General features: G+C 70.1%; 51 protein-coding genes and 2 pseudogenes (2 of these 53 running past the window's edge). 32 read left to right on the forward strand and 21 right to left on the reverse strand.

Features of this window, described 5'->3' with window-relative positions:
* Positions 1-642, forward strand: partial view of a mechanosensitive ion channel family protein gene (locus FGX59_RS06100; RefSeq protein WP_138465636.1) — the final stretch only. 672 nt of this gene lie to the left of the window's left edge; 642 of the gene's 1,314 nt are visible here — the last part of the coding sequence; its start codon lies off the left edge, out of view; it ends in the stop codon at positions 640-642.
* 228 nt (positions 643-870) lie between these two features.
* On the opposite strand, the gene FGX59_RS06105 is transcribed toward FGX59_RS06100, so the two are convergent.
* From FGX59_RS06105 to FGX59_RS06135, 7 genes are all read right to left on the reverse strand, one after another.
* Positions 871-2,601 carry an alpha/beta hydrolase gene (locus FGX59_RS06105; protein WP_138465637.1) on the reverse strand — a complete coding sequence of 577 codons (1,731 nt, stop codon included), beginning with the start codon at positions 2,599-2,601 and terminating at the stop codon, positions 871-873.
* A 286-nt stretch (positions 2,602-2,887) separates the two neighbouring features.
* Entirely contained in the window at positions 2,888-3,400 is a 513-nt protein-coding gene (locus tag FGX59_RS06110) for a copper chaperone PCu(A)C (protein ID WP_138465638.1), read from the reverse strand.
* A 16-nt stretch (positions 3,401-3,416) separates the two neighbouring features.
* On the reverse strand, positions 3,417-4,730 hold the full coding sequence (locus tag FGX59_RS06115; RefSeq protein WP_138465639.1) for an FtsX-like permease family protein: 1,314 nt from the start codon (positions 4,728-4,730) through the stop codon (positions 3,417-3,419).
* Entirely contained in the window at positions 4,723-5,424 is a 702-nt protein-coding gene (locus tag FGX59_RS06120) for an ATP-binding cassette domain-containing protein (protein ID WP_138465640.1), read from the reverse strand. The genes FGX59_RS06115 and FGX59_RS06120 overlap by 8 nt, the downstream gene beginning before the upstream one ends.
* The gene (locus FGX59_RS06125) at positions 5,417-5,842 is read right to left on the reverse strand and encodes a hypothetical protein (protein WP_138465641.1); all 426 of its coding nucleotides are present in this window, start codon (positions 5,840-5,842) and stop codon (positions 5,417-5,419) included. Before FGX59_RS06125 ends, FGX59_RS06120 begins: the two co-directional genes overlap by 8 nt.
* A 134-nt stretch (positions 5,843-5,976) precedes the next feature.
* Positions 5,977-7,467, reverse strand: coding sequence for an alkaline phosphatase (locus FGX59_RS06130; protein WP_138465642.1), 1,491 nt, complete (start codon positions 7,465-7,467; stop codon positions 5,977-5,979).
* 167 nt (positions 7,468-7,634) lie between these two features.
* Positions 7,635-8,579, reverse strand: coding sequence for a CorA family divalent cation transporter (locus tag FGX59_RS06135; RefSeq protein ID WP_138465643.1), 945 nt, complete (start codon positions 8,577-8,579; stop codon positions 7,635-7,637).
* Between the two features lie 759 nt (positions 8,580-9,338).
* On the opposite strand from FGX59_RS06135, the gene FGX59_RS06140 reads away from it, so the two are divergent.
* The 11 genes from FGX59_RS06140 to FGX59_RS06185 all read left to right on the forward strand — a co-directional run bounded on the left by FGX59_RS06140 (position 9,339) and on the right by FGX59_RS06185 (position 23,055).
* Positions 9,339-12,383 (forward strand): SdrD B-like domain-containing protein, encoded by a 3,045-nt coding sequence (locus FGX59_RS06140; RefSeq protein ID WP_138465644.1) that lies wholly within the window; start codon positions 9,339-9,341, stop codon positions 12,381-12,383.
* 130 nt (positions 12,384-12,513) lie between these two features.
* Positions 12,514-12,678, forward strand: a complete 165-nt coding sequence (locus FGX59_RS37490; protein WP_171060530.1) for a hypothetical protein — start codon at positions 12,514-12,516, stop codon at positions 12,676-12,678.
* Positions 12,679-12,778: 100 nt separating this feature from the next.
* Positions 12,779-14,386: an exosortase E/protease, VPEID-CTERM system gene (gene xrtE, locus FGX59_RS06145; RefSeq protein WP_138465645.1), complete on the forward strand. Its 1,608-nt coding sequence runs from the start codon at positions 12,779-12,781 to the stop codon at positions 14,384-14,386.
* 184 nt (positions 14,387-14,570) lie between these two features.
* Positions 14,571-15,224 (forward strand): 3-oxoacid CoA-transferase subunit A, encoded by a 654-nt coding sequence (locus tag FGX59_RS06150; protein WP_138465646.1) that lies wholly within the window; start codon positions 14,571-14,573, stop codon positions 15,222-15,224.
* Complete coding sequence (locus FGX59_RS06155; RefSeq protein ID WP_138465647.1) at positions 15,224-15,877, forward strand: 3-oxoacid CoA-transferase subunit B; 654 nt, start codon at positions 15,224-15,226, stop codon at positions 15,875-15,877. The genes FGX59_RS06150 and FGX59_RS06155 overlap by 1 nt, the downstream gene beginning before the upstream one ends.
* Entirely contained in the window at positions 15,874-16,779 is a 906-nt protein-coding gene (locus FGX59_RS06160) for an HD domain-containing protein (RefSeq protein ID WP_138465648.1), read from the forward strand. Before FGX59_RS06155 ends, FGX59_RS06160 begins: the two co-directional genes overlap by 4 nt.
* A gap of 99 nt (positions 16,780-16,878) precedes the next feature.
* A complete protein-coding gene (gene fabI, locus FGX59_RS06165) occupies positions 16,879-17,643 on the forward strand; it encodes an enoyl-ACP reductase FabI (RefSeq protein WP_138465649.1) in 765 nt (254 codons plus the stop codon).
* Between the two features lie 34 nt (positions 17,644-17,677).
* The gene (locus FGX59_RS06170) at positions 17,678-19,999 is read left to right on the forward strand and encodes a DUF3141 domain-containing protein (RefSeq protein WP_138465650.1); all 2,322 of its coding nucleotides are present in this window, start codon (positions 17,678-17,680) and stop codon (positions 19,997-19,999) included.
* A gap of 12 nt (positions 20,000-20,011) precedes the next feature.
* The gene (locus FGX59_RS06175) at positions 20,012-21,388 is read left to right on the forward strand and encodes a bifunctional enoyl-CoA hydratase/phosphate acetyltransferase (RefSeq protein ID WP_138465748.1); all 1,377 of its coding nucleotides are present in this window, start codon (positions 20,012-20,014) and stop codon (positions 21,386-21,388) included.
* Positions 21,389-21,401: 13 nt separating this feature from the next.
* Positions 21,402-22,565 carry an acetate/propionate family kinase gene (locus FGX59_RS06180; protein WP_138465651.1) on the forward strand — a complete coding sequence of 388 codons (1,164 nt, stop codon included), beginning with the start codon at positions 21,402-21,404 and terminating at the stop codon, positions 22,563-22,565.
* Between the two features lie 106 nt (positions 22,566-22,671).
* Positions 22,672-23,055 carry a phasin family protein gene (locus FGX59_RS06185; protein ID WP_138465652.1) on the forward strand — a complete coding sequence of 128 codons (384 nt, stop codon included), beginning with the start codon at positions 22,672-22,674 and terminating at the stop codon, positions 23,053-23,055.
* A 72-nt stretch (positions 23,056-23,127) separates the two neighbouring features.
* Here the strand turns inward: FGX59_RS06185 and FGX59_RS06190 are convergent, their stop codons facing one another.
* Positions 23,128-23,838, reverse strand: a complete 711-nt coding sequence (locus FGX59_RS06190; protein ID WP_138465653.1) for an NAD(P)H-binding protein — start codon at positions 23,836-23,838, stop codon at positions 23,128-23,130.
* Positions 23,839-24,091: 253 nt separating this feature from the next.
* Positions 24,092-24,793: a GntR family transcriptional regulator gene (locus FGX59_RS06195; protein WP_138465654.1), complete on the reverse strand. Its 702-nt coding sequence runs from the start codon at positions 24,791-24,793 to the stop codon at positions 24,092-24,094.
* Positions 24,794-25,089: 296 nt separating this feature from the next.
* Here FGX59_RS06195 and FGX59_RS06200 point away from each other — a divergent pair.
* From FGX59_RS06200 to FGX59_RS06230, 7 genes and pseudogenes are all read left to right on the forward strand, one after another.
* Positions 25,090-26,196, forward strand: a pseudogene (locus tag FGX59_RS06200) (ISAs1 family transposase).
* 75 nt (positions 26,197-26,271) lie between these two features.
* Positions 26,272-26,436, forward strand: a pseudogene (locus FGX59_RS06205) (mannonate dehydratase); the annotation flags it as partial.
* A 135-nt stretch (positions 26,437-26,571) separates the two neighbouring features.
* Complete coding sequence (locus tag FGX59_RS06210) at positions 26,572-26,967, forward strand: signal transduction protein (RefSeq protein ID WP_171060531.1); 396 nt, start codon at positions 26,572-26,574, stop codon at positions 26,965-26,967.
* Positions 26,968-27,021: 54 nt separating this feature from the next.
* Positions 27,022-27,318, forward strand: a complete 297-nt coding sequence (locus FGX59_RS06215; protein WP_138465656.1) for a hypothetical protein — start codon at positions 27,022-27,024, stop codon at positions 27,316-27,318.
* Positions 27,319-27,396: 78 nt separating this feature from the next.
* The gene (locus FGX59_RS06220; RefSeq protein ID WP_138465657.1) at positions 27,397-27,960 is read left to right on the forward strand and encodes an RNA polymerase sigma factor; all 564 of its coding nucleotides are present in this window, start codon (positions 27,397-27,399) and stop codon (positions 27,958-27,960) included.
* Positions 27,957-28,292, forward strand: coding sequence for a hypothetical protein (locus FGX59_RS06225; RefSeq protein WP_138465658.1), 336 nt, complete (start codon positions 27,957-27,959; stop codon positions 28,290-28,292). Before FGX59_RS06220 ends, FGX59_RS06225 begins: the two co-directional genes overlap by 4 nt.
* Complete coding sequence (locus tag FGX59_RS06230; RefSeq protein WP_138465659.1) at positions 28,292-28,693, forward strand: periplasmic heavy metal sensor; 402 nt, start codon at positions 28,292-28,294, stop codon at positions 28,691-28,693. Before FGX59_RS06225 ends, FGX59_RS06230 begins: the two co-directional genes overlap by 1 nt.
* A gap of 7 nt (positions 28,694-28,700) precedes the next feature.
* On the opposite strand, the gene FGX59_RS06235 is transcribed toward FGX59_RS06230, so the two are convergent.
* A complete protein-coding gene (locus FGX59_RS06235) occupies positions 28,701-29,279 on the reverse strand; it encodes a TetR/AcrR family transcriptional regulator (protein WP_138465660.1) in 579 nt (192 codons plus the stop codon).
* Between the two features lie 136 nt (positions 29,280-29,415).
* Between FGX59_RS06235 and FGX59_RS06240 the strand changes: the two genes are divergently transcribed.
* Together FGX59_RS06240 and FGX59_RS06245 are read left to right on the forward strand one after the other, a co-directional pair.
* A complete protein-coding gene (locus FGX59_RS06240; RefSeq protein WP_138465661.1) occupies positions 29,416-30,621 on the forward strand; it encodes a Bcr/CflA family efflux MFS transporter in 1,206 nt (401 codons plus the stop codon).
* A 127-nt stretch (positions 30,622-30,748) separates the two neighbouring features.
* Positions 30,749-31,012 (forward strand): hypothetical protein, encoded by a 264-nt coding sequence (locus FGX59_RS06245; protein WP_138465662.1) that lies wholly within the window; start codon positions 30,749-30,751, stop codon positions 31,010-31,012.
* Positions 31,013-31,476: 464 nt separating this feature from the next.
* On the opposite strand, the gene FGX59_RS06250 is transcribed toward FGX59_RS06245, so the two are convergent.
* Positions 31,477-32,553 (reverse strand): ABC transporter ATP-binding protein, encoded by a 1,077-nt coding sequence (locus FGX59_RS06250; RefSeq protein WP_138465663.1) that lies wholly within the window; start codon positions 32,551-32,553, stop codon positions 31,477-31,479.
* Between the two features lie 121 nt (positions 32,554-32,674).
* On the opposite strand from FGX59_RS06250, the gene FGX59_RS06255 reads away from it, so the two are divergent.
* From FGX59_RS06255 to FGX59_RS06300, 10 genes are all read left to right on the forward strand, one after another.
* The gene (locus FGX59_RS06255; RefSeq protein WP_138465664.1) at positions 32,675-33,376 is read left to right on the forward strand and encodes a GntR family transcriptional regulator; all 702 of its coding nucleotides are present in this window, start codon (positions 32,675-32,677) and stop codon (positions 33,374-33,376) included.
* The gene (locus FGX59_RS06260) at positions 33,373-34,281 is read left to right on the forward strand and encodes an alpha/beta hydrolase (RefSeq protein WP_138465665.1); all 909 of its coding nucleotides are present in this window, start codon (positions 33,373-33,375) and stop codon (positions 34,279-34,281) included. The genes FGX59_RS06255 and FGX59_RS06260 overlap by 4 nt, the downstream gene beginning before the upstream one ends.
* 29 nt (positions 34,282-34,310) lie before the next feature.
* Complete coding sequence (locus FGX59_RS06265; protein ID WP_138465666.1) at positions 34,311-35,522, forward strand: sugar ABC transporter substrate-binding protein; 1,212 nt, start codon at positions 34,311-34,313, stop codon at positions 35,520-35,522.
* 71 nt (positions 35,523-35,593) lie between these two features.
* A complete protein-coding gene (locus FGX59_RS06270; RefSeq protein WP_171060532.1) occupies positions 35,594-36,523 on the forward strand; it encodes a carbohydrate ABC transporter permease in 930 nt (309 codons plus the stop codon).
* On the forward strand, positions 36,523-37,356 hold the full coding sequence (locus tag FGX59_RS06275; RefSeq protein ID WP_138465667.1) for a carbohydrate ABC transporter permease: 834 nt from the start codon (positions 36,523-36,525) through the stop codon (positions 37,354-37,356). Before FGX59_RS06270 ends, FGX59_RS06275 begins: the two co-directional genes overlap by 1 nt.
* Before the next feature lie 14 nt (positions 37,357-37,370).
* Positions 37,371-38,258, forward strand: coding sequence for a sugar phosphate isomerase/epimerase (locus tag FGX59_RS06280; RefSeq protein ID WP_138465668.1), 888 nt, complete (start codon positions 37,371-37,373; stop codon positions 38,256-38,258).
* Positions 38,255-39,250 carry a Gfo/Idh/MocA family protein gene (locus FGX59_RS06285; protein WP_138465669.1) on the forward strand — a complete coding sequence of 332 codons (996 nt, stop codon included), beginning with the start codon at positions 38,255-38,257 and terminating at the stop codon, positions 39,248-39,250. Before FGX59_RS06280 ends, FGX59_RS06285 begins: the two co-directional genes overlap by 4 nt.
* Before the next feature lie 1,043 nt (positions 39,251-40,293).
* Positions 40,294-41,187: a Hint domain-containing protein gene (locus tag FGX59_RS06290; RefSeq protein WP_138465670.1), complete on the forward strand. Its 894-nt coding sequence runs from the start codon at positions 40,294-40,296 to the stop codon at positions 41,185-41,187.
* A gap of 1,484 nt (positions 41,188-42,671) precedes the next feature.
* Positions 42,672-42,974 carry a putative quinol monooxygenase gene (locus tag FGX59_RS37495; RefSeq protein WP_171060533.1) on the forward strand — a complete coding sequence of 101 codons (303 nt, stop codon included), beginning with the start codon at positions 42,672-42,674 and terminating at the stop codon, positions 42,972-42,974.
* A 180-nt stretch (positions 42,975-43,154) separates the two neighbouring features.
* Positions 43,155-43,436 (forward strand): hypothetical protein, encoded by a 282-nt coding sequence (locus FGX59_RS06300; protein ID WP_138465672.1) that lies wholly within the window; start codon positions 43,155-43,157, stop codon positions 43,434-43,436.
* A 1,230-nt stretch (positions 43,437-44,666) separates the two neighbouring features.
* Here FGX59_RS06300 and FGX59_RS06305 read toward each other — a convergent pair.
* The 5 genes from FGX59_RS06305 to FGX59_RS06325 all read right to left on the reverse strand — a co-directional run bounded on the left by FGX59_RS06305 (position 44,667) and on the right by FGX59_RS06325 (position 50,322).
* Positions 44,667-45,191, reverse strand: a complete 525-nt coding sequence (locus FGX59_RS06305) for a hypothetical protein (RefSeq protein WP_138465673.1) — start codon at positions 45,189-45,191, stop codon at positions 44,667-44,669.
* Positions 45,192-46,437: 1,246 nt separating this feature from the next.
* On the reverse strand, positions 46,438-47,289 hold the full coding sequence (locus tag FGX59_RS06310) for an ABC transporter ATP-binding protein (protein ID WP_138465674.1): 852 nt from the start codon (positions 47,287-47,289) through the stop codon (positions 46,438-46,440).
* Positions 47,286-48,323 carry an iron chelate uptake ABC transporter family permease subunit gene (locus tag FGX59_RS06315; protein WP_138465675.1) on the reverse strand — a complete coding sequence of 346 codons (1,038 nt, stop codon included), beginning with the start codon at positions 48,321-48,323 and terminating at the stop codon, positions 47,286-47,288. The genes FGX59_RS06310 and FGX59_RS06315 overlap by 4 nt, the downstream gene beginning before the upstream one ends.
* Entirely contained in the window at positions 48,320-49,345 is a 1,026-nt protein-coding gene (locus FGX59_RS06320; RefSeq protein WP_138465676.1) for an iron ABC transporter permease, read from the reverse strand. Before FGX59_RS06320 ends, FGX59_RS06315 begins: the two co-directional genes overlap by 4 nt.
* Positions 49,342-50,322, reverse strand: a complete 981-nt coding sequence (locus FGX59_RS06325; RefSeq protein ID WP_138465677.1) for an iron-siderophore ABC transporter substrate-binding protein — start codon at positions 50,320-50,322, stop codon at positions 49,342-49,344. Before FGX59_RS06325 ends, FGX59_RS06320 begins: the two co-directional genes overlap by 4 nt.
* Before the next feature lie 283 nt (positions 50,323-50,605).
* On the opposite strand from FGX59_RS06325, the gene FGX59_RS06330 reads away from it, so the two are divergent.
* Complete coding sequence (locus FGX59_RS06330) at positions 50,606-52,711, forward strand: TonB-dependent siderophore receptor (RefSeq protein ID WP_138465678.1); 2,106 nt, start codon at positions 50,606-50,608, stop codon at positions 52,709-52,711.
* 4 nt (positions 52,712-52,715) lie between these two features.
* Here FGX59_RS06330 and FGX59_RS06335 read toward each other — a convergent pair whose 3' ends face one another.
* The 5 genes from FGX59_RS06335 to FGX59_RS06355 form a co-directional block, all read right to left on the reverse strand.
* Positions 52,716-53,633 carry an AraC family transcriptional regulator gene (locus tag FGX59_RS06335; RefSeq protein WP_138465679.1) on the reverse strand — a complete coding sequence of 306 codons (918 nt, stop codon included), beginning with the start codon at positions 53,631-53,633 and terminating at the stop codon, positions 52,716-52,718.
* A 112-nt stretch (positions 53,634-53,745) separates the two neighbouring features.
* Positions 53,746-54,012, reverse strand: coding sequence for a hypothetical protein (locus FGX59_RS06340; protein WP_138465680.1), 267 nt, complete (start codon positions 54,010-54,012; stop codon positions 53,746-53,748).
* Positions 54,013-54,230: 218 nt separating this feature from the next.
* A complete protein-coding gene (locus tag FGX59_RS06345) occupies positions 54,231-54,872 on the reverse strand; it encodes a hypothetical protein (protein ID WP_138465681.1) in 642 nt (213 codons plus the stop codon).
* Positions 54,873-55,013: 141 nt separating this feature from the next.
* Entirely contained in the window at positions 55,014-55,970 is a 957-nt protein-coding gene (locus FGX59_RS06350; protein ID WP_138465682.1) for an ABC transporter substrate-binding protein, read from the reverse strand.
* A gap of 65 nt (positions 55,971-56,035) precedes the next feature.
* Positions 56,036-56,221, reverse strand: partial view of an iron ABC transporter permease gene (locus FGX59_RS06355; protein WP_138465683.1) — the end only. The gene runs 864 nt beyond the window's last position; the window shows 186 of its 1,050 coding nt (coding positions 865-1,050); its start codon lies beyond the right edge, outside the window; its stop codon occupies positions 56,036-56,038.

Consider the following 56,221-nt stretch of genomic DNA (forward strand, 5'->3'; position numbering starts at 1 on the left):
GCGCTCTACGGCTCGGCCTTCCTCTTCGCGATGAAGGCGGTGGGCGTCGATCTGACCGGGCTGGCGGTGCTTTCGGGGGCGATCGGCGTCGGGCTCGGCTTCGGCCTGCAGAAAGTCGTGTCGAACCTGGTCTCGGGGATCATCATCCTCTTGGACAAGTCGGTGAAGCCCGGCGACGTGATCTCGCTGGGCGAGACCTTCGGCTGGATCAACGCGCTCGGCGCCCGCTATGTCTCGGTGGTGACGCGGGACGGGCGCGAATACCTGATCCCGAACGAGGACATGATCACCGGCCAGGTGGTGAACTGGTCGCATTCGAACGAATTCGTCCGGCTCGACATCTTCTTCGGCACCTCCTACCAGAGCGACCCCCACCAGGTGCGGCGCATCGCGGTGGAGGCGGCGCAGTCGGTCAGGCGCGTGCTGGCGTCGAAGCCGCCCGTCTGCCACATCACCGGTTTCGGCGACAGCTCGGTCGACTACATCCTGCGCTTCTGGATCAGCGATCCCTCGGACGGGCTGACCAATGTGCGCGGCGCGGTCTACCTGGCGCTCTGGGACGCGTTCAAGGCCAATGGCATCTCCATCCCCTTCCCGCAGCGCGAAGTGCGGATGCTGGGCGCAGAGGCGGCCGGAAGCTGACGGGGGAAAAGAAAAAGCGGCGGTCCCAGGGAGGAGGAGGGGACCGCCGCCGATTTCCGCAGCTCAGGGAGGAGGAGGAGCTGCCGGAAACTTTCTACTCAGTCACTCGTGACGTCGTTATCGCTAACCTAGAGGGTTCGCCGCGCCGCAGCAACCTTCCGTTGGGCAATGCCGCCATGCGCCGGGCGCAAGCCTGTCCGGCCCGCCCGGCGCATGGCCGCTCAGGGCTCAGCCGAAGACATAGGTCCCCGGTGCCGGGCCCAGAGACGGTGGCGCCTCCGGGGCGGGGACGGGCGCGCTGCTCTGCTTGCCCAGCCACTCCGCCCAGGGCTCCCACCAGGAGCCGTCGCGCGTCTCGGCCAGCTCCATCCAGCTGTCGGCCGAAAGGTGCGGGCTGCCCTGCGGCTTCTCGCGGATGCGGAAATGGCGCCGCGGATGGCCCGGCTCCGAGACGATCCCGGCATTGTGCCCGCCCGAGGTCAGCACGAAGGTGACATCCGTGTCGGTCAGCAGGTTGAACTTGTAGACCGAGCGCCAGGGCGCGACGTGGTCGGTCTCGGTGCCGACGGCGAAGGCCGGGACCTTGATGTCGTTGAGGTTCACCGTATGGCCGAGCACCCGCCACTGGCCGCGGGCCAGCTGGTTCTCCAGGAAGAGGCCGCGCAGGTATTCGGTATGCATCCTCGCGGGCATGCGCGTGCTGTCGGCATTCCAGGCCATCAGCGCGTTCTTGCCGGATTTCTGGCCCATCATGTACTGGGTGATGATCCGGCTCCAGAACAGGTCGTTGGAGCGCAGCATGGTGAAGGCGCCCGCCATCTGCTCTGCGCCGAGATAGCCCTGGGTCTTCATGATGTCCTCGAGGAAGGCCACCTGGCTTTCCGAAATGAAGAGCGACAGCTCGCCGGCCTCGGTGAAATCGACCTGCGCCGCCAGCAGCGTGACCGAGGCGATCGGCTGGAACTCGCGATGCGCGACATGCGCCGCCGTCGCCGAGAGCAGCGTCCCGCCCAGGCAGTAGCCCGCCGTGTGGACCTTGCGCGTGCCGCCCGAGACGAAGTCGAGCGCCGCCAGAGCGCCGTCGCGGACATAATCGTCCATGCCCTTCTCGGCATCCTCGCGGGTCGGGTTCTTCCAGGAGATCATGTAGACCTCGAAGCCCTGCTCCAGCAGGTACTTCACCATGGAGTTCCGCTGCTCGAGATCGAGGATGTAGTATTTCATGATCCAGGCCGGCACGATCAGCAGCGGCTCGGGGCGCACCTCGGCGGTCTGCGGCGTGTAGCGGATCAGCTCCATCAGCTCGTTGCGCAGCACCACCTCGCCCGGAGTGACGCCCAGCACCTCGCCGACCTTGTAGTCGGCATCGGGCTCCTTCTCGCCGGTGGTCTGCTCGCGCAGGTCGTCGAACCAGTTCTGCAGCCCGCGCAGGATGTTCTGGCCATGCTCCTCGCGGGTCTTGGCGAGGACGGCGGGGTTGGTGAAGAAGCAGTTCGACGGCGAATAGGTGTCGAGGATCTGGCGGATGGCGAAATTGACGATCCGCTCGTGGCGGGGATCGGTGCCATGGACCCGGCGCGTGGCCTCGTTCCACCAGGCTTCCTGCTTGAGGAAGCTGCGCGCCATCACGTTGAAGGGGAAGGCCTCCCAGCCCGGGGCGGAGAAGCGGCGGTCCTTCTTCATCGCCTGCATCTCGGGGCAGTCCTCCTGGCCGGCCAGGCAGGCGGCGGGCAGGTGCATCGTCTCGATCGCCTGGTCCCAGGCAAGGTTGTAGAGCTCGGTCTGCTTGTTCGGGGAGCCGAGGAGGTGCAGCCACCAGTCGAGGGCGGCGGTGCCGAGCGCGGCCGGGGAGAGGCCGCCGGTATAGCGTCCGATCGCGGCGTGGAATTCGCGGTCGCGGTCGTTGCGGGCGGGACGGACCACGTGGGAGTCCGCTCCGGCAATGTTGTCGTGCATCATTAACCTGTCCTCACCTAGCTGTGCCGGGGGCCGTTCCGGCCGGATCGTCCGGCAGCCTCCGTCCCGCGGGAAAGCTGCGCCCCGGTCCTCCGCCGGATCGCACATCCGCAGCGAGATTAACATGACATGGCGCAATATGCAGGGAAACGGAAACGCGTCCGGGCGGAAAGCAGCGGGTATTTTCGTCGCATTGGCGCAGGCCCGCCCAGGGCGCTGCGGCCTGCCGCCGACGGGGGCAAGCGGGCCGGGCGCCCCCAGGCGATGCGCGCTGTTTCGCGCGGGCGCTCTAGTCGGCGTGGGCCTCGCCCAGATGGGAATGCCCGGCATGGCTGTGATGCATGGCATCCGCCGCGCCGATCTCGGCCTCGATCTCCAGAGCTCCGGCATCGGTCAGCAGCACCAGATCCAGATGGCCGCCCTCTTCGAGCGGGGCGGAAAGCCCGCTCAGCCGCACCGCCATCACGCCCGGGGCCAGCACCATCTCGCGCCCCGCTGGGACCGGCACGGCGGGCAGCGCCTCGGCCGTCTCGGTGCCGCCCGCGATGCGGTAGCCAATGAGCGCGGCCGATTGCGCCCGCGCGCTCGAGGCGCCCGAAAGCAGCACCGGCGCCTCGCCGAGATTGTGGACCAGCATGAAGACATCGGCGGTCTTCGCCGACGTGGCGCGGGTCCAGGCATGCTCGACAACCAGATCGCCCAGGGCGAAGGCGTGATGTTCCTCCTCCTCGTGGCCGTGGGTCTCGGCGGCCATGGCCGGGCCGGAAAGGGCGAGAAGGGCGGCAAGAAGGAAGCGCGTCATGGGTGTCTCCGCTGGATCAGGCCCGCAGGCCGTCGGCAATGGGCTGGCGCAGCACCACGAGGGCGGGCAGGAGCGACAGCAGGCTGGTGGCGGCGAGGAAGGCCGCGGCCAGGTGGATCTCGGACCAGCCGATCGAGGCCTCGACCAGCACGTCGGTGCGCAGCGTGACGATCCGCGACAGCACGGCGGAGGCGAGATAGCCCGCGCCGAGCCCCAGCACCGTGCCCGCGGCGAGGAGCCCCGCGCCATAGCTCCAGATCACCGCCATGACGAAGCGCGCCGGCGCGCCGAGCGCGCGCAGCATCGCGGTCTGGCGCTGGAAGAGCCGGGTCAGGATGAAGAGCCCCAGCAGCACCGAGGCAGCGACGAGGATCTGGGTGGCGACCGACATCAGCGACATCGCCTGGCGCACGTCGCCCATCACGCGGTAGAGCTCCGAGAGCACCGTGCCGGGGAAGAAGGCCATGGTCTCGGCATCCCGGGTGAATTCGGATTTCAGCGCGTAATTGGCCCAGAGCGCGGTCGATTTCACGATCACCGCCGGGGTGCCGGGGAAATCGTCCGGATCGAAGGGCGGGCCGATCTGCGCGGCGCGCTCCGGCGCGTGGCCATTGGCCAGGCCATGGACCTCCCAGACGGCCTCGACCGGGATCAGCAGCGCCCGGTCCCAGGGCGTCCCCGAGCGGGGCAGCAGGCCGGTGACGACATAGTCCGCGCCGTCATGGGCGTGGTCGTCGGCGCCTGCGCCGGTGCCATGGGCCGGGGTGAAATGGTCGCCGATCGCCAGACCCGCGGCGGCGCCCGCGATGGCCTCGGAGGTGGACTGCCACATCCGGCCCTCGAGCGCGCCATCGCCCAGATGGGCGACGAAATCTGCGGTGGTGCCGATCACCGGGCTCGTCCCGTAGCTGTCGCCGAAGGCGAGCGGCGCGGCGATGTCGACATTTTCGTTGCGGGCGATCTCGTCATAGGCCGCCCCGCCCAGCAGCGGCACGTCCGAGGGCTGCAGGAAGACGGTGGCGAGCATCATCGTCATCTCGCTGCCCGGGGCGGAGATCACCAGGTCGAACTTGTCGGCGGCGCTGGCCATGCCGCGGCGCAGCCCGCGCTCCTGCGCGATCACGCCGATCCCCATGCCGACCGAGACGGCGATCAGGAGGACGAAGATCAGGTTGGCCCAGCGGAACCGCCAGAGCACGGCGCGCACCAGCGGCAGCGGCGCGAAGCCGCGCAGCAGGACGAGCGCGCAGAGCGCCAGCGGCGCGAGCAGGCCGAGCGTGACCAGGATGTCCTGCGCCAGCACCGGCAGCGCGTCCCAGAGATCACGCATGGGCGTCCTCCGCGATCCGTCCGTCGGCGACGGTGACCACCCGGTCCATCCGCTCCAGCAGATGCGGGTCGTGGCTGACCGCGATGAGCGTGCGCCCGGCATCGCGGGTGACGGCCACCAGATCGCCGGTCAGCCTGTCGGCGGCGGCGCGGTCGAGGCTGGCGGTCGGCTCGTCGGCCAGGAGTGCCGGCGCATCGGCGGCCAGGGCGCGGGCGACGGCGACGCGCTGGCGCTCGCCCCCCGAGAAGGAGGCGACGGCGCGATGGCCCGCGGGCAGGCCCAGATCGGCCAGCAGCCCGGCTGCGCGGGCGCGGATCGCGGCGCGCCCGGCGGCGGGACGGAACATCGCCGCCAGCCCGGCATTCGACGCGGCGTCGAGCTCGTCGAAAAGCAGGAAATCCTGGAAGATGATGCCCAGATTGGCGGCGCGGAACCGCGTGCGGCGGTCGCGGGACAGGCCGAGGATCTCGGTCCCGCCCCACTGGACGCGGCCCGAGGCGCGCTCCAGCAGCCCCGCCAGAGCCAGCAGGAGGGTCGACTTGCCCGCGCCCGAAGGGCCGCGGATGCCAAGGCTGGTGCCCGGCGCGACCTCGAGCCGGGGCACGGCGAGGAGCGGCGTGCCGTCGGGCCGGGCGACCGAGAGCCCCTCGACCGCCAGCGGCAGGCCCGGCCGGAGCCCGGTGCCGTCAGGCATAGCTGGCATCCGTCAGCCGGATCATCGAGACGAAGCCGGTCTCGGGGTCCTTGAAGCTGCCCAGCTCCAGCACGCCGCGGGTGGTGATATTGACGTTGAAGGGCACGACATCGACGATCCGCTTGGTGTAGATCGCCAGGATGTCGTCCGGCCATTCCGCCTCGCTTTCGCAGAACGGGCAGTAGGACATCGGCATCTTGGTCAGCACGAAGAACCGGCTCTCCGCCTTCAGGGGCGGCGCCATGAAGCCCGGCACGGTGATGCGCTGGCCCTGAAGCTCCTGCGCCAGATCCGAGAAGCTGCGGTCCTTGTTGTAGAGCTCGCGCAGCTTGAGCTGCGTCTCGGCGGCCAGCGCGGGGCGCGCCAGGAAGGGCGCGGCAAGGGCGGCGGCAAGGAACAGGCGGCGGTCCGGTCTCATCAGGTCATCCTCGTGGCGGCGGGTGGCGGGCCTGCCGGGCGCTGCGACTTTATCACGGGCGCCCCGGCAGTCCGCCGGAAAAGCGGCGGAGGGCCCCGGCGGCCGGGACCCTCCTGGAAGCTGCGGGGCCCGGATTACTCCGGCGCGACCGCGTAGTTCATCACGTGGAAGATCACGTTCTGCTCGATCGTGCCGTCGAAGAGATGCGACCACGGGCCCTTGGCATAGAGCGCGACATCGACGCCGGAATGCGACTCGGAGGATTTGGGGATCAGCGACTGCTGGACATAGTCCAGATCCTGCGCCTCTTCCTGGGTGATCTCCGGGCGGCCTTCGGGGGCGGCATAGCTGCCATCGGCCTGCTCGACCATCACGGAGGAGGAGCCGTTGAGATAGCCCACCACGGTATAGGGCTTGCCGTCATCGCCCAGCACCGGCTCGTCGGAATGCATGATGCCCTCGTTGGAGACATCGTAGCACAGGCCGTCGATCGGGGTGCCGCGGCCGCAATAGCCGTTCATCGCGATCGCGTGCTCGTGGTCGGCGGTGACGATGATCAGCGTGTCGGCGTCATCGGTCAGCTCGTCGGCCAGCGCGACGGCGTCGGCAAAGGCCTTGCCGTCGGTCATGGCGCGCTTGGCGTTGTTGGCGTGGTTGCCGTGGTCGACGCGGCCGGCCTCGATCTCCAGGTAGAAGCCGTTCTCGTTCTGGGCGAGGAACTCGATGGCCTTCTTGGTCATGTCCGACAGCGACGGTTCGGTCGCCGGGCGGTCGACCTCGTAGGAGGCGTGGCTGTCGGTCCACATGCCGAGGATCGGATGCGCCATGTCGAGCGCGTTCAGCCCGTCGAGATCGGAGGCGTACTGGATGCCGGCCGCCTTGGCTTCCTCGATCAGGTTGACGCCGTCCGGACGGTGGCCCTTGCCGCCATTCGGGGTGGCGGTGCCTTCGGGGACGAAGTAGCGCGCGCCGCCGCCCATGGCGATATCGACGGTGCCCGCCGCCATCGCGTCGATCAGCTGGCTGGCGATGTCCTTCTGGGTGTCGCAGCCCTCGGGGACCGCGTCCTCGTAGTCGCGATGCGCGGTCTTGGCATAGACTGCGGCGGGGGTGGCATGGGTCAGGCGCGCGGTGGTGACGGCGCCGACCGACTTGCCGGCCTCGGTCATCAGCTCGGAGAACAGCGTCAGCTCGTTGCCCGGCACGGTCGAGCAGTCGTCGGTGACCGCGTTCTCGCCGAGATTGATCAGGTTGAAGCGCTGCTTGACGCCGGTATTCATCGCGCCGGCGGTCGGGGCGGAATCCGGGGTCTGGGCGTTGATGTTGTAGGTCTTGACCAGCGCCAGATGCGGGAAGGCCTCCTGCGGCTGGACGTAGTCGTCGCCATAGCCGCCGTCCTGCTGGCCGGCCCAGAGGCGGTTCATGTAGTTCGAGGCGACGCCGTTGCCGTCGGCGACGAACAGGATCACGTTCTTCGCGGTATTGGTGTTCGGCTGCTTGGCCAGCTCGGCCCGGATGCGGTCCTGGCCGGCAGTGTACCAGTCGCTGCCGGATTGCGCGATGTCCTGGGCGAAAGCGCCGGAGGCGGCCATGGCCAGGGCCGAGGCGGCGAGCATCTTGTGCATGGAGTGTCCCCAAATAGGCATGATGTGACGGACCGCCCCTATGCCCGGGATGTAACACTCCCGTGAAGGAATCGTGGATTCTTCATAACAATCAATGAGTTACGTTATATTATCACGCCATCTGCGCCCCTGCAAGCGGCCCGGTGCCGCCGCAGCGGGGCAGGGGCTCAGAGCCAGCGGCGCAGCAGGAAGAAAAGGAAGATCGCCAGCGAGGAGCCGACCATCAGCACCAGCGACAGCTCGAACCCGGCCAGCCAGTGCAGCATCGGCATGTCCTCGAAATTCATCCCGAAGATCGAAGCGATCAGGGTCGCGGGCAGGAAGATCGTGGCGACGATGGAATAGTAGCGCGCGTTGTCGTTCTGGGTGAGGCTGATCAGCCCCATCGTGGCGTCGATCGCCAGGCTGACCCGGCCGTTCAGCGCATCGGCATGCACGGTCAGCGCCTCGACGTCGCGATCGGCGTTCTTCAGCCCCTGCTTGCGGCTGAACTCGACCCGGCCCTCGGCGCGCAGCTGCTCCAGATGCACCAGCGTGCGGCGCAGGATCAGCAGGTTCAGGCGGATGTCGGAGAGCGCCTCGCCCATCCGCCCGGTGGCGCGGATCAGCCCGCGCAGCTCGGCGGCCTCCTCCATCGCCTCGTCGCGGAAGACCTGCTGCGCGGTCTTGTCGAGCTCGCGGTCCCAGTTCTCCAGCACGTCGGCGATATGGCCGACCCCGAGCGCGATCAGCGCCACCGCCACGTCGCCGGGGGTGAAGCGCCGCGCCAGCGAGAAGCCGTTCCACAGGTTGGGGCCGTGGAAGCGCACGGTGACGATCCGCGTGGCGTCGAGCATCAGCGTCACCGGCGCGAAGGACTCGTCGCCGTCGCCGCCCGGCTCGGTCAGCAGCACGGTCAGCATGTCGGCCTCGCCCTTGCGGGTCAGCCGCTGCGAGGGCTCGATCTGGCCCATGTCCTTCAGCCGCGGGATCTCGAAGCCCAGGCTGCGCATCCGCTCTGCATCGGCCTTGCCGGGATTGTAGAGGTCGATCCACATCGCCTCGGAGAGATCGCCCTTGGGATCGAGCGAGCGCAGTCCGGTCTCTTCGACGCGGTAGGCGGAAATGGTCATGCGGCATGCGTCCTTCTCGGCTGAGCTGCCCGGCAGCGGGCCCGGGATCCTGCCTATCGCGGCTGGGCGGTCCGTCAAGCATCCGTTCCGGTCCCGGAAGGGGAAACCGCCGGGGGCGCGCGCAGTTCCCGGCGGGCGCGTCGGGGGGCAAGGCAGAGGCACCGGCTCTGCGGCCGGTGCGGCGGGTCACAATCGTTAACGCAAGGACAAGTAGGGAAACCGGGAATACCGCGGACCGGCGCGCAGGCGTAAGGTTCGTGCATTGCGGCGGGTCCGGCGAGCTGGGCGAAACCGCCGGACAGACCATTTCGATGACCTGCCCATTTCACGCAAAGACCTTTTCCTTAATGCCCGGGGCCGCTGTTCCAGCAGCGGCCCCGGCGCCTGTTCCGGGGGGGCGCGGCAGGGCCGCTGGCGGCGCCGGAATGTTAACTACAAATAACTATAAACATTTACACAACATCATCTGACGGCTACCCACCGGCACAGACTTTGGCAGAATGCCCGGCGGTGCCGGACCGGAAGGCCGGGATCGCGCTGTCCCGGCCGGCCTGCGGGACCCGCAGGACCTCCGGCGCGCCTCCGGACCCCGGAGAGACTGGCGCAAGGGACGAATTGCAAGATGACCCGACCTAGCTCCTGCGCGGCCTGAGCCTCCGGCCCGGATACCGCCTTTCCGCCCGATACCCGTTTCCGACCGCCGTGCCCGGCCTTCTCTCCCCCGGGGGCTGGGCGGTGCTGTCCACTGCAGAGATCACGATGACCTTCCATAGCTGCTTTCCCCATTCCGCACCGAAACTTGCCGATTTCGGCAAGGGCGCCAGCCTGCGTCCCTATGACAGGAGCGCCCTCGGCCATGGCACCGGCGGCCAGGCCCCGCGCTACGAGATCTGCGGCGGCGCCGATGCGGGCGCCTTCTCCGTCGATGCGCGGAGCGGACGGCTGGCCTTCCGCGGCGAGGGCGCTGCGCCGCGCCATGGCGGCGAGGGCGATCCCTACGAGCTGGTGCTGAAGATCCGCGACGGCTACGGCCTCTCGTCGCTGCGCGGCGTCAAGGTCGACGTATGCGGGACCAGGGAGGCGCCGGCCGACGCGGAGTGCATCACGCTCGAGGCCGAGGACTTCCGCTCCTGCGGCTTCCGCACCGCCGCCTCGGCGACCGCCTCGGGCGGCGAGATCGTCAAGCTGGCCTGCGGCGCGGGCAGCCTTTCGACCAGCTTCCAGGGCGAGAGCGGCCGCTATGCCCTGTCGCTCTTCGCCCAGGACGAGACCGACGGCGTCTCGAAGCTGCTGGTCTATGTCGGCGGCGAGCTCGCCGGGGTGGTGCGGCTCGACGGCCAGAGCGACGGGCCGGGCAGCGACCATGGCCGGTTCTCGCAGATCGACCTGGGCGAGATCGGCATCGCCAGGGGCGACGCGATCCGGATCGAGGCCTATGGCAATGGCGGCGAATATGTCCGGCTGGACAGGATCTGCCTGGCGCCGGTCGAGGACGAGGCCGGCTGCAGCCGGACGGTGACCATCGCGACCGAGGATTTCGAGGGCGGCGCGCAGGGCTGGAGCCGCTGCACGACCAGCTACGACCCCGATCTGGGCCGGTTCCTCGGCAGCTTCGGCAAATGCGACTACCCGTCGAAATCCTTCGCGGTGCCCGAGGGCGCGGAGAGCGTCACGGTGGCCTTCGATCTGCTGGTGATCGACAGCTGGGACGGCGAGCACATGTACGTCAAGGTCGAGGACACGATCGTCGATCTGGGCCGCTTCGCCTGGTGGCAGGCGGCGGGCAGCCGCTCGGGCGAGGCCGGCGGGATCTCCTTTGCGCTCGAGACGGTGACCGGGCCGGCCCATCTGACCGGGCAGGATTGCGCCGCCTACTTCAAGGACCAGGTGGTCCGCGTCACGCTGCAGATCCCGGCAGAGAAAATCTGCGGCAGCGAGATGACCCTGACCTTCGGCGCCTCGCTGGACGAGGGCCGCTGGAACGAGAGCTTCGCCATCGACAATCTGGAGATCACCGCCGAGTTGCCCTGCGCGCCCGCGGGCGACGCGGTGGTCGGCGGCCGCTATTTCATCGATGCCGACGGCGATGACACCGAATGGAATGCCGGAACCGGCAGCTGGGAGGCCGGCGTGGCCGGCGCCACGGTCGAATTGCTGCAGGATGGCCGCGTCGTCGCCGCCACGACCACGGACGGCACCGGCACCTACCGTTTCGAGAACGTCGTCGCGGGCGCGTATTCCGTCCGCTTCGAGGATCCGGAAAGCGCCGCGGGGGTCGGCTATGCCTTCGCCGCCGCGGACCAGGGCGATGACGGCGCCGACAGCGACGTGGTCCAGGCCGACGGCACGACGGCGGTCTTCAATGTCGGCAAGGGCTGCACGGTCTGGAATGTCGATGCGGGCATCGCCGATCCGGCCACGGCGGAGATCGGCGACCTGGTCTTCCTCGATGCCGATGGCGACGGGGTCTATGCCGACGGGGTCGATGCCGGGCTGTCCGGCGTGGTGGTCACGCTCTATGACGCGGACGGCAAGGCCGTTGCCACGACGGTCTCCGGCGCCTCCGGGGCCTACCGCTTCGCCGGGCTCGCCGCGGGCAGCTACCAGGTCGGCTTCGGCGCCGTGGCGGGGCTGGCACTGACCGCCGCCTCGGCCGCGGCCGCGGATGCGCTCGACAATGATAGCGACGCGGATGCCGTTACCGGGCTGACCGATGTCTTCGACCTGGCGATCGGCGAGACCGAGACGGATATCGACGCGGGCTATGTCCAGCTGAACGCCGCCCCCGTGGCCGCAGCGGATGCAGGCGCCGGCTGCGCCGACAGCCAGATCCTGGTCGACGTGCTGGCCAATGACAGCGATGCCGACGGCGATGCGCTTTCGGTGGCGACCATCGGCGGCCAGGCGGTTTCGGGCGGGACGGTCTATCTCTCGGGCAGCGCGGCGGTCACGCTTGCGGATGGCGGCAGCGCGGTGCTCGATTTCGAGGGGCTGGCGGCGACGCTCACCTCCGCGGGCATCGTCTTCGACGGCGCCGAGGCGCTGCTGGCGCTGAACTACGGCGAGACCGCGCAGGTGACGGTCAGCTACGGGATCGAGGACGGCGAGGGCGGCAGCGCCGAGGGCAGCATCGCGCTGAGCTTCGCGGGCACGGCCGACTCGCTGGAGGAAATCGCCGAAAGCCTGCCCGCCACGGTGACGGTGCAGGTGACGAATGCGGTGCAGGAGCCCTTCGCCCGCACCGATATCGAGGATAGCTGCTTCGACCTGAAGATCACCGGCGCCGATGGCGACACGCGGCTCGAGGGCGTGGTCTTCACCGCCGCCTACTGCCTGAGCTTCGAGGACACGGCCGGGGACGGCACCGATTTCGACACCGCGCCGGAATGGACGGGCAATCTCTACGTCGCGGATGCGGATCTGCTGCCGGCGGGCGTCTTCAACGACGGCCAGATCGGCGGCAACGGCCAGAGCGCGGCGGAGAACCTCGATCTGGTCAATTACATCCTGAACCAGGACTGGGAAGGCCAGGGCTATACCGGCTGGGAGGTGCAGTTCGCCGTCTGGGAGCTGACCGACGACGTCCGCTACGCGCTCTATGCCAAGCGCTACCCGGAATACGGCACCGCCGCGCATATCGACGACATCCTGGAGGATGCCTATGCCAATGGCGAGGGCTTCGTGGCGGGCGCGGGCGACCTGGTGGGGCTGATCATCGACCCCGCCACCTCGAGCGACGAGAACTCGCAGCCCTTCATCGTCGCGGTGGAATACGACAGCCTCGACTGTCTCTGCCTCTGCTGATGCCGCCCTTCGGGGGCCGCCCTGCGCGGCGCCCGGAGACCCCGGCTCCGTCCGGAGCCGCCAAGGCGGCGTCCCTTGCCCTCCCGATGCTCGAAGACGCCGGAATCGAGCCAACCCCTAGGAGATCACGATGAAATCCATCCTTCTCGGCGCAGCCGCGCTGGTCCTCGCCGCCCCGGCCTTCGCCGCGCCGCCGATGCCCACCGTCCCGGAAATCGACGCGACGGCCGGCGTGGCCGCGGTTGCCGCCCTGGGCGCGGGCGTCGCCATGCTGCGCGAGCGCTTCAAGCGCTGATCCTGCGCCGCGGGACCCGATCCCGCCGGGGGCTGCACGCGGCCCCCGGTCTTTCACCACGTCATTTTCATTCGGCAAGTTTCAGCGGGCGGAGGCCGGCATGGCGGAGATTTCACGGCAGGGCGCAACCGGGCAGGGCGCGCTGGCCGCGCTGGTCGCGGCGGGGCTGGCGGCGATCAGCCTGGGCTACGGCTTCGGCTACGACTTCGTCTGCCGCGCCAGCCTGCCGGGCTGGCTCTGCCAGGGCCTGTCCATGGCCGTGCCCCGCGCGCTCTGCGCCGCCGCTCTGGCGGCGATGGCTGCCGGGCTGAACCGCACGCGCCGCGCCGAGCTGGCGCAGATGCTGCGGCCCTGTCCGCCTGCGGCGGCGCTGGCCGCGCTGGCAGCGGGCTTCCTGCTGATCCTCCTGCCGCTGGCGGTTCTGCAGCTCTCGGGCCGGCTGCTGCCGCTGCCGGGGATGCTGGCCGCCTGGGCGGCGGGGGCGGCGCTGGCGGCGGCGGGGATCGCGGCGGCGCTATTCGATCCGCGCGCGGCCCGGCCCGGCGCGCTCCGGCGGCTCGGGCCCGCGATGCTTCTGGCCACGGGCTTCGGCGCGGTGCTGCCCGATCTGGCGCTGGCGCTGCAGCCGCTGTGGAAGGTCTCGGCCGTCACCGACGCAACTTTCGCCAGCGCCGTCGCGCTCCTTCATCTGCTCGGCCAGGCGGTCTCCGCCGATCCGGCGGCCAAGGCGATCATGATCGACGGGTTCGGCGTCCGCGTCGGGCCGCAATGCTCGGGCGTCGAGGGCTTCGCGCTGGTCTCGGTCTTCACGCTCTTCTATCTCGGCCTGTTCCGCAGCCAGCTCCGGCTCGGCCGCGCCTGGCTGCTGCTGCCGGCCGCGCTGGTCCTCAGCTGGGGGCTGAACGTGGCGCGGATCGCGGCGCTGATGCTGCTCGGGCGGCATGTCTCGCCCGAGCTCGCGGTGAACGGCTTCCACAGCCAGGCCGGCTGGCTGGCCTTCCTGGCGCTGGCGCTCGGCATCGCGCTGGCGGCGCACCGGATCGGCTGGTTCCAGCAGGAGGCCGCCCCGGCCGCCGCCCCGCGCCCCGCCTTCTTCGAGGATGCGGCGGTGGCGATGATCCTGCCCTTCGCCGTCTTCATGGCCACGGCAAGCCTGATGCCCGCGATCGCGCGCCAGCCCGAGCTGCTCTATCCGCTGCGGGCGGGGCTGACCGCCTGGGCGCTCTGGCTCTGCCGCCGTCCGCTGGCGCGGCTCTGCTGGCGGGCGGATCCGCTGGCGCTGGCGGCGGGGCTGGCGGTCGGCCTCCTCTGGATTGCCACCGCGCCCGCGGCCGGGCCGGAGGATCTGGCCCTCCGGACCGCGCTCGGCGCGCTGCCGGGCCCCGTCCTTCTCGGCTGGGCGATGCTGCGGCTGGCGGGAACCGCGCTTCTCGTGCCTCTCGTCGAGGAACTTTTCTTCCGCGGCTACCTGCAGCAGCGGCTGGCGCTGGGGGCCGGACCGCTCTGGCGCTGGGGCGGCGTGGCGGCCGCGGCGCTGGCCTTCGGGCTGCTCCATGACCGGCTGGCGGCCGGGGCGCTCGCGGGGCTCGCCTTCGGCGCGATCGCGCTCCGCCGCAGCGGCACGGGCGGGGCGATTCAGGCCCATGCAGCGGCAAATGCGGCCATCGCAGCGGCCGCCGCGCTCTCCGGAGACTGGCACCTGATCTGATCCGGCCGGGCCCGTCCGCAGCCTTTTTCAGCAGAAACAGGCACCTGGCCGGGGGGATTGCTGCACGGGCTGCAACAAAATGCTGCACCTGCATAATTCCCTCGAATTCAGTTACGAAAGTGACGCAAGCTCCTTCTAGGTTTCCGGTGGGCATTGGCCCGAACTTGTTCCGGGGGGAGTCCGTATGAAGCAAGCCATTACCCCAGCCCGCGCCGCGGAGATGATCCCGGACGGCGCCAGCCTGCTGATCGGCGGGTTCATGGGGGTCGGCACCCCGAACCGCCTGATCGACGCGCTGGTCGCGGTGGGCCGCAAGGATCTGACCGTGATCGCCAATGACACCGCCAAGCCGGGCGTCGGCATCGGCAAGCTGGTGACGGCGGGCTGCGTCTCGCATGTGATCGCCTCGCATATCGGGCTGAACCCCGAGACCCAGGCCAAGATGATCTCGGGCGAGATCGGGGTGGAGCTGGTGCCGCAGGGCACGCTGGTCGAGCGCATCCGCGCCGGCGGCGTCGGCCTTGGCGGCGTGCTGACCACGACGGGCGTCGGCACCCCGGTCGAGGAGGGCAAGGACAAGCTGGAGATCGACGGCGTCACCTATCTGCTGGAACGGCCGATCAAGGCGGATTTCGCGCTGATCGCGGCGCGGCACAGCGACTACGTGGGCAATCTCGAATACACGCTGACCGCGCATAACTTCAATCCGGTCATGGCGCTGGCCGGCGCGACGGTGATCGCCGAGCCGGACCACATCCTGCCGATCGGGGCGATCCCGCCGGATGCGGTCAAGACCCCGGGCGTGGTCGTGGACTACATTCTCGAGAGGAAGCACTGATGGACGCCAAGGAACGCATCGCGCGGCGCGTCGCGCTCGAGGTCGGCGAAGGCATGCTGGTCAATCTCGGCATCGGCCTGCCGTCGCTGGTGGCGAACTACCTGCCGGCCCATGTCCATGTCTATTTCCAGGCCGAGAACGGCGTGATCGGGCTGGGCGCGCGGCCGCCCGAGGGAATGGAGGACCGCGACCTGACCGATGCCGGCGGCGGCTTCGTCACCGCGGTGCCGGGCGCGGCCTCGATCGACAGCGCGATGAGCTTCGGGCTGATCCGCGGCGGGCATCTCGACATGACGGTCCTCGGCGGGCTGCAGGTCGACGAGCGCGGCTACCTGGCCAACTGGATGGTCCCGGGCAAGATGGTCCCGGGCATGGGCGGCGCGATGGATCTGGTGGCGGGCGCCAAGACGGTGATCGTCGCCATGGTCCATGCCGCCAAGGGCAGCCCCAAGATCGTGCCGGAATGCACGCTGCCGCTGACGGCGCTGCGCCGGGTCAGCCTGATCGTCACCGAGATGTGCGTGATCGAGCCGACCGAGGCCGGGCTGGTGCTGCGCGAGCTGGCCGAGGGCGTCACGGTCGAGGACGTGCGGGCGGCGACCTCCGCCGCGCTGATCCTCGAGGGCGAACCCAAGGTGATGCCGCTGGCATGAGCGCGACGCAGGGCCTCCTCGAGCTGAACCGGGCGCTAGTCTTCGCGTCCCGGGCGCATGCCAACCAGCGGCGCAAGGGCGCCGCGCAGGAGCCCTATATCAACCACCTGATCGAGGTGATGGATCTGGTGGGCCGCGCGACGGATGCGCGCGACACCGGGGTGATGATCGCCGCGCTGATGCATGACGCGCTGGAGGACACCCATGTCACCGCCGAGGAGCTGACCCTGGCCTTCGGCGCGCGGGTGACCGGGATCGTGCAGGAATGCTCGGACGACATGAGCCTGTCGAAGACCGAGCGGCGGCGCCACCGGATCATGACCATGCCGCACAAGAGCGCCGAGGCGCGGATGGTCAAGATGGCCGACGCGATCTCCAATATCCGCGCCATGGTGATCTCGGCCCCGGCCGGCTGGACCTCGCAGTGGAAGCTGCACTATCTCGACGGCTGCCGCCAGATGGTCGATGCCGGGCGCGGTGCCAACCCGATCCTGGAGGCGATCTTCGACCAGACGGCGGAGGACGCGGAATCCGCGATCGAGGCGGGCAGCGGCATGGCGATCGACGGCGTGCCCGAGGCGCTGCACGAGCTGCAGAACTCCATCGGCCAGCCGGTCCACAAGGTCTACATGGCCAATACCTCGGCGCGCGAACTGACCGCCGCGGATCTGGAGCGGATGGGCGAGCTGATCGCCGCGCGCTTCCCCTCGGGCACGATCGAGAAGGGCCATGCCGTCTATGACGGGCGCATGCGCGAGGTCTACATGGCCTATATCCGCACCGACAGCCCCTCGGCCATCGTGGCCTTCGCCCAGCAGGTCTGCATCGATTTTCAGCAAAGCTTCGCCGGCATCGAGGTCGGCGGGCGGTACATACGGATCTATGCCGACGATACCGGCTAGACTGGCGGCAGGGCGGCCCGCACGGGGCCGCCGCTGCGGCAGGATGTTTTCAGTACCGTGCCCGAGGGCGCGCCAATGACGAGAAATGGAGGAAGGCCGATGTTTTCCCTGGAAGGACAGAAAGCCCTTGTTGTCGGGGTCGCAAACGACCAGTCCATCGCCTACGGCATCGCCCGCGCGCTGAAGCAGCAGGGGGCCGACATCGCGGTCACCTATCTCAACGCCAAGGCCGAGAAATACGTCCGTCCGCTGGCCGAGGAGCTGGGCGCCACGATCATCGAGCCGCTCGATGTCGCCAGCGACGAGGAGCTGGCCGCGCTCTTCGGGAAGATCGCCGCGGAATGGGGGCGGCTCGACACGCTGGTCCATTCCATCGCCTTCTGCCCGAAGGAGGATCTGCATGGCCGCGTCACCGACTGCTCGCGCGAGGGGTTCGGCGTCGCCATCGACATCTCGGTGCATTCCTTCCTGCGCATGGTCCATCTGGCCGAGCCGCTGATGCCCAAGGGCGGCACCTGCATGACCGTGACCTACATGGGTTCGGGCAAGGTGGTCGACCACTACAACGTCATGGGGCCGGTCAAGGCCTGCCTGGAATCCGTCACCCGCTACATGGCGGCGGAGCTGGGGCCGAAGGGCATCTCGGTCCATGCGCTCAGCCCCGGGCCGCTGAAGACCCGCGCGGCCTCCGGGATCGACCATTTCGACGAGCTCCTCAACAAGGCCGCCGACCGCGCGCCGACCCATGCCCTCGCCACGATCGAGGATGTCGGCGCCTATGCGGCCTTCCTGGCCAGCCGGGAGGCGTGGAACGTCACCGGCGGCACCCACCATATCGACGGCGGCTACAATATCGTCGGCTGACCGCCTCCGGCGCCGCAACGCAAGGGGATGACCCATGAACGTTCTGAACACGCTTCAAGACCCGACGGAGATTTTCGACGCGATCGAAGCCCGGACCGACACGGTCCGCGTCGCGGCGTCGGCCCATGCCTCCCGGGGCACCAGGTACATCGAGGGCCAGGCCGAGGATTTCGCCGAGAAGGCCTCGGAGATCGCCGAGGCCCTGGCGCGGCGGGCCAGCGAGGAGAAGGGGCTGGGCGCGGCCTGGACCGAATATGCCAAGGACGCGCTGCAGCGCTACATCCTGTTCCTCGACGCGCTGCGCCAGCGCAGCGACATGGTGATCCAGCACAACAAGAACGGCGCGCCGCCCGTGCTGGTCTATGACAGCGAGCTGGTGATGGACGGGGCCAGCCTGCCCAGGCCCTGCAACTACTTCCTGCTGCGCATCCTGCCGCCCGAGGGCGTGACGGTCGATCCGGGCAAGCGCCCCTATGTCATCATCGACCCGCGGGCGGGCCACGGCGCGGGGATCGGCGGGTTCAAGCAGGACAGCCAGGTCGGCGTCGCCTTCAAGGCGGGCCACCCGGTCTATTTCGTCGCCTTCCGCCAGATGCCCGAGAAGGGCCAGACCATCGCCCGCGTCGCCGAGGCCGAGGCCGCCTTCCTGCGCGAGGTGCAGCGCCAGCACCCCGACAGCCCGCTTCCCGTCGTGGTCGGCAACTGCCAGGGCGGCTGGGCGACCGCGATCCTCGCCGCGACCAATCCCGACATCACCGGCCCGATCGTGCTGAACGGCGCGCCGATGTCCTACTGGTCGGGCAAGATCGGCCAGGACCCGATGCGCTATTCCGGCGGGCTGGCAGGCGGCGTGCTGCCCGCGATGATCTCGGGCGACCTGGGCGGCGGCATCTTCGACGGCGCCGATCTGGTCGACAATTTCGAGAAGCTGAACCCGGCGCGGAACTACTTCGGCAACTACTTCGACCTCTACCAGAATGTCGACAAGGGCGTGCCGCGCTATCTGGGCTTCGAGAAATGGTGGGGCGGGTTCTACCTGATGACCACCGAGGAGATCACCTGGATCGTCGAGAACCTCTTCGTCGGCAACAAGCTGGCGAAGAACATGGCGCAGCTGGAGCCGGGGCGGAATATCGACCTCAAGCAGATCCAGGCGCCGATCATCTGCTTCGCCAGCCATGGCGACAACATCACCCCGCCGGGACAGGCGCTGAACTGGATCATCGACACCTATGCCGACGAGCTGGAGATCGAGATCCAGGGCCAGCGGATCCTCTACATGGTCCATGACCAGGTGGGGCATCTGGGCATCTTCGTCTCCTCCTCGATCGCCAACCGCGAACACAGCCAGATGGCCGAGACGCTGGCGAATATCGAGGCGCTGGCCCCGGGGCTCTACGAGATCATGATCGAGGACGTGGTCGGCGAGGACCAGGAGAAGAGCTTCAAGCTGTCGATCGCCAAGCGCACCTTCGACGACATCATCGCCGAGACCGGCGACCGCTCCGAGGAAGTGGCCTTCGCCGCCGTCGCCCGCGGCTCCGAGGCGCTGGCCGAGGCCTATGACGCCACGATCCGCCCGGCACTGCAGGCGATCGGCTCCGACAAGCTCGGCGACCTGCGCCGCCGCACCCATCCGCTGCGCGTGGTGCGCACCATGTTCGCCTCCGACGTGCCGGGCATGGCGATGCTGGAACATGCCGCGGCAATGGTGAAGGAAGAGCGCGCGCCCGCCCCGGCCGCCAACCCGTTCCGCCAGATGGAGATGCTCTGGGGCAGCATGATGGAGACCGGGCTGAACATGATGCGCGACATGCGCGAGTTCCAGCAGGAGATGAGCTTCCTCAGCCTCTATCTGGGGCCGCTGGCGCTGCGCTACGGCGCGCACCGCAACTACGAGCGGGCGCGCAAGGATCCGGGGCTGCTGGGCCAGTCGCCCGAGGTGCAGATCATCCTCAACCAGATGTGCACCGGCGGCCTCGCCGAAGGCCTGATCCGGATGCTCGTCATCATCGCGGGCACCCGCGGCGACGTGCGCGCCGACCGGCTGGCGCGCTCGCTGGAGACGCTGCACAAGCGCGCGCCGCTGAAGCAGCTGACGACGCAGGAGCGGGTGCAGATCATCCACCACCAGACCGTCATCGCCCATTTCGCCCCGGTCGGCGCGCTGGAGACCCTGCCGGACCTGCTGGAGACCGCGGCCGACCGCCGCGCGGCGATGGAGGCGGTGGCCTATGTCGTCGGCGCAGAGGATGAAATGGCGGCAGAGACCCGCGCCATGATGGAGCGGTTCCGCAAGATCCTCGGCCTTCCCGAGGGCGGCGGCACCACCTCATCGGCTGCCGCGGCGGAGTGAACGGACATGAACATGCTGCGCAACACCCCCTATGACAGGCTGGAAATCGGCATGGAGGCGGAGGAGCGCCGCCTCTGCGTCGCCGACGACCTCTTCGTCTTCGCCCATGCCTCGGGCAACTTCAATCCGCTGAACCTGCCCGACCAGGACGGCGACGGCGACGGCAAGGCCGAGGCGGTTGCGCCCTCGATGTGGGTGGGCGCGCTGATCTCGGGGGTGCTGGGCAACCGGCTGCCCGGGCCGGGCACGGTCTACAAGTCGCAGACCCTGCGCTTCCTCGGCCGCGCCATGGCCGGGGACGAGCTGGTCGCCAAGGTGACGCTCACCGCCAAGGGCGAGGGCCGCGTCGTCTGCTTCGACACCCGCGTCGAGAAGGCCGACGGCACGCCGCTGGTCGAGGGCGAGGCCGAGGTCTACGCCCCCGATTTCGACGCCAGCGTCGACAGCGCGCTGGTGCCCGGGCTGACCGTGCAGAGCCACCGCCATTTCGACAAGCTGCTGGTCGAGGCCGAGACGCTCGACCCGATCCCGACCGCCGTGGTCGCCCCGGAAGAGGCCAATTCGCTGGGTGGCGCGCTGCTTGGCGCCGAGCACGGGCTGATCACCCCGGTGCTGATCGGCGACGAGGTCAAGATCCGCGCCGCCGCGGCCTCGCTGGGCAAGGATCTGGACGCCTACGAGCTGATCCACGAGCCGAACCACAAGGCCGCTGCCGCGCTTGGCGTGGCGATGGTGCACGAGGGCAGGGTCCGCGCGCTGATGAAGGGCCATCTGCATACCGACGACCTCTTGGGCCAGGTGGTCAAGCGCGACGGCGGGCTGCGCGTCGGCCGCCGTCTCAGCCATGTCTTCGTGATGGACGTGCCGGGGCTCGACCACCTGCTGACCGTCTCGGATGCGGCGATCAACATCGCGCCCGATCTGGAGACCAAGGTCGACATCACCCAGAACGCCATCGACCTGATGCGCTGCCTCGGCGTCGAGGTGCCCAAGGTCGGCGTGCTGTCGGCGGTCGAGATGGTCAATCCCAAGATCCCCTCGACGCTCGACGCCGCCATCCTGTCGAAGATGGCCGATCGCGGCCAGATCCGCGGCGGGCTCGTCGACGGGCCGCTGGCGATGGACAACGCCATCGACGCCGAGGCCGCGCGCACCAAGGGCATCACCTCGATGGTGGCGGGCAAGGCCGACATCCTGATCGCGCCGAACCTCGAGGCGGGCAACATGCTCGCCAAGGAGCTGACCTATGTCGCCCATGCCGAGGCCGGCGGGCTGGTGCTGGGCGCGCGCTGCCCGGTGATCCTGACCAGCCGGGCCGATGGCGACAAGGCGCGGCTGGCCAGCTGCGCGATCGCCGCGCTCTATGCGGCGCGGTCGGCGATGCTGTAACGGGACCAATCCGATGAAGTACATCCTGACGCTGAATGCGGGCTCCTCCTCGCTGAAATACTCGGTCTACCGCAGCGAGCCGGACGCGGCGCTGGAGCTGCGGGCGGTCGGACAGGTCGACAAGATCGGCTCGGACAGCGCCAAGCTGATCCTCAAGCGCGGCACCGAGACCGAGACCCGCGAGCTCGGCGAGGCGGATCACGCCCGCGCGGTCGATGCCATCCTGGAGATCTGCGAACCCTACATGCAGGGCGCGCCGGTGGCCGGGGTCGGGCACCGGATCGTCCATGGCGGCACGCTCTTCGACAAGCCCGCGGTGCTGAATTCCGACATCCTCTCGGCGCTGCACCGGCTGGTGCCGCTGGCGCCGCTGCACCAGCCGCACAACCTGGCGGCGGTGCGCGCGGCGATGTCCTCCTTTCCGGACGCGGTGCAGGTCGGCTGCTTCGACACCGCCTTCCACCGCTCGCAGCCCTGGGTCGACGACACCTTCGCGCTGCCCCGGGAATACTACGACAAGGGGATCCGCCGCTACGGCTTCCACGGGCTCAGCTACGACTTCATCACCGGCGAGCTCGACCGCATCGACCCCGAGGACCACCACCGCAAGACCGTGGTCGCCCATCTGGGCAACGGCGCCTCGATGTGCGCGGTCAAGGGCGGCAAGTCGGTGGCCTCGACCATGGGCTTCACCGCGCTCGACGGGCTGCCGATGGGCACCCGCTGCGGCCAGCTCGACCCGGGCGTTCTGCTCTACATGATCGCGCAGGAGGGCATGGGCCACAACCAGATCCGCGACCTGCTCTATACCAAATGCGGGCTGCTGGGGCTTTCGGGCATCTCCAACGACATGCGCGAGCTCGAGGCCTCGCCGAAGCGCGAGGCGAAGGAGGCGATCGACTACTACGTCTTCCGCATCCGCCGCGAGCTGGGCGGGCTGACGGCGGCGATCGGCGGGCTCGACACCTTCGTCTTCTGCGGCGGCATCGGCGAGAATTCCGCCCATATCCGCGCCCGCGTCTGCGAGGGGATGGAGTGGCTGGGGATCGAGATCGACCCGGCGCTGAACGAGGCCGGGGCCGACATCATCTCCACCGGCCGGGTGACGGTCCGGGTGATCCGCACCGACGAGGAGCTGGTGATCGCCCGCGCGGTGGCAGGCGCGCTCGCCGCCTGAGGGCGGCGGGACGGAGCGCATCATAATTCCGTGACTGCTTGCGCTGGATCAAGTCGCTCTGCGCTGTGACGCGTAGAATGCGGTCACGGCTTATGGGAGAGACATCATGGTCAGGACAACCTACGCGGGTGTCCCCGCCGACTGCACCGTCCTCACGGCCTGGAGCCAGCTGCACCAGACCGGAATGACGACCGCGGCTACGGCCATGGACATCTGGATGAACACGATGAACGCGATGTACGGCAACTACGTCGCCTTCCTCCACGAACGCAGCCAGCAGAACATCGAGCTGGTGCAGCGCATGGTCGCCTGCAAGAGCCCGGCGGAACTGGTGGCGATGCAGCAGGACTTCACCGAGAAAGCGCTGGAATCCTGCCGCGACGAGTCCGAGCATCTGGTCGAGATGGCCGAATCCGGCGTCCTGGCCATGGCCCTCGAAGCGCGCGGCGGCGGCGGGGTCCTCGAGGAGGCAGAGGCCGTGCCGGTCTAGCACTGGCCGGTCGGCGCCCGGGCGGAACCGCCCGGGCAACGGATCAGGGCAGGGCGCGTGGCGCTGGTCCGGTCAGGACCGGTGATGCGCCTTGCGGCCGGCTTCGAGCGAGGTCTTCACGGCGGCGCCATGCGGCATGCCGGGATCCGCGGCCTCGCAGCCGCCGATGGTGCAGGAGGGGCGCGCCGGATCGGTGGCACGGTGGATGCCGAGCGACTGCCGCACGGCCCGGTCGGGATTGAGGCAGAGCCGCGCCGCCAGATCGGCGACGCTGCGCCGCGAGACCGGCTCGTCGGGATTTCCGAAGCCGTCCTCGCGATGGGTGACGCCATAGGCGATCTCCTCGGCATCGCTCAGCCAGGCCGGACGCAGCAGCGTATGCGCGATCCCGGCCTCCTCGATCAGCGCCGCGGCGCGGCGGTGGGGCGCGAAGCCCGAGCCGAGGCTCATGCCCGGCACCTCGTCATGCACGCCCATTGCCGAGCCGAAGATCAGCCGCCCGACGCCGGTGCGCGCCATCGCGGCGAGGATCGCCTCGGCCTGGCGGTCCACCGCGCCCGAGAGGCTGGCATAGACCAGATCCTGCCCGTCCATCGCGGCTTCCAGCATGATCGGATCCAGCACGTCGCCCTCGTAGACGCGGGTGCCGTCCCCGGCCGTCGCCAGGGCACGGGTGGCGTCGCGCAGGAAGAGGGTCATCTTCGCGCTGCCGTCTTCGCGCAGCGCGCGCGCCACGAGGCGCGCAATCTGTCCGTTCGCTCCGAGTATGAGAACCTTGGTCACGGGCCGCTCTCCCTTTTCGTGAAGTCCGTCCGGGGTGCAACGGCCGAAGCGCCGCATTCCGTCGCGGCGGGACCGGGGCGGGCGGCGTCGGCCGCTCGGACGGCATTGCATACAGGAATGTATCGAAATTGTGATCCGGAGGGAACCTCCGTTTTCTGCAACAGCGAACACATTTTTGGGAGCACGCCGGAAATGGGTGCTGCGCGGGGCGGATGCAAGGGCAAGGGGCGGGCGCGGCCGGGATCGGCGGAGCTCAGCCGGAGGAGGCGTCCTCGAAGAACTGCGGCATGGCGCGAAGGATGCGGGGCAGGTCGTCGAGGATCATCTGCAGATGCGCCCGCATCGTCGCGGCGGCGGCATCGGGATCGCCGGCCTCGACCGCATCGGCGATCGCCTCGTGATGGTCGACCAGCGCGCTGATCGGGAAATGCAGCGAAGCGAGATGGCGGATCCGGTCCATCTGCCGGTTCAGCCCCTCGATCATCTGCCAGGCCCGCGCCCGCCCGGCCGCCTCCGCCAGGCTCTGGTGGAACCGGTTGTCGAGCGGCAGGAATTCGGCCGAGCTGCCCGCGCCCAGCTGGCGCTGGCGGGCGATCTGGGCGCGCAGCGAGGGCACCAGCCCCTCGGGACGCGTGGCCGCGCAGACCCGGACGATATCGGCCTCGATCGCCTCGCGCACGAAGCGCGCATCCTGCACCGCCTCCAGCGAGATCGGCCGCACGAAAGTGCCGCGCTGCGGCCGGACATCGAGCAGCCCCTCGTCGGTGAGGCGGATGAAGGCCTCGCGCACCGGCTGGCGGGAGACGCCCATCGCCTTGCCGATCTCGGTCTCGGTCAGCCGCGTGCCCGGAGGCAGGCGGTTCTCGACGATGGCGGCGCGCAGGATGCAGACCAGCTGCGGCACCACTGCCTCTGATGACCTGAGCCGTTCGGACAGGAAGACCTGCGGATCCATGGCTGCCTGCTCCTGCTGCCGTTCGGAAGGTCCTGGCATACTAGTCGCCATCCCGGCGGACCGCTAGGCTCCGTCTCCGGCGAGGGAAGACGCGGAGAGGGAGACTGCCAGATGCGGCAGACCTGGCGCTGGTTCGGACCGGCGGACCGCGCGGGCACCGGCGACATGATGCGGGCCGGGGTCGAGGGGGGCAGGGGAATCGCATTTGGCTTTGAGGTCGTGAAGAGCCGCCATTGCAGCGTTGGTTAGGATGGATTCTGGATGGCGGATACCAGCCGCCGGAGCCCGCCGCCGCCATGCATCTGTTCCTCTCCGCCTTCGACGGCGTCCCGGATCCCCGTGCGGACAACGCCCGCCACGACCTCGGCGAGATGCTCGTCATCGCCTTCGTCTAGGTGCTCTGCGGCGCGACCTCCTGTGCCGAGATGGCGGCTTTCGGCCAGGCTAAGGAACATGTTTTCAGAGACTTCCTGACACTCCGCCATGCCGTGCCCTCGCACGACACCTTCTCGGCGGTGTTCCGCATGATCGACCCGAAGGCGCTCGACGCGGCCTTCGGACAGGTGCTGGCCGAGGTCGCCGCCCCGCTGGGGGATGGCGATGTCGTCGCAGTGGACGGAAAGGTCCTGCGCGGCTCGCGCGATGCCGCCGAGGCGGGACGGACGCGGATGATGGTGTCGGCCTATGCCGCGCGGCTGCGGCTGACGCTGGCCACGGTGCCCGCCGAACGGGGCGGCGAGCTGGCGGCCGCGATCGAGGCGCTCGGGCTCGTCGCGCTCCGCGGCAAGGTGGTGACGGCCGACGCGCTGCACTGTAACCGCCGTACGGTTGCAGCGATCAACGCAGGCGGCGGCGACTGGTGCCTGGCGCTGAAGGCCAACCAGGACTCGCTTCTGTCCGACGCCCGGGCCTGCCTGGACAGGCTCCGCGAGGGGCATCCCGTCGCAGTCGCCGAAGACAGCGGCCACGGCCGCACAGAGACCTGCAGGGCCATGGTCGTTCCGGCCAAGGGTCTGGCAGAGCATCATGAATTTCCGGGGCTGAAGGCCTTCGGGCAGATCGAGGCGACGCGCGAATTCGACGGCAGGACCACCTCGGAGACCCGGATTTTCGCGCTGTCCTGGCTGCCCAGCCCCGAGATCCTGATAGACACCGTGCGCGCCCACTGGGCGATCGAGAATGAACTGCACTGGCTGCTCGACGTATCCTTCAGGGAAGACGCGGCCCGTAACCGCAAGGATAACGGCCCGGCCAACATTGCCGTCCTGCGCCGCCGCGCGCTGGATGTAGTGCGGACGGACACTTCGAAGGGATCGCTCTCCATCAAGCTGAAGCGGGCGGGCCGGGACGACGCGTTTCTTCTCGGACGTCTAAATCTTTCCTGTCAGTTACCGGAGACATAGTCCAAACGCGATGGCCCTGGAGGGGGGGCGGCCGGCGATGCCGGGACGCCGGAGGGGATCCGGGCGCGGCAGAACGCGATGCCGATGCGTCCCGAACACGGCCAGGCCATCCTCGGCGATCTCGGCCGCGGCGGGCAGCCGGGCTATCCGGTGATCGGGCGGCTGAAGGGGCTGGCGGAGCTCCGCGGGCTCTATGGCACGCTGACGCAGCCGGGGCCTGATCTGGCCAGAGCATCTTAATTTCAATGACTTGCCCGGGTCCCGCTGCGGGGTGCGGATTTTTCCTGCAGTTTTTTCCGGAAAACGCGCCATGCCGCGTAGGGAGCGGGGGCGGCGCGCGTATAGCTGGTATCGATGGCAGATACGGAGCTTGTCATGAAACTCGCATACCTGGCCCTTGCCGCGATTGCCGTGGCAGCACCGGCCGTTGCGCAGTCGAACATCATCGCCGTCTATGATGCCAATGGCGACGGGGCGCTGTCGCGCGAGGAGTTCACGGCGATGCAGGCCGATGCCTTCGCCGCGCTCGATGCCGATGGCAACGGGCTTGTCACCAGGGCCGATGTCGCCGCGGCGGCGGCAGCGCAGGGCCGCAAAGCCGATGGCAGCCGATTCATGAGCCGCGACGCCAATGGCGACGGGGCCGTCAGCGAAGCCGAATTCCTGCAGGGCAAGCAGGGCTTCGACCGTGCCGACCGCAATGGCAACGGCATCATCGACGCGCGCGAATTGCAGCGCGTGACGGCCGCGCTGGCCCGCATCCAGGGCTGACCCGGCCTCTCCCCCCTTCCTCTCTCCTCCCTCTGTCCCGGAAAGGAAATTCCCATGAAGACATTCGCTCTCCTCGCCGCGCTCGCCCTGGCCCTTCCCGCGGGCGGTGCCGTCGCCCAGTCGGCCACCGTCACGCTCGACAATGGCGGCGAGCTGACGCGCAACCGCGACTGCATCCGCGGCAACGGCATGGCGGCCTGCGAGACCAGCAGCACGGCCACCACGGCGGGCGGGCAGTCGGCGACCAAGAACCGCCTGCGCACCACCGACAGCTCGGGCACGACGACCTCGGTGAACAGCATGGGCCCGAACGGCCAGACCGCGGGCCGCACCAAGAACATCTCGCGCTGAGCGGCCGCCGGACGCAGATACCCGGCCAGGCGGGCCCGCCGGCGCAGGCAGGGCCCGCCCCCGACCGGAACAGGACCGATGACGGCACGCGCAGCGGAAGACCCCAGAGAGATCATGCAGGCGCTTGCCGCGGGCGAGCGCCGGGCGCTGATGCGCCTGATTGCCCTCTACGGGCCCGGTCTGCGGCGCTATATCGCCGGGGCGCTGCACCAGCCCTCGGAGGCCGAGGACCTGGCGCAGGAACTGTTCCTCAGGGCCTGGCGCCATGCCGGGCGCTATGATCCGGCCCGGGGCGCGGTCTCGACCTGGCTCTACCGGATGGCGGTGAACCTGTGCATCGACCACAACCGGCGCGGCCGCTTCCGCCGCTTCGTCGGCATCGAGGACGTGCCTGAGCCCGAGGATGACAGTCCGGGCGCCGAGGGCGGGCTGGCCGCCCGCCAGCGCCTGGCACAGGCGCGCGACGCGATCGCGGGACTGCCCGAACGGCAGCGCCGCGCGATCCTGCTGAAGGCCGCCGGCGGGCTTGCGACGTCGGAAATCGCCGCGGCGCTCTCGATCAGCGAGGGTGCTGCAGAGCAGCTCCTCGTGCGGGCACGGGCGGCGCTCAGGACCAGGTTGGACGGGGAGGACCGGCCATGACTTCAGATCGGAAAGGCGCCGAGATGCACCAGGATGACGAGACATTCGACGCGCGGCTTGCGGAGATGCTGCAGGCGCCGGGGGACGCGGACGTGGCGCTGCTGTCGCGCTCGGTGATGACCGCGCTGGCAGAGGACCCGGCCGGGCAGGGCCATGACCCGCATCCCGCGCGCGAGCTGGTCTTCGAGCCGCTGCCCTGGGCGGCGGGGCTGGGCGGGCTGCTGATCCTGGCGGCCGGGCTGGGCTATGCGCTGCTGCCGCAGCTGGCCGGAGAGGATATTCTGATGATGTTCGCGCTGAAGGACCTGGGCGCCTTGCTGGGAGGGATGTGATGGCGCCGCTTGCAAGACGCCTCCGCCCCGGTCGGCTCGGGCTGCTCCTGCTCCTGGCCGTGTCGCTGACCGCCAATGCGGTGACGCTGGGCGCCGCGCTGCGGGTCAGGCAGCTGAAGACGGAACTCCTCGGCGATGCCGGGTCCGCGGCCTTCTACCCGCCGGAGGTGCGCCGTGCCCTGCGCCGGGCGATGGAAGAGAACCGCGACGAGATCCTGCCCGCGCTGCATGCAGTGGCGGCAGCCCGGGCGGAGGTGGTGGCGGCCGGCACGGCCGAGCCCTTCGACCGGGCCGCGACCGAAGCGGCGATGGCCGCGTTCCGCGCCAGCATCGACGCGCTGCTCGTCACCAGCCAGGCGGCCGCGCTCGACGCGCTGGAGGAGCAGGCCCCGGGCGGCTGAGCCGGGCTCAGTCGCCGAAGGCGGCCGCGGCGATCGCCCGCGCCAGGGCCGGGTCCATCGGCTGGCCGTTGAGCAGCCGGTACCAGAACGCCCCATGGATGAAGACCGCGAGCATGGCCGGATCGCGCCCGGCCGGCAGCTCGCCCCGGCGCTGCGCCTCGGCGAGGAAATCGACGACCATTTCCTCGCGCGGCTGCACGAAGCTGTCATGGAAGAGCCGACAGAATTCCGGATCGGCCTGGGCGGCGGCAATCAGGCTGCGCAGCGTGCCGTCGCTGGCGGCGAGATGGTCGAAGACCTCGTTTAGGAAGCGCTCCAGCTCGGCGCGGGCCGGTTGGCCGGGCCGGAATTCGGGAGGACGGACGCGGGTGCCGGCATCTTCGAAGAAGGCCTCCATCACCAGGTCGGCCTTGGTCTTCCAGCGGTTGTAGAGCGACTGGCGCGCCACCCCCGAAAGCTTCAGGATCTCGGCGACCGAGACATTCTGGTAGCCCTTCTCGCGCACCAGGCGCAGCGCGGCGGCCTTCAGCGCAAGGCCGACCTTCTGGTCGCGGGGGCGGCCGGGAGCGGCGGTTTCCATTGGCATGCACAGCTCCTGTTCGCGGGTGCACAGTGATCCCGGGTGATAAATAGACTGCGGTCTACTAAATGGCAAGCAAGAGATGGCGGCCCTGCGGGGACCGCCTGCCTGTCCTTCCATCACCAGTCACGGAACAGTCACCATGAATTCCCGGCCACGCATAGCGGCGATCACCGCCGTCCTGGCGCTTCTTGCCGTCTTTCCGCCGATTGCCACCGACATGTATCTCGCCGCGATGGGCGAGATCGCCGAGGCTTTCGGCACCACCCGCTCGGGTGCCGAGCTGTCGCTGTCGCTGTTCTTCCTCGGGCTCTGCGCGGGGCAGCTGGTGATGGGGCCCTTGATCGACGCCTTCGGCCGCAAGGGGCCGCTGCTGGCCGGCGTGGTGCTTTTCACCGCCACGTCTGTCGGGCTGCTCCTGACCCGCGACATCGCGGTCTTCAACACGCTGCGCTTCTTCCAGGCGGTGGGCGCCTGCGCCGGGATGGTGGTCGGGCGCGCGGTGGTCAGCGACCTCTATAGCGGGCGCGAGGCGGCCAAGATGATGACCGTGCTCGTCATGCTGATGACGCTGGGCCCGATCCTGTCGCCCTCGATCGGCAGCCTGCTGCTCGGCGCCTTCGGCTGGGAGTCGATCTTCGTCGCCATGGTCGCGGTCGGGCTGGCGGCGCTGGCGCTGGCGCAGGCGGTGCTGCCCGAGACGCTGCCGCGCGAGAAGCGCGCCGCCGATCCCTTCGGCGCGGCGCGGGCGAATGCCCTGCGGCTGCTGGGACGGCGCGCCTTCCTCTTCCCGGCGCTGGTCGCCGGGCTGGTCCAGGGGGCGATGTTCGCCTTCATCACCGGCTCCTCCGGCGTGTTCCAGGGGGTCTACGGGCTCGGCGCCACCGCCTATGGCGTGCTCTTCGGGCTGGTGGCGGCGGCGCTGGTGATCTTCGGCCAGGTCAATAGCTGGCTGCTGAACCGGCACGAGCCGCAGCGCATCGTCGATGCCGGCCTGCCGGTCTTCGTGGCGGCCGCGGCGGTCCTGGCGCTGGTGTCGCAGAGCCCGGCGCTCTGGATGGTGCTGGTGCCGCTCTGGATCGCGATCGGCATGGTCGGGCTGCTTTCGGCCAATGCGATGTCGATCACCATGGCCGCGAGCGGCGGCGGGGCGGGGATGGGCTCGGCGCTGCTCGGGGCGATCCAGTTCGCCATCGCCTTCCTCGTCTCCAGCTCCGTGGCGCTCGGCAGCGGCGGCTCCGCGCTCGCCATGGCGCTCGGCATCCTGCTGCCCGGCGCGGCGGCGCTCGGCCTCTGGCTGGCGATGCGGCGCAGCGGGGTGGTGGCGGCGGACCGGACGGCGGGCTGAGCCTCCGGCGGCATCGGGACGCATTTGCCAAAGCCGCTCCGCGGCCCCATCTGGCAGGATAGGAGCATCACTGGACAAGAGACCGAAAGGACCCGCCATGACGCTGCGCCGGAGGAGCCTGACTGCAATGCTGCTACTTACCCTTGCCGCGGGCTGCGGCAGCCCGGGGGGCACCGTGGCGGTGCGCGCCAGCCCCGAAGATCTGTCGGGGCTGCTGGGCCTGTCCTATGGCGACGCGGTCGATGTCGCGCAGGGGCTCGGCTACCGGCAGGTGCGCTCGCGCGGGGCGACCAGCTACTGGTCCGAGCCCCGCAGCCAGAGCTGCGCCCGGTTCGGCCGTTCGCGCGGACGGCTGATCTCGGTGACGATGCTGCCGATGGCGGAGTGCTGAGCGCCGGGCGCGCCGGACTGTCATCGGCGCCGGGCGATCCGGCGTCGGCTCCAGCCGTTAAATCCCGCATCGCCCGGCGGTGTTCGTCGAAGGCGCGAAAACGTGCTTCGCGCCTTTCCGGGGCCAGGCCGTCCGCCGGTCTCCATCTGCCTGCGTGACCGAGGGGGCATAATGCGCGGCCTCCCGCGCGATGGGCCGCCCCGTCTCGCCTTGCGGACACTGGCCCGCCGGTGGTCGGTCCGGAGCGATGCCCTGCCGCTAGACCGCTCCGGTAGAGGCTGCACGTCGAAGCGGGGGGCTGGTACAGGCGGGCGTTCCCGACGGCGTCCGGGAGCGGGCGGCATGCCTCTCCCCATGGACCGGCGCCCGGAGGAGCCGCCCTGCCGCCGCAACCGGGCCCGTGCAGAGGGGCGGCGCCCCCGACATGCGGGCGCCAGACGGCGGATGCCGGCCGCCGGGCGGGCTCAGGCGGCTTCCAGCCGCTGGCCGGTCTCGCCGTCGAAATAGTGCAGATCGGCGGTGTCGTAGCCCAGCGGGATCTCCTGGTTGCGCTGCAGCGGGATGTCGGGGGCGAGCCGCGCGGTCAGCTCCTGCCCGGCGAAGCGGCAGATCGCCAGCGTGTCCGATCCCAGTGGCTCGCAGACATCCACCACCGGGGTCAGCCGCGTCTCGCCGGGGCCCGCCGGGACCAGATGCTCGGGCCGGATGCCGATATCGAGCCGCGCCCCGTCCCGCGCCGGCACCGCGCCGAGATCGAGCGCCTGGTTGCCGACCCGCAGCCGCGGGGCGCTGCCGCTGCGGTCCAGCGTGCCGGAGAAGATGTTCATCTGCGGCGAGCCGATGAACTCGCCCACGAAGCGGCAGTTGGGACGGGAATAGAGCTCCATCGGCGGGCCCTCCTGCACCAGCCGCCCGCCGCGCAGCACCACCACGCGGTCGGCAAGCGTCATCGCCTCGGTCTGGTCGTGGGTGACATAGACCGTCGTCGTGCCCAGCATCGCGTGCAGCCGCTTGATCTGGGTGCGCATCTCCACCCGCAGCTTGGCGTCGAGATTGGACAGCGGCTCGTCGAAGAGGAAGACCGAGGGTTCGCGCACGATCGCCCGGCCCATGGCGACGCGCTGGCGCTGGCCGCCCGAGAGCTGGCCGGGCTTGCGGTCGAGGAAATCGCCGATCTGCAGGATGGCCGCGGCCTCCTCGACGCGGGGCGCGATCTCGGCGGGCTTGCGGCCGCGCATCTTCAGCCCGAAGCCGATATTCTCGCGCACCGTCATGTGCGGGTAGAGCGCGTAGTCCTGGAAGACCATCGCCACGTCGCGGTGCTTGGGCTCGACCTCGTTGACGATCCGGCCGCCGATCCTCAGCGTGCCGCCCGAGATCGCCTCGAGACCGGCGATCATCCGCAGCATCGTCGACTTGCCGCAGCCCGAGGGGCCGACGAAGGCGACGAACTCGCCATCCTGCACCGAAAGGTCGATGCCGTGGATCGCGCGATGCGCGCCGTAATCCTTCACGATCCCGTCCAGACGGATATCGGCCATGGGTCCTCCTCCCTGCCGCCCCCTCGAAAATCAGGGCTTGCATTATCGATAATTTTGACGTTATCGATAATGAGACTGGATGACAAGCCCGCAACGGGCCGAGGGGAGGACAAGCCGCAAGATGGCCGTCGAAAGCTTCAGCACGCCGCCGCTGGCCGATTTCGTGCCGCGCCAGTCCAGCCGCCGGAGCCATGCGGTCTTCGTGGCGCTGCAGCGGGAGATCGTGCTGGGCAGCCTCGCGCCGGGCCTGGCGCTGACCGAGCTGGACCTCGCGCAGCGCTTCGGCTGCAGCCAGGGGACGGTGCGCGAGGCGCTGATGCAGCTCAGCGAAGAGGGGCTGGTCAAGCGGCTGCCGAACCGCGGCACGCATGTCGCGCCCTGTCCGGCCGCCGATGCCCGGGCGCTCCTGCAGCTGCGCCGCGAGATCGAATGCCGCCATATCGACCGGGTTGTCGAGCACAGCGACGCGGCGCTCCTGTCCGGGTTGCACGGCCATCTCAACGCGATGCGCAACGCGGCGCGCGACGCGGACGAATACCTGCTGTCGGTGCAGGACCGGGCCTTCCATGCCAGGCTTTTCGCGGCGGCGGATCTGCCGCTGGTCGCGCCGATCCTGACCCGCTGCCTGATCCATGCCCACCGCTACAAGATCCTGAACTCGCAGCCGAACCGCGCGCTGGAGGAGACCGCCGAGCGGCATGTGCCGATCCTCGAGGCGCTGGAGGCCGGGGACGTGCCGCGGCTGCAGGCGCTGCTGGCCCATCACATCGCGACCATCGTCGATTTCGGGCCCGACCTGACCGGTGCGGAGGGGGCGGAATGAGCGCGCCGACTGCCAGCATGCAGGCCGTTCTGGACCGTCTGGCGGCGGAGGATGCCGGGCTGGGCGATCCGACGCTGCTCGACCCGCAGGCCGGGCGGGCGCTGGCGGCGCTGACGAACCTGCGCTGGAATGCCGATCTGCCAAAGGTGGCAGAGGCGCGGACGGTGATGCAGGCCGGCATGCCCGCGCGGCTGGTCGTGCCCGGGAACGACACGGGCGGCGAGGCGATCCTGCATGTCCATGGCGGCGGCTGGGCCTTCTGCTCGGCGGCGACCCATGAGGGCGCGGCGCGGCGGCTGGCCATTGCCTGCGCCTGCCCGGTGCTGACGGTGGACTACCGGCTGGCGCCCGAGCATCCCTATCCGGCCGGGCTGGAGGATGTGCTGGCCGCCTGGGAGGCGCGCGATCCGGCGCGCCGCTGGAGCATGGCCGGGGACAGCGCGGGGGCGAACCTGGCGCTGGCGGCGATGCTGCGGATGGCGGGGCAGGGGGCGGCGCTGCCGGCGATGGGCCTCTTGTTCTACGGCGTCTACGGCGCGGATTTCGGGACGCCGAGCTACATCGCCCATGAATTCGGCCCCGGTCTGACCCGGGCCAAGATGCAGCGCTACTGGGACTGGTATGCGCCCGAAGCGGCGCGCGGCGACCCGGAGGTGGCGCCGCTGGCGGCCACGGATGCGGCCCTGGCCGCGCTGCCGCCCTTGTATCTCAACGCGGCCGGGCTCGACCCGCTGCGCTCGGACACCGAAGCTCTGGCTGCGCGGCTCGCCGCGCTGGGGCGCAGCGACCGGTTCGACCTCGCGGAGGGGGTCGTCCACGGCTTCATGCAGATGGGCAGCGCCCTGCCGGAGGCGCGCGACGCCTTCGCCGCGGCGGGAGAGGCCTTTGCACGCAAACCCGCTTGAGGAGGCGGGACAAACAGGGAGGAGGACACATGAAACTCGCAAGGATCGGGGCGGCCTCGGCGCTGGCCCTCGCCGCCGGGCTGGCGCAGGCCGACAGCACGGTGCATTTCTGGTACCATTTCGACAATGCCGACAACCCGATGGACGCGCTGGTCGAGGAATTCGAGGCGGCCAATCCGGGCATCACGGTCGAGGCCGAGAACGTGCCCTGGAACAGCTATTACGACCAGCTCTACACCGCGATCATCGGCGGCAATGCCCCCGACGCGGCGATGGTCAAGATGTTCGCCCAGCCGCGGCTGGTGGAGATGGGCGCGCTGGAGCCGATCGACGAACAGCTGGCCGCCTGGGAGGGCACGGACGGGCTGCAGGACAACCTGCTGGAGCTGACGAAGGCGGCCGACGGGAGCCACTACTACCTGCCGGTGCAGTATGTCGTGCTCTATCTCTACTACCGCGCCGACATGTTCGAGGAGCTGGGACTGGAGGTGCCGCAGACCTGCGAGGACTTCCGCGCGGCGGCCAAGGCGCTGACCCGCGACACCGACGGCGACGGACAGACCGATGTCTACGGCTTCGGCTTCCGCGGCGCCAAGGGCGGGCATGACCACTGGGCGAGCTTCACCCTGGCGCGCGACGGCGTCAGCCTGACCGACGGGCTGTCGAGCGAGGCGGGGACCGCGGGCACGCAATTCGTGGCCGACCTCTTCCGCGAGGACAAGGTGTTCCCGCCCTCCGCGCCGAATGACGGCTTCCAGGAGATCATCGGCGCCTTCAAGGCCGGCAAGACCGCGATGACCATCCACCATATCGGCTCGGCGAACGGCATGGCCGAGGCGCTCGGCGACAAGGTTTCGGCCGCGCCGGTGCCCGAATGCGGCGGCGGCCGCTGGACCTCCTTCGGCGACGAGAGCACCGCGGTGCTGTCCTCCGCCTCGGACAAGGAGGCCGCCTGGAAGTGGATCGCCTTCCTGTCCTCGGCGGGCAACAACGCGCGGTTCAACGAGGCGACCGGCCAGCTGCCGGTGGTCAAGTCCGACAGCGAGAGCTGGTCGCTGCACCCCCAGCGCTTCGTCGAGGCCACGGTCGATAGCCTGCCCTTCGCGCATCTGCTGCCGAACAGCTCCGCCACCGCGGATTTCGTCAACACCGTCTGGCCGACCGCCATGCAGCGCGTGCTGACCGGCGACATCACCGCCGCCGAGATGAACGAAGAGATCACCGCGCTCTTCGACGACTGACCCGAGCCCGCCGGGGCGCCCGCCGCCCCGGCCCGCCCGCATTCCCCGTTCCCCCCGAAGCGATCCGGACCATGACCGACGCAACCATGACCCATGCCCAGACCCCAGATGGCAGCCTGCCGCGCCGCGCGCTGTCGCGGCGGGTGCTGCCCTACGCGATGCTGTCCCCGGCCGTCATCGTCACCCTCGCGATCGTCTTCCTGCCGATGGTCCAGACCGCCTGGATGAGCCTGCACGACTACGTGCTCTTCCGCCCGAATGACTTCGACTGGGTCGGGCTGGAGAATTTCCGCCGGGCGCTCGGCGACGAGGTCTTCTGGATCTCGCTCGGCCATACCGTGATCTGGATGGCCACGACCATTCCGGCGCAGCTGCTTCTGGGGCTGGCCACCGCGATGCTCCTGAACCAGCCCTTCCCCTGGCGGCCCGTCGCGCGGGCGCTGATCATCATCCCCTGGGCGCTGCCCTCGGTGGTGATCGCGCTGATGTGGGTCTGGATCTACGACAGCAATTACGGCGTCGCCAACGAGTTCCTGCTCAGGCTCGGACTGATCCGCCAGGCGGTGCCCTGGCTCGCCGATCCCGACACGGCGCTGGCCGCGATCATCCTGACGCTGACCTGGCAGGGCTTCCCCTTCTTCGCGGTGATGATCCTCGCCGGGCTGCAGTCGATCCCGAAAAGCTACTACGAGGCGGCCGCGATCGACGGCGCCTCCGCCTGGCGGCAGTTCTGGCACATCACCCTGCCGGGCATCTCCGGCGTGATGATGACCGCCGTGCTCCTGCGGCTGATCTGGGTGGCCAACAGCTTTGACGTGATCTTCGTGATGACCGGCGGCGGACCCGGCTACGCGACCTACACGCTGCCGCTCTACGCCTTCGTCAAGGCGCGCACGAACCTGGATTTCGGCTACGGCTCGGCCATCGCCGTGCTCTTCACGCTGCTCCTGATGGGCGTCGTCGTGGTCTACCTGCGCCGCGCCGGAAAGGCGGTGCAGTGATGGCGCTCCGCAGACCCTCCGCGCTCCGCCGGATCCTGACGGTGGACCTGCCGATGGCGGCGATCCTGGCCTTCACGCTGGGTCCGTACCTGTGGATGTTCCTGACCTCGGTCAGCGACCAGGACACGCTGTTCACCGAGGGGCCGTCGATCTGGAACGCGACCTTCGAGAACTACGCCCGGCTCTTCGACACGGTGGGCTTCGGCTCGAACCTGCTCGACAGCCTGATCGTCGCCTGCGGCACGGTCGCGGTGGGGCTCTCGCTGAGCGTGACCGCGGCCTATGCCTTCTCGCGCTTCAACTTCCCCGGCAAGCGCCTGCTGATGCTGCAGTTCCTGCTGATCAACATGTTCCCGCTGGTCCTGCTGATCCTGCCGCTCTTCGTGCTCTTCCGGGTGCTGGGGCTGCTCGACACCCATGCGGCGCTGATCATCGCCAATTCGACCGTCGCCATCCCGTTCTCGATCTGGATGATGGTCAGCTACATGAACGGCATCCCGCGCTCGCTCGACGAGGCGGCGATGACCGATGGCTGCACGCGGCTGCAGGCGCTCTTCCGCGTGGTGCTGCCGCTCTGCCTGCCGGGGATCATCGCCACCGGCATCTACATCTTCATCACCTCCTGGAACGAGTACCTCTACGCGCTGACGCTCGGCGGCCGCAACGTGCGCACGATCACCGTCGCCGTGCAGACCCTGATCGGCGAGTACGAGGTGCAATGGGGGCTCCTGACGGCGGGCGGCATCGTCGGCGCCCTGCCGGCCACGGTGCTGTTCCTGCTGGTGCAGAAACGCCTGATCTCCGGCCTGACCCAGGGCGCGGTGAAGGGCTGAGGAAAGGACGAGACTTGAAAAACCCCATTGGCATCATCTCCATGCAGTTCACCCGGCCCTTCACGGGCCGCGACCTGCACCACTTCCGGACGGCCGCGGAGCTCGGCTTCGACTTCGTCGAGCTGCTGGTGCCCGAGCCCGAGGACGGGCTCTCCGTCGCCGAGGTCAAGCGCGCTGCCGAGGATGCGGGGATCTTCACCGTGCTGGCCGCGCGGGTGAGCCCGCAGCGCTCGGTCGCCTCGGAGGATCCCGCGAACCGGCAGGGCGGGATGGACTACCTGAAATTCTGCATCGACACCGCGGCCGAGCTGGGCTGCGGCATTGTCGGCGGTCCGCTCTACGGCGAGCCGATGGTCTTCGCCGGGCGCCCGCCGGTGCCGCGCTCGGATGCCGAGATCGCCGCGCGGGCCGCGCGCACCATCGCCGCCTTCGCCGAGATCGCGCCGCTTGCCGGCGCCGCGGGCGTGACCCTCGCGGTCGAGGCGCTGAACCGGTTCGAGACCGACATCCTCTCCACCACGCGGCAGGCCTGCGAGCTGGTGGACGCGGTGGGCCATCCCGCCTTCAAGCTGATGCTCGACACGTTCCACATGAACATGGAGGACCGCTCCATCCCCGACGCGATCCGCATGGCGGGCGGCCGGATCGCGCATTTCCAGGCCAACGAGAACCATCGCGGCCATCCCGGCACCGGCCATATCGACTGGCCCGCGGTGATGCGCGCGCTGGCGCAGGCGGGCTATGACGGGCCGGTCTCGCTGGAGCCTTTCCGCCGCGCCGACGACCGCATCGCGCTGCCGATCGCGCATTGGCGCGCCCCGCGAGAGGACGAGAGCGCCAAGCTGCGCGCCGGGCTCGGCGTGATCCGCAATGCGCTGGCCCTGGCGGAGGTGGACCAATGATCAATATCGGCTGGATCGGCTGCGGGCGGCATGCCCGCCAGATGCTGCTGCCGCAGCTCGGCCGCAACGGCATCCGCATCGCCGCGCTGTGCGACCGCGACCCCGGGATGCTGTCGCGCACTGCGGCGGAATACGGCGTCGCCGCGCTGCATTCCGATTTCCGCGACCTGATCGCCGCGCCGGGGCTCGACGCCATCGGCATGGCCGTGGGGCCGGACCTGCACCGCGCCGCCACCATCGCCGCGCTGGAGGCGGGCCTGCCGGTCTTCATGGAGAAGCCCCCCGCCGCCACCGCCGCGGGCGCGCGCGAGGTGGCCTCCGCCGCGGAGAAGGCGGGCAAGCCGGTGATCGTCGGCTTCATGAAGCGCTACTCCACCGGCAACCGGATCGCGAAGAACGTGCTCGACGGCGGCAGCTTCGGCCCGGTGCTCGGCGTCACCGGCGCCTACATGACCGCGCCCACCTATTTCGAGGGCGAGCCGGACTATACCGGCTTCTACCTGCATCACTGCATCCATTACATGGACCTGATCCCCTGGTTCGCGGGCGACGATTTCGGCGACATGACCGTGCGCAGCATATCTCCCGCGCCGGGGCGGCTGCTCTTGCATCTCAACTTCACCACCGCGGCGGGCGTGATCGGCAATGTCGTGATGGGCACGGTGCAGTCGCGCGGCACCCCGATGGAGGAGATCCGCATCATGGGCGACCATGCGCGGCTCCATGTCGACAACATCATCGACGTGGCGCTCTACCGCGACCCGCCCTTCAAGGCGGAGGACCCGGCGGCGACGCTCGACCCGGCCTGCGACACGCTGAGCTGGCGGCCGAACTTCACCGCCGCCGCCAACGAGGACCACAAGGGCTATGCCGCGCTGCTGGCCGATGCGGCCGCAGTGCTGCGCGGCGAGGCCCGCGCGGTGCCCGGCATCGAGGACGGGGTCCGGGCGATGGAGCGGCTGGAACGCATGGTCGCGCAGATCGGCGCCTGACGCCGTCCGGGCGGGGGCCCAGGTCCCCGCCGGGCAGCCCCCGGCTGCCTGACCTTCCGCAATGAACCGGGCCGCAGATCGCGGCCCTTCGGGCGCAAATGACCCCGTCCCGGCCGGCCTGCATGGCGCCGGCACATCCCCGGCCGGTTCCTCCGGCCCAAGCGCCCGTCTGGCCGGGCCGAGCGGCGCTGAGCCATGTCCGGCCAGCCCGCCACCGCCAAATTCCCCTGTATGCAGCCGCGCGCGATCGCCTGCCCGCTTGGCTGCCCGCGGATGCCCGCGACCTGCAATGCGGGCGCGGCCGAACCCGTCCCTGCGCCTGCCCGCATCTTCGCCAAGGGCCCCCGCCGTGCCGTGCCGGTCGCCGGGCACGCTTGTTCCCTGCCGGCCGACTCGGGAATGCCGGGCCGGGCAAGGCCTCCGCGGACCTATCGTTTTGGATAGGAAGTATCTTCTCAAAGGGCAGTTTTCGAATTCACCGAATTTCTCGGGGAATCACATTTCGGGTACCTCCGGATTTAGTGAGTGTCCGATGGGATGAATGCGGGAGTTTCGAAACCTCCTGATTCCCTTATTATGTCCAGTTCGGATGCAGGTTCATTGCCCTTTCGGGAAGAAAGTAATCCGTCAGGTATTCCCTCCTTCCAAACCGGTAGGTTCGGTTCCGGACGGATGGAGAATGTCCTCCAAAAGAGTGGCGGCGCCTATCCGTTCGGGTAGTGTTGGTTGGTAAGTAACAGAAAAATAATGGTAAAAATATAAATATATTATGAGAAAAGCGTGATCCAGCGGCATATCCGAGCCGGATTTTCCACTTTTGATTGCAGTTTTCTTCCCTGCTGACCCGTGGATTGCCTTTTGCAAAGCCCGTTTTATTAATTTCGCAACTTGTTCTGCGGGAAAGTTTTATCCCCTCTCTGCAACTTTCGATGGAAATGCGGACGCGGCGTAAATGGGGGCCGCAATTTTTCTCTTTTCAGGTGCCGAAAGCTTCGTTAATGCCCTGTCGCATTGTTGGACCTGTTCAGTATGGGAAATCGAAAATGGCTTCGTATGAATTTAATATCTATAGCAATTGGGGCCAGCCGCGGGGCGGTTCGCACACGACGAACACGCATTCGGAGACCGTTGCCCATGGCGAGCTGCACGATGACGGCGATGACGGCATCTTCGAAGTCGGCGAGACCCTGACCTGCGGTTCGGACACCTTCACCTTCGAAGGCTCGATGGATATCGACGGCGAGCTCTTCCTCGTCACGACCAATGACTGCACCGGCGAGCGGGTCCTGTTCGGCCATTCGGCCTCGCCGGAGTCGGTGGACTGGCCGCCGGTCGTGAACAAGAACAGCTTCGACGCCGTCAACACCCCGAACTGCTTCGCTGCGGGCACGATGATCGCGACGCCGCTCGGCGAGCGCGCCGTCGAGACGCTGGAGATCGGCGACGAGATCTCGGTGGCCGGCGGCGGCACGACCAAGGTGCTGTGGCTGGCGCGCCAGACGGTGCACAAGCGCTTCACCCCGGCCGAGCGCTTCGTCCCGGTCCGCGTCAAGGCGGGCGCCCTGGGCGCCGGCGTGCCGCATGCGGATCTGGTCCTGACCGCGGATCACGCGCTGATCCTGGACGGTCTGGCGATCAATGCCAGCGCGCTCGTGAACGGCACGACGATCTGCTACGAACCGATGGCCGCACTGGCCGAGCACGTCACCTATTTCCACGTCGAGACCGAAGCGCACGAGGTCATCCTGGCCAATGGCGCGGCTGCGGAAAGCTATGTCGACTACGTCCGCCGCCAGGGCTTCGACAACTACCAGGAATACCTGGACCTCTACGGCAAGGAGCGGACCATCCCCGAGATGGCGATGCCGCGCGTCTCTGCCGCCCGCCTGGTCCCGCCGGCGATCAAGGCCCGTCTGGCCCCGGCTAAGGCAGCCTGACGCCCCCCGGAGGCGCGGCAGCGCGCCTCCATCCCCGGGCCTGCCGGATCCCGCAGGTCCGCGCAGGTCCGCGCTGGTCTTCGCCCCAGGGAAAGACAGCGCCGCAGCGGTCTCGGCCGGTGCCCCGCAGTTCGGGCGGCAAGGGCCCGGCCTCCGCCGCCATTGGCCGCGGCGGCCCTCTCTCCGGACCTCGCGCCGTGGGCCGCTGGACAGCCTCTTGCCCGCGGCCCGTGCCGCAGGCGGGACCCGGTCCCCGGCCGCTGCATGCAGGCGGCAGCCTTTCCGCCGGAGCCGAGCCCTTCCGCTCCATTGACCGCGACCTGCCTGCTGTTCCGCCCGCCCCGCCAGGGCCGCTTCGGACCTATCGCCGCGGAGCCCGGCGGCAGCCTCGCGGAGGGCGCGTTCCTCCCGCATCTTCTGCCGGTCCTGGCAGCCAGTCGCGTCATGTCCAGACCGGCTTCTGCGACAGACCACCGGGCACCGAATGGCCCGCACGCGATGCGGTCCCGCCCGTGGGCACGGAGCCAGCCCCGGTCGTCGGGATTTCCGGCTTCCGCACAGGGACCCGGGAGAGGACCGATCCCGGCCTTCCCGCTTCGGGTGTCTTCGCGGCCGCGCTCTGCCAGCTTGCCCTATTGCCCGGCACGTCTTCCTTGTCATTCATCTCGATCGGCCAGCCGCCGCGGACCCCGAGGGCCAGTGCGCCATGCCTGCGATCCGGTTCGTGCCGGAGCATGCCGCCGTGGCTGGCGGCCCGATGACCGCAGCGCGCTCGGTGATCCACTGACAGCTGGCCCTTGCAGGGCGCTGAAACAGTCCGTTTGGCCGGGGAGCTGGGGGCAAGACTGGAACACGCGTCCTGAAAGCGGCTGGACTTGCCCATCCCTGAAGAAATCACCTGACCAGGTCCGGAACGGATTCCTCCACGACGAGGCGCTGGTTTCCTTTTTCAGCAGCCTGCTCGTGCAGCTGGCCGAAACGGAGCTGCTTCGCGGAGGGCAAGCAGCTCCGAATAGGTCGCCTTGCTCGACGCGGCAGGGCGGCTTCTTCCGGCGATGCGTCCTGGTGCCAGCCTCGACGGGATCGCGGCGCGGCAGATATCGGCTGCCGAGTTCGTTCTTCGCGACCACGGCGCCAAGCCGGGGCGGACGTCCTTCGGCGGAAAGGCGGCTCCGGGCCGATGGTGCAGCTGGCAGCATCAGTGAGCACTGGCGGGCGAGAACCCCGGCACGGCCGGCGGCTGAAGCGGCTGGCAGCGCCTGAAGATGCGGGCAGGCGGCCTCGAGGCGCTGCGCCGGGCCGCAGGGCGCGGCCACTTTGCTTGGCGCGGGGAAGAAATGAGCAGATGCGCCCGGCGCCCGGGCCGGGGACCGCCGATTGTCCGGCCGGGGCGCAAACCTGTCCCGGCGGCGGAAGCCGGACAGGCGGCGGCATGCCGGGATGGTCGCGACCTTGCCGCAGACGCCCCCGCTGAAAGGAGGAACATGCTCGTCGTCCATCTGCGCTTCACCACCGCGCCCGAGGATCGTCCGCGGGCGCCGGGCACCCTGCTGGAAAGCGCCGCTGAGATCCGCGCGATGCCGGGCAATATCGCCTTCGTGGCCTTCGCCGGGCCCGGCGACGGCACCGCCCTGGGCATGCTGCGTGAATGGCAGACCGGGGCGGATTTCGATGCCTCGCGTGCCTCCGGCGACTTCCGCGCCTTCGGTGCCGCGGTCCGGCCGCTGATGATCGCGCCGCCCTCGAGGCGCCGCTTCGCCGCAACACTGCTGCCGGGCGGCGGCTGAGCCCGTGCCGGGGCGGACCAGCCTCGTCGACCAGGGCTTCGGGCCAGCCGGGCCGCGGCCATTCTGCATGGACCGGCCCTATTTCCTCTATGCGCTCGAGGGATCGTTATGCCTAGAAGCGGGCGGGCCGCGCTGGCTCCTGCCGCCGCTGCGGGTGGCGCTGGTCGCGCGGGCCATCCCGTGACGATCTCGATTCCGAAGCGACTGGTCTCGGCCTCGGCGCTTTTCGATCCCGCCATGTTCCGGCTGCCGCAGCCGCTGGCGGTGTTCGAGATCTCGCCGCTGGCCCGGGATCTTGTGCGGGAGTGCCGCCGCCTGAGCGCCGGCAGGGCCCGGCCCGCGGCCGATCTGCCGCAACTCCTGGCCGCGCTGGGTATGGCGGCCTGCCGGCTGGCGGTGCGGCCCGGCCGCTGCGTCCTGCCCGTGCCACACAGCCGGGCGCTGGCAAAGCGCTGGACCTGACCGCGGCCGCCGCTGCGGGACCGCCGCATTTCGCCGGGATCGCAGCCGCGGCGGGCCTGACGCCCCGGACGCTGGCCCGCAGATTCTCCGGCGAACTGGGGCTGACCTGGCGCGAGACGCTGCGCCGGATCCGGGTTCTGCGCGGTGGACCTGCTCTGCGGACGCGATGCCCACGTGACCGAGGTCGCGCTCCAGGTCAGCTACTGCTCGGTCTCCTCCTTCGACGCGGCCTTCCGGGATATCATGGACCAGACCCCGACGCAGTTCCGCCGGTTGCCCGGAGGCCGGGACATCCCGCCCGGCGGCGGCGGAAGCGCGCGCGGGCGATGCGCTGAGCGTGCCGCGGCCGGGCAGGGAAGGAGGACGGGCCGCCCCGCCCCGGCCGGGGCTTGGACCGGGCCGGAGGCGGTCGGACATGCTGTTCGGACGAGTGCACGGCGGGGGCGTGCCATTGCCAGCGTCCCGGTATCGCGACCTGCGGCTCCGCCTGGCCAGCCCCCGGTCCGGTGGCTGCGCCGGCACGCGCCGCCATCCCTCCGTGGCGGGGCGGCGGGTGAACGGCCGCAATGGCCATTGACGGGACCATCGCGGCGGCATTGGGCAAAGGCGCGATGCGCTCCGGCGGCCTGCACTGGCTCCCGTGCCGGAACGGGCGGCAGACGGAGCCGGTTGGCGGCTTCACCCGGAGCGGTCTTGGACGGCTTCCCCGGCACCGTCCTCCGCGCTGGTCCCGTCCCGTCGAGATGACCGGCAATCATCCCGCAGGGCCCGTCGGCGCCGCGGGCCGCGCCCGACGGAGACTGGCATCCCGCCAGCAGGATGGACGGGATCCCGGAAAGGACCGGCGGCGCGTCGAGCGGGCTCCGGCTCCGGGTGGCGGGTGCGCGGCTGCTGGCCACGCGCCGGATCGTCTGCGGAAATCCGGCTGGTGCTCACGGGCTCCGGCGGCGGGGAAGAGACGGCCGACGCCCGGACCGGCCCCGGCTGGCCGGGGCTGCCATGCGGACCGGGAGGCCGGAGCGCGGCGCCCCCCTGCGTCGACGGAACAACGGGCGCCGTGGCTGCGACGGCTTGCGGAGGCCGGTCGGGTGCGGCGGTCCCGCTCCCGGAAGGGGGGCGGGGCACCGGTTGGCCAGGCGCTGCGGCGGGTCTGCGCGGTCTGTCACCGGCTCCCGGCCGTGCCCCTGTAGGGCGCGCCGGTCGCGCCGCTCTGCCGGACCGGCCTGCGGCTCACAGAGCGTCGCGGAAGCTGGCGGGCAGGGACTTCCCGAGCCCGTGGAAGAAGATGTCGATCTCCAGCGCCAGGCCGGCCTCGAAATCGTTGAGCTCGGGCCCGCTCCAGCGGTGCTCCTCGAGCCGGGCGAGGAAGTCGCGGCGGGCCTGCTCGTCCTGCGGCTCCAGCGGCAGGGTGCCCGCGGCCCGCAGGAGGTCGATGCGCTTGTGGACCTCGCGCATGCCCGAGAAGGCCTCCATCATCACCCGCGTCAGGCGCGGCTCTGTCTGCCACGACTGCCCGGCGAAGACCTCCTGGACGACGCGGTTGCCGGCGCCCAGGCAGTCATAGGCGACGCAGCCCGGAAAGCCCTCCTCCGCCAGCCTGTCGTGGATCGAGCAGCTGTGCCCCGAGAGGTTCCGGCACGGTTCGCAGGGATTCTTGTCGAAGGCGAAATCCTTGCCCTTGTCGAAGGCCAGCACGAGGCAGCAGAGGGCGGCGCATTTCGAGCAGTCGGTCTTGAGATGGTCGGTCTGGGGCATTCTGTCTATCGGTGTCCATTGGTCCGCCGAGGGGAGGCGTCGGCTTGCCGCTGTCGGGTGGTGAATGTCCAGTCCTAGTACAGGACGGGTGGGGACTGCCAGTTCGGCCTGCCGCCTGCCGCCTGCGGCCCGTCCGTCGCCGGATGCGCGCCGGGCTGCCATGGCGCGCCCGTCGGGACGGGGTCCCCGCCAATATCCGGGGTGAGGCGTCCGCCGCCGCGCCGCGGGAGCCTGATCCCGCCGGGCTTGGCATGGCGGTGGTGAGAGCAGGCCAGGTCGGTTGGGACCGGGAGGAGGTCCGTGCGGCCGAGACGCCAGCAGACCCGCCCCCGTCCTGCCGCGGCGGCAACGGCAGAGTGCCGACGGGTCGCTGACGGTGTTGCCGTCCCTGCTCCGGCCGGCCGTCTGCGCGGCGTCCTGGCTGCAAACGGCCGTTGCTGCGGGAAGGGCAGGGCGGTGGCACAGGAGGGCAGCCGGAGCCGGGAGGAGGGCTGTGCGGCCGAAACGCAAGCAGACCCGCCCTCGTCCCGCTGCTGCGGCGACGGCAGAGTGCCGGCGGGTGCTGACGGTGTTGCCGTCCCTGCTCCGGCCGGCCGTCTGCGCGGCGTCCTGGCTGCAAACGGCCGTTGCTGCGGGAAGGGCAGGGCGGTGGCACAGGAGGGCAGCCGGGGCCGGGAGGAGGTCCGTGCGGCCGAGACGCAAGCAGACCCGCCCCCGTCCCGCTGCTGCGGCGACGGCAGAGTGCCGGAGGGTGCTGACGGTGTTGCGGTCCCGGCTCCTGTCGGCAGTCTGCGCGGCGTCCGGCCGTCACCGCGGGAGGGGCAGAGCCGAGGCCCTGTCCGATGATCCGGGCGAATGCCGCGGATCAGGGGGATGCGAGGATGTGCCAGCGCGGTGCAGAGGGGGAGAGGATGCCTCCGGAGGGCGGTCAGGCGGGGATGCATCATCAAGCCGGCCACCGGAGCGCGGCTGGCGGGCGGTCTCGATGGCGGCTTCGGGGTCTTTCTGGCGGTCCCCGGTCGCGGAGAGGCAGCCTGCGGGCGGCGGGGACATGCGTTCTGGCGGCCGGTTCCGGCCCATGCCCGGGCATCCGTGCGGCAACATTCAGCCGCCATGCCCGGGCGCTGCGCCAGGACGGGGCAGGTCCGGCGCGGCGCCTCCGTCCGGGACGGGACCGGGCCGCGTTCGCCGTCGGCCCGCCTGAGGCCACGCACCGCCCCCGGTCCGGAGGCGGAGGGCGAGGACGCTATCCCGCCCGGGCGCCCGTGGCGGCGCGTCCTGCAGCAGGGGCAGGCTCCGCCGGGCGGGCGTGATGGCGGCCATAGGGCAGCATCATCGGACGGCCCGAGACCGGATCGTCGAGGATGCGGGCCTCCAGCCCGAAGACGGTCCGCACCATTGCGGCGGTCAGCACCTCCGCGGGCGGGCCGGCCGCCTGCACCCGGCCCGCCGCCATCGCCACCAGCCGGTCGGCATAGCGCGCGGCCAGGTTGAGGTCGTGCAGCACCATGACGATTGTCGTCGCGCGGGCGCGGTTGAGATCGGTCAGCAGGTCGAGCACCTCGATCTGGTGGGCGATGTCGAGATAGGTGGTCGGCTCGTCGAGAAGCAGCACCCCGGTCTCCTGCGCCAGCGCCATGGCGATCCAGACCCGCTGGCGCTGGCCGCCGGAGAGCTCGTCGAGCCCGCGCTCGGCCAGGGCGGCGGTGCCGGTCGCCTCCAGCGCGGCCGCCACGGCCTCGTCGTCGCGCCGCGACCAGCGGGCCAGCACGCCCTGATGCGGATGCCGGCCCATGCCGACCAGTTCGGCGACGGTGATGCCCTCGGGCGCGCTCGGCGATTGCGGCAGGACGCCGAGCTGCCTGGCCAGCGCCCGCGGCGGCATGCGGTGCACCGAACGCCCGTCGAGCAGAACCTGGCCCGCCTCGGGGGCGATCAGCCGCGACATGGTGCGCAGCAGCGTGGATTTCCCGCAGGCATTGGCGCCGACGATGGCGGTGATCCGGCCGCGGCCGATCTCCAGGTCGAGCCCGGCGAGCACGCGGCGCCCGGCATAGCCCGAGACCAGGTGCTCGGCGATCAGGACGGCAGCTGTCATGTCGGGGTCCCCCTGCGGTTCTGGCGGATGACGAGATAGACGAGATAGGGCGCGCCCAGCAGCCCGGTGACGACGCCGACCGGATAGCGCGAAGGCAGGAGCACCTGGCCGGTGAAATCCGCGGCCAGCACCAGCAGTGCCCCGGTCAGGGCCGCTGCGGCGAAGGGCGCGCGGCCTGGGCCGAGAAGCCGCGAGGCGACCGGGCCCGAAAGGAAGGCGACGAAGGCCACGGGACCGGCCATGGCGGTGGCCACCGCGACCAGTCCGGTCGCCGCCAGCACCGCCATCAGCCGCACCCGGCCCAGCCGCACGCCGAGCGCTGCGGCCATGTCGTCGCCGAGCCGCAGCGCCTCGAGGTCGCGCGCGGCGAGGAAGATCGCGGTGCCGAAGACAGCGAGCGCTGCCAAGAGCGGCAGCGCCTGGCCGAGCTGCGCGCCGTTGACGCTGCCGGCCAGCCAGCGCGTGGCCTCCTGCAGGGTCCAGGACGGCGCCTTCGACAGGATGTAGAGCGTCGCGCTCTGCAGCATGGCGGACATGCCGATGCCGACCAGGATCAGCCGCGTGCCGGCGACGCCGTCGCGCCAGGCCAGCAGGTAGATCAGGAGCGCAACGCCCAGCCCGCCGCCGACCGCCAGCAGCGAGACCGCCGCGCCGCTCAGCGAGAAGAGCACGATGCCCGCGACCGCCGCCGCGCCCGCGCCCGAGGTGATCCCGACGATGTCGGGGCTGGCGAGCTGGTTGCGCAGCATGGTCTGGAACACCGCGCCGCCCAGCCCGAAGGCGGCGCCTGAAAGCAGCGACAGCACCGCGCGGGGCAGGCGCAGCTGGTGCAGGGCGAAGCTGGTGCCGGGCACCTCCGCGCCGGCCAGCGCGCGCAGCAGGTCGAGGGGCGGTGTCACCGTATGGCCGATCGACAGGGTCAGCGCGGCCACGGCGAGGATGGCGAGGGCCAGCGCCGCCGAGGCGCGGGCGCGGTGCCGGGTGCGGGCGCGGCGCAGCCGGGCCAGCCCAGCGGAAAGCGGAGCCGCGGTCATTGCGCCAGCGCCCCGGCACGGCGGCGGCGCACGATCCAGATGAAGACCGGCGCGCCGAGGAAGGCGGTGACAATGCCGACATCCATCTCGGCCGGGCGCATCGCGACCCGTCCGGCGATATCGGCCAGGATCAGCAGGATCGCCCCGCCGATCGCCGAGAAGGGCAGGAGCCAGCGGTGATCGGCCCCGCAGAGCAGGCGGCAGGCATGGGGCACGACCAGCCCGACGAAGCCGATCGGACCGCAGAGCGCCGTCGCCGTGCCGCAGAGCATCACCGCGCCGAGGCTGGCCAGGGCGCGGGTGGCGGCAACGCGGCTGCCCAGCCCCTTCGCGGTCTCTTCGCCCAGCCCCAGCATGTTCAGCCCGCGCGCCGCCCCGAGGCAGAGCGCGGCGCCCAGGGCGAGGACGGGCAGGCCGAGGCGCAGGCTGTCATAGCCCGCGCCGCCGACCCCTCCGGTCTGCCAGGAGCGCGCGGTCCCGGCGATGTCGCCGCGCGGCAGCACGATCGCGGTGGTCAGCGACGACAGCGCGATCGCCACCGCCGTGCCGGTCAGCGCCAGCTTCAGCGGCGTGGCGCCGCCCGCGCCGATCCCGCCGATCGCATAGACCGCCGCTGCGGCGGCACCGGCGCCGAGGATCGCGCAGAGGACATAGGCGGAGACCGAGGAGAGGCCGAAGAAGGCGATGCCCGCCACCACGGCGAAGGCGGCGCCGGCATTGACGCCGAGGATGCCGGGATCGGCCAGCGGATTGCGCGTCACCCCCTGCATCACCGCCCCGGCCAGCGCCAGCGCGGCCCCGGCCGCCGCGGCCAGCAGGGTGCGCGGGATGCGCAGTGCCACGGCCGCCTCGCCGACGCTGTCCCGCGCGCCGCCGAGCGCCGAGAGGATCTCGGCCAGGGGCACGCTGCGCGCGCCGATGGCCAGCGACAGCCCCGCCGCCACGGCCAGCCCGGCCAGCAGCAGCAGGATCCAGCGCGCGCGGGCCGCGCGGCGCTGCGGGGCGGCCGCGGCGGCGGTCATTCCGCGTTGCGCGCCGCTGCGGCGAGCTTGGCGACATAGTCCGGAAGCACCCAGGAGATGCCCAGCGGCGTCGGATGCGCGGCAGTGCCGGCCGGATCGTTCGACAGGAGCACGACCGAGCCGCGCGCCACCGGCGCCATGTGCGAGGTCAGCGGATCGGCCTCCAGCCGCTCCAGCAGTGCGTCGTCGCCATAGGTCAGCACGATGTCGACATCGTCGAAGAGGTCGATCCGCTCGGCGCTGATCTCGGCGGCATACTGGCCCGGCCGGGTCGCCTCGCGCACGCTCGCAGGCTGGCGCAGGCCCAGATCCTCGAAGAACTTCACCCGCGTGTCATTCGCCGAATAGAAGCGGATCTGGCTGAGATCGCGGGCCTCGAGATGGGTGATGAACATCGCCGTGCGGCCCTCGAGCTCGGGGTATTTCGCAACCTCGGCGGCAATCTCGGCCTCGGTCCGGGCGATCAGCGCCTCGCCCTCGGCGGACATGCCGAGCCCGGCGGCGTTCAGCCGGATCATGGAGCGCCAGTCCGTGGTCCAGGGCGCGTCGGGATAGGCGACCACCGGGGCGATGCGGCTGAGCAGCTCGTAATCCTCGCGGCTCATCCCGGAATGGGCGGCCAGGATCACGTCGGGGCGGGTGGCGGCGACCGCCTCGAAATCGATCCCGTCGCCCTCGTCGAAAAGCACGGGCGCCGGGCCGCCGAGCTCGTCGAGCCGCGCCTTGACCCAGGGCAGCATCCCGTCGCCGTCGTCATCGCCGAAATTCGCCCGGGCGAAGCCCACCGGCACGATGCCGAGCGCCAGCGGCACCTCGTGATTGGCCCAGTTGACCGTCGCGACCCGCTTCGGCGGCGCGGGGATGACCGTGGTGCCGAAGACATGCGAGACCGTGACCGGGAAGGTGTCCGCCAGTGCCGGCGGGGCGGCGAGAAGCGCGGCGGCGGTGAGGATTTGGCGGGCCAGTCGGCGCAGCATGGCGGGGTCTCCTTGTGCTCGATGCCGCCGGATTTCACCTTCGCGCCCGTCCGGTCAAGCGCCAAGCCCGCTTCCGCAGGCGGCCGGGACGGATTAGCCGTGGATTCCGACAAAAACAGTTGGAATTTTCAAGACGCTGCCCGGAAAACGGGATAGATCGCCGCCATCGCCGCACGATTTCATGCGCGCCATGGCCCGAGAGTCGGGCCTCCCCATCCGCTCCGACATGCCAGCCTCTCCCTTCCGGGCCAGCCGCCGACATCAGCAAGTAGACCGTATCACGATGCCCGAATTCCTCCTGTCCCGCCGCAGCACGCGGCCGATCCGCGTGCTCTCCCTCCTGCTCGGCTGCACCGCCCTGGCCGCGCTGCCGCCCGCCGCCCGCGCCCAGAGCGCGGACGAGACCCTGGTGCTCGACCCGATCCTGGTGCAGGGCGCCGCGTCGGACGGGACCTCGCTGGCCGCCGCCACGACGAGCGGCGCCAGCCGGATGGAGACCGACATGCTCGACACCGCCGCGAGCATTTCCGTCATCACCTCCGCCGAGATCGAGCGGCGCGGCGCCACCAGCATCGAGGAGGTGCTGCAGTACACGCCCGGCGTCTCCACCGATTTCTACGGCTCCGACGACCGGTTCGACTATTTCCTGATCCGCGGCTTCGACGCCTATACCTATCGCGACGGGCTGCGGCTGGGCTTCGGCGAGAATTTCGGCGGCATCCGCGAAGAGCCCTTCGCCTTCGAGCGCGTCGAGGTGCTCAAGGGCGCGAATTCCACCACCTTCGGCATCTCCGATCCGGGCGGCATGGTGAACTACGTGTCGAAGACGCCGAAGACCGGCCGCTGGGGCGAGGGCTATGTCCAGGCCGGTTCCTTCGAGGCGAAGGAGATCGGCGCGGATTTCGGCGACGACCTGATCGAGGGGGGGCGGCTGTCCTACCGCGTCACGGCCAAGCTGCGCGACGCGGATGCGGAATACGACTATTCCCGCGACGACGAGCGCTTCGCCATGATCGGCCTGACCTGGCGGCCTTCGAACGCGACCGAGCTGACCTTCCTGCTGGACTATCTCGACCGCGACGGCGTGCCGGGCGGCACCGGCCATCCCTCGGGGACGAATTTCGACCGCAGCACCTTCTTCGGCGAGCCGGATTTCAACTACCGCGGCACCGAGCGGACCAGCGCGACGCTGATGGCCAGCCATGATTTCGGCAACGGGCTGACGCTGGGCTCCACGCTGCGCTGGAGCGATGCCGACAGCGATTTCGGCTATGTCTATCTCAACGGCACCGCCGCGCCGACCACCGCCTACCGCTACTACTTCGCCAACGAGACCGACGAAGAGACGCTGATCGGCGACGTCCATCTGCAATACGACATGGATCTGGGCTGGGCGAAGAGCCGGACCCTGGCCGGGGTCGATGCCAGCCAGGGCGACCGGCGGGCGACCAACTGGTGGGCGGGGGCGGATCCGATCGACTGGACCGATGTGCATTACGCCGGCGGCATCGATCTGGATGACCTGACCCCCTACCAGGATCTGCGCACCGAGCAGGAGACCCGCGCGGTCTATGCCCAGCAGGAGCTGACCTTCGCCGACCGGGTGATCCTGTCGGGCGGGGTGCGGCAGGACTGGTTCGATATCACCCGCACCGACTATCTGGCGGGGACGAAGGAGTCCGACGATTTCGATGCCACCACCGCGCGGCTGGCGCTGACCTACAAGATCACGCCGCAGCTCTCGGTCTATGGCTCCTACGCGGAATCCGTGGTCCCGGCGGGGCTGGAGATCGCGCCCGAGCGCGGCGAGCAGTACGAGATCGGGGTGAAGTACCGCCCGGCGGGGACCTCCTCGATCCTCAGCGCGGCGCTCTACGACCTGACCAAGACCAATATCACCGTCACGAACCCGAACACCTATGTCCAGGAGACCGTGGGCGAGGTGGAGGTCCGCGGCCTCGATCTGGAGGCCAAGGTCGACCTGGTCCGCGGCTTCGACGTGATCGCCGGCTATTCCTGGATCGACAGCGAGATCGTCGAGAACGGCACCGGCGGCAACGAGGGCAACCAGCTGGGCTTCGTGCCCGAGCAGACCGCCTCGCTGTGGGTGAACTACACGCTCGACGGGCGGGGGCCGCGCGGCGACATGACCTTCGGGCTGGGGATGCGCTATACCGGCGACTACTACGCGACCAATGACAACGAGATCGAGGTCGGCGCCTATACTATCTACGACGCCTCCTTCAGCTACGACCTGGCCGAGAACACCTCGCTGGGCGTCACGGTCTCGAACCTGCTCGACGAGAAGGTCCTGGTCTGGGAAGGCGGCGGCGCGAATTTCTACAACCCCTCGCGCGAGGTCGCGGTCACGCTGCGCCGCCGCTGGTAGCGGCTCAGCCCGCGCGCTGCGCGCGGCGCCAGGCGGCCGGGGTCTCGCCGGTCACCTGGCGGAAGGTGCGGGTCAGATGCGCCTGGTCGGCAAAGCCCAGCCGCGCGGCGATGTCGGTCAGGCTGTGCCGGTCGCTGCCCGCCAGCAGGCCGCAGGCCATGTCGACCCGCCGCCGGGTCTGCCATTGCAACGGCGTCATGCCCGTCGAGTTGCGGAAGACATGGCCGAACCAGCTTTCCGACAGCCCGACCATCGCGGCCAGCTCGGCCACGGCCAGGCGCCGCCCGCCGGCCGCGTCGAACCCGTCGCGCAGCCGCCGGAGCTGCGCCGCCGTCAGCCGCGCGCCGCCGGGTTCCGGCGGGGCCGGGGGGGCCTGCGGCGCCATGGGGCCGAGATCGAGCAGCCCCGAGACGATGCCCGCGGCGATGGTCTCGGCGAAGAGGTCGTGCTTGCTCGGCGCGGTGACCTGCGCGACCAGCATCTCCGCCAGCCCGGTCAGCATCCCCGGATCGGCCAGCTCCACCGGCCGCGCGATCGCGGCCAGCGCCGCGGAGCGCCCGAGCGAGGGCTCGAGGATCCGCAGCAGCCGGTCGCGGTGCAGGTGGATGTCGAGATGCGAGAATTCATGCGCGGCGGTGAAGCGCGTCTGCATCGGCTGCCCGGCCGGCAGGTAGAGCGCCCGCGCCATCGGCCTCAGCCCCGCCTCGGGGCGCAGCGCGCCGGTCGACATGACGATGCTGCGGGCGATCTCCTCGAAGAAGATCATGATCCTGGGATCGCCGCTGACATAGTGGCCGCCCGCGCCCTTTCCGGCGGCGGCCTGCCAGTAGGTGCCCATCATGCCGTCGAGACTGCGCCAGCGGACGGGAGTCCGGCGGCGGATGCCCTCGGTATGGGCGATGACGCTGTGAAGAAATGCCAAAGGGGAACGCCCCGTGTTCAGCCACTGACCAGGTCTGGCAGGGAAGCCCCGGGGCTGGACCGAATTTCGTGGGGGGATGATAGGACGCCCGCCCGCCCGGGTGCAAGGGGCGTCAGACGCCGGCCGGGCCCGCCGCCGCCAAGAAAAGGCGCGGAACAGCCGCTTGCGCCGGCCGCCGCCCGATCTGCCCGTGCGAGGCGTGCCTTTTCGGCGGGGAGGCGACGGCCACCGCGCGCGGCCACGTCATGCCCTTTGCTGCGATCCGTTCGGCGACCGGACGATTGCGGCGCGCGCGGCGGTTCCCGGCGCGGTGGCAGAGGAGCGGCTGCAGGTGTCTCGCCAGCTGCGCAAGCGCGCCGCCGATGATGCTCTGCGGCATGGCGGCGGCTCCGGCCCATGCCATGCGGGCCCGTTTCTTCCCGGGACACGCCCCGGGTTGAAGGCGCGGCGGAGGTGCCCCCGTTCCCGCCCGGGAACAGGACCCTGCGGGAGACGGGCTCCCCCCCCCCCGCAGCTCGGCCATCGCCCAAATCGGGCAGGCAGGGGGCGTCCGAAATCCGGTCCATGTCCGCGATAGGGCGGCCCCGGGGGCGGTGGTCATTTCCGGCCGGGGCCGATCTCGGAGGCAAATCCGGCTGAGTGGCAGGCGGACAGGACGCCGGCACAGCCGGGCTGCGCGCATTGCGTCTTCCGTGGAAGGGAATCCGGCCCCGGGTGGCCCGGGCGCTGGCCCGGTTCCTCCGGCGGCGGTCCGGTCCCTTGCCGCCGCCGGACCTTCCTCCACCGCTCTCCATCCGGAAGGACCCCGTCCGTGACGACGCGCTTCTCCGCCAGACCTCTGCCGAAACTCGCCGGTCCCGCCGGCTGGAACGCGATCCTGCCCGCGCGGGCGCCACTGCCGCCGCTCGATGCGGAGCGGAGCGCCGATATCGTGGTCGTGGGCGGCGCCTGCTGCAGCTCGATCCGTCGCTGCACGTTTTCCTGCTGGAGGCGGGGCAGATCGGCGAAGGCTCCGCCGGGCGCAATTCCGGCTTCATGATCGACCTGCCGCACGAGCTGACCTCCGAGGACTATGCCGGCGGCGGCGGCGACCGGGCGCAGATCGCGCTGAACCGGCAGGCCATCGGCTTTGCCCGCGAGGCGGTGGCCGGGAACGGGATCGCGCCGTCCTATTTCGAGCCCTCGGGCAAGGTGAACGGCGCCGCCTGCACCGCCGCCGATGCGCGGAACCGCAGCCATGCCGCCCATCTCGACCGGGCGGGGGCTCCGTGCCGGACGGGTGCTGCGCCGGGTCCTGCCTCCGGGAAGGGAAGATCGGAGCCGGACGCCGCTCCGGGCGGGGGGCATGCTGCCGGGGAAGATCGCACCCGGCCGCCCGGATCAGTTGCGCGCCTGCACCAGGCCTGCCAGCTCGTCGAGGAAGTAGTCCATCGCGCGGAAGGTCATCGGATAGACGTGGAAGCGGTCCGAGGAGTGGAACCGGCCGGCCGCGACGGCATCGAGAAAGCCGGTCGCGCCCGGCGCGATCTGCTCCAGCGCCGCCAGCATCGCGGCCTCGTCCTCGCCGCGGTCGGAGATATGGGTCGTGAAGATCCAGTCGGCATTCATCTGGCCGATGATCTCGGGCGAGAAATTCGCGTCCTGCCGCCCCTCGGGCACTTCGCCGACCACCGGCAGCGGGCGGAAGCCGAGATCCTCGAGCACCTGGGACTGCGCGCCATAGGTGCGGAAGAGCCGGATCGACCCGTTCTCGGGATTGGGCAGCATGGCGACATAGCTGGGGTGGCCGCCCGCGCCGGCGATCTCCGGACGGAGCGCGTCGATCCGCGCCCGGTAGCGGGCCAGGAGGGCGTCGAAAGTCTCCTGCCGGTTCACCCAGCCGGCGAAGTCCCGGTAGTTCTCCATCGCCGTGCGGCCGTTCATCGGATCGAAGATGATGGTCGGCGCGATCGTGGCCAGCTGGTCGCGGTATTCCAGCGTGTCGCCGAGATTGCCGATGATCAGATCCGGGTGCAGCGAGGCGATGCGCTCCATGTCGAGCTGGCCATGCACCGAGGCAAGGGCGATGTCGTCGAAGGTCAGGCCGTAGAGCTCGCGCCCGGAGCGCACGAAATAGCTGCCGTCGCCGCTCATCCGTCCGGTGCTGCCGACCAGGTTCGCGCCGAGCTCGTAGGCCATGACCGTCACGGTCCAGTCGTGCAGCGAGACGATGCGCTGCGGCTCGGCGGGATAGCTTACCTCGTAGCCTGCATGGTCGGTGATCGTCCGCAGGGCCTCCTGCGCGGCGGCAGGCAGCGCGGCGAGCATGGCGACGAGGGCGGTAAGGTATGGTTTCATCTGGACAGTCCTTGCCGGTTGGAAACGGGTCGTGTTGCGCCTCAGCGCACGGGTCGTGTTGCGCCTCAGCGCGCCAGCCGTCCGGCCCGCGCGGCGAGCACGAAGACCAGGACCCCGACGACGGAGATCATGATGCCGGCCGAGACCTGGACCGGCCCGAAGAGCGTCCGGCCCGCCGTGTCCGCCCAGAGCAGGATCAGCCCGCCCGAGAGCATCGCGGCCAGCAGCACCTCGGTCGGCCGGTCGCCCAC

The organism is Poseidonocella sp. HB161398 (genome assembly GCF_005870025.1).
Taxonomy (GTDB): Bacteria; Pseudomonadota; Alphaproteobacteria; order Rhodobacterales; family Rhodobacteraceae; genus Mangrovicoccus.

What these genes read in the sequence shown, in the direction of transcription:
- FGX59_RS06105 (WP_138465637.1), bottom strand. Translation starts at nt 2,601, where the DNA reads ATGATGCACGACAACATTGCCGGAGCGGACTCCCACGTGGTCCGTCCC.
- FGX59_RS06110 (WP_138465638.1), bottom strand. Translation starts at nt 3,400, where the DNA reads ATGACGCGCTTCCTTCTTGCCGCCCTTCTCGCCCTTTCCGGCCCGGCC.
- FGX59_RS06115 (WP_138465639.1), bottom strand. Translation starts at nt 4,730, where the DNA reads ATGCGTGATCTCTGGGACGCGCTGCCGGTGCTGGCGCAGGACATCCTG.
- FGX59_RS06120 (WP_138465640.1), bottom strand. Translation starts at nt 5,424, where the DNA reads ATGCCTGACGGCACCGGGCTCCGGCCGGGCCTGCCGCTGGCGGTCGAG.
- FGX59_RS06125 (WP_138465641.1), bottom strand. Translation starts at nt 5,842, where the DNA reads ATGAGACCGGACCGCCGCCTGTTCCTTGCCGCCGCCCTTGCCGCGCCC.
- FGX59_RS06130 (WP_138465642.1), bottom strand. Translation starts at nt 7,467, where the DNA reads ATGCACAAGATGCTCGCCGCCTCGGCCCTGGCCATGGCCGCCTCCGGC.
- FGX59_RS06135 (WP_138465643.1), bottom strand. Translation starts at nt 8,579, where the DNA reads ATGACCATTTCCGCCTACCGCGTCGAAGAGACCGGACTGCGCTCGCTC.
- FGX59_RS06140 (WP_138465644.1), top strand. Translation starts at nt 9,339, where the DNA reads ATGACCTTCCATAGCTGCTTTCCCCATTCCGCACCGAAACTTGCCGAT.
- FGX59_RS37490 (WP_171060530.1), top strand. Translation starts at nt 12,514, where the DNA reads ATGAAATCCATCCTTCTCGGCGCAGCCGCGCTGGTCCTCGCCGCCCCG.
- xrtE (WP_138465645.1), top strand. Translation starts at nt 12,779, where the DNA reads ATGGCGGAGATTTCACGGCAGGGCGCAACCGGGCAGGGCGCGCTGGCC.
- FGX59_RS06150 (WP_138465646.1), top strand. Translation starts at nt 14,571, where the DNA reads ATGAAGCAAGCCATTACCCCAGCCCGCGCCGCGGAGATGATCCCGGAC.
- FGX59_RS06155 (WP_138465647.1), top strand. Translation starts at nt 15,224, where the DNA reads ATGGACGCCAAGGAACGCATCGCGCGGCGCGTCGCGCTCGAGGTCGGC.
- FGX59_RS06160 (WP_138465648.1), top strand. Translation starts at nt 15,874, where the DNA reads ATGAGCGCGACGCAGGGCCTCCTCGAGCTGAACCGGGCGCTAGTCTTC.
- fabI (WP_138465649.1), top strand. Translation starts at nt 16,879, where the DNA reads ATGTTTTCCCTGGAAGGACAGAAAGCCCTTGTTGTCGGGGTCGCAAAC.
- FGX59_RS06170 (WP_138465650.1), top strand. Translation starts at nt 17,678, where the DNA reads ATGAACGTTCTGAACACGCTTCAAGACCCGACGGAGATTTTCGACGCG.
- FGX59_RS06175 (WP_138465748.1), top strand. Translation starts at nt 20,012, where the DNA reads ATGCTGCGCAACACCCCCTATGACAGGCTGGAAATCGGCATGGAGGCG.
- FGX59_RS06180 (WP_138465651.1), top strand. Translation starts at nt 21,402, where the DNA reads ATGAAGTACATCCTGACGCTGAATGCGGGCTCCTCCTCGCTGAAATAC.
- FGX59_RS06185 (WP_138465652.1), top strand. Translation starts at nt 22,672, where the DNA reads ATGGTCAGGACAACCTACGCGGGTGTCCCCGCCGACTGCACCGTCCTC.
- FGX59_RS06195 (WP_138465654.1), bottom strand. Translation starts at nt 24,793, where the DNA reads ATGGATCCGCAGGTCTTCCTGTCCGAACGGCTCAGGTCATCAGAGGCA.
- FGX59_RS06210 (WP_171060531.1), top strand. Translation starts at nt 26,572, where the DNA reads ATGAAACTCGCATACCTGGCCCTTGCCGCGATTGCCGTGGCAGCACCG.
- FGX59_RS06215 (WP_138465656.1), top strand. Translation starts at nt 27,022, where the DNA reads ATGAAGACATTCGCTCTCCTCGCCGCGCTCGCCCTGGCCCTTCCCGCG.
- FGX59_RS06220 (WP_138465657.1), top strand. Translation starts at nt 27,397, where the DNA reads ATGACGGCACGCGCAGCGGAAGACCCCAGAGAGATCATGCAGGCGCTT.
- FGX59_RS06225 (WP_138465658.1), top strand. Translation starts at nt 27,957, where the DNA reads ATGACTTCAGATCGGAAAGGCGCCGAGATGCACCAGGATGACGAGACA.
- FGX59_RS06230 (WP_138465659.1), top strand. Translation starts at nt 28,292, where the DNA reads ATGGCGCCGCTTGCAAGACGCCTCCGCCCCGGTCGGCTCGGGCTGCTC.
- FGX59_RS06235 (WP_138465660.1), bottom strand. Translation starts at nt 29,279, where the DNA reads ATGCCAATGGAAACCGCCGCTCCCGGCCGCCCCCGCGACCAGAAGGTC.
- FGX59_RS06240 (WP_138465661.1), top strand. Translation starts at nt 29,416, where the DNA reads ATGAATTCCCGGCCACGCATAGCGGCGATCACCGCCGTCCTGGCGCTT.
- FGX59_RS06245 (WP_138465662.1), top strand. Translation starts at nt 30,749, where the DNA reads ATGCTGCTACTTACCCTTGCCGCGGGCTGCGGCAGCCCGGGGGGCACC.
- FGX59_RS06250 (WP_138465663.1), bottom strand. Translation starts at nt 32,553, where the DNA reads ATGGCCGATATCCGTCTGGACGGGATCGTGAAGGATTACGGCGCGCAT.
- FGX59_RS06255 (WP_138465664.1), top strand. Translation starts at nt 32,675, where the DNA reads ATGGCCGTCGAAAGCTTCAGCACGCCGCCGCTGGCCGATTTCGTGCCG.
- FGX59_RS06260 (WP_138465665.1), top strand. Translation starts at nt 33,373, where the DNA reads ATGAGCGCGCCGACTGCCAGCATGCAGGCCGTTCTGGACCGTCTGGCG.
- FGX59_RS06265 (WP_138465666.1), top strand. Translation starts at nt 34,311, where the DNA reads ATGAAACTCGCAAGGATCGGGGCGGCCTCGGCGCTGGCCCTCGCCGCC.
- FGX59_RS06270 (WP_171060532.1), top strand. Translation starts at nt 35,594, where the DNA reads ATGACCGACGCAACCATGACCCATGCCCAGACCCCAGATGGCAGCCTG.
- FGX59_RS06275 (WP_138465667.1), top strand. Translation starts at nt 36,523, where the DNA reads ATGGCGCTCCGCAGACCCTCCGCGCTCCGCCGGATCCTGACGGTGGAC.
- FGX59_RS06285 (WP_138465669.1), top strand. Translation starts at nt 38,255, where the DNA reads ATGATCAATATCGGCTGGATCGGCTGCGGGCGGCATGCCCGCCAGATG.
- FGX59_RS06290 (WP_138465670.1), top strand. Translation starts at nt 40,294, where the DNA reads ATGGCTTCGTATGAATTTAATATCTATAGCAATTGGGGCCAGCCGCGG.
- FGX59_RS37495 (WP_171060533.1), top strand. Translation starts at nt 42,672, where the DNA reads ATGCTCGTCGTCCATCTGCGCTTCACCACCGCGCCCGAGGATCGTCCG.
- FGX59_RS06305 (WP_138465673.1), bottom strand. Translation starts at nt 45,191, where the DNA reads ATGCCCCAGACCGACCATCTCAAGACCGACTGCTCGAAATGCGCCGCC.
- FGX59_RS06310 (WP_138465674.1), bottom strand. Translation starts at nt 47,289, where the DNA reads ATGACAGCTGCCGTCCTGATCGCCGAGCACCTGGTCTCGGGCTATGCC.
- FGX59_RS06315 (WP_138465675.1), bottom strand. Translation starts at nt 48,323, where the DNA reads ATGACCGCGGCTCCGCTTTCCGCTGGGCTGGCCCGGCTGCGCCGCGCC.
- FGX59_RS06320 (WP_138465676.1), bottom strand. Translation starts at nt 49,345, where the DNA reads ATGACCGCCGCCGCGGCCGCCCCGCAGCGCCGCGCGGCCCGCGCGCGC.
- FGX59_RS06325 (WP_138465677.1), bottom strand. Translation starts at nt 50,322, where the DNA reads ATGCTGCGCCGACTGGCCCGCCAAATCCTCACCGCCGCCGCGCTTCTC.
- FGX59_RS06330 (WP_138465678.1), top strand. Translation starts at nt 50,606, where the DNA reads ATGCCCGAATTCCTCCTGTCCCGCCGCAGCACGCGGCCGATCCGCGTG.
- FGX59_RS06340 (WP_138465680.1), bottom strand. Translation starts at nt 54,012, where the DNA reads ATGCCGCAGAGCATCATCGGCGGCGCGCTTGCGCAGCTGGCGAGACAC.
- FGX59_RS06345 (WP_138465681.1), bottom strand. Translation starts at nt 54,872, where the DNA reads ATGGCTGCGGTTCCGCGCATCGGCGGCGGTGCAGGCGGCGCCGTTCAC.
- FGX59_RS06350 (WP_138465682.1), bottom strand. Translation starts at nt 55,970, where the DNA reads ATGAAACCATACCTTACCGCCCTCGTCGCCATGCTCGCCGCGCTGCCT.